Here is a 57270-nt window from a genome sequence, read left to right as displayed (position 1 = left end):
CCGCCGCCGGATCCAGCTCCTGGCTGCCGCTGGGCGTCCTCGGCATCTGGGCCGCCTTCCCCTTCGGCATGTGGTTCTTCCTCGGCGTCGAGGGCGTACCGCTGGCCGCCGAGGAGGCCAAGGACCCGGTGCGCTCCATGCCCCGGGCCCTGTCGATCTCCATGGGCATCCTCGTCCTGCTCGCCCTGCTCACCTTCCTGGCCTCGACCGGCGCCCGCGGCGCCGACGCCATCAAGGACGCGGGGAACCCGCTGGTCGTCGCCCTCGAAGGGGACCCCGGCCTCTCCTGGCTGAAGACCTTCGTCAACTACGCCGGGCTCGCGGGCCTCGTGGCCTCCTTCTTCTCCCTCATCTACGCCGGCTCCCGCCAGCTCTTCGCCCTCTCCCGGGCCGGCTACCTGCCGCGCTTCCTCTCCCTCACCTCGAAGCGCAAGGCCCCGTACCTCGGCCTGCTCATCCCCGGCGCGATCGGCTTCGCGCTCGCCGCTGCCACCGGCAACGGCCCGCGCATGCTCAACATCGCGGTGTTCGGCGCGACGATCTCGTACGCGCTGATGGCCCTCTCGCACATCGTGCTCCGCAGGCGGGAGCCGGGCCTGGAGCGCCCGTACCGCACGCCCGGCGGCATCGCCACCTCCTCGGTGGCCTTCGTCCTCGCCCTCTCGGCGCTGGTCGCCACCTTCCTGGTGGACAAGGACGCGGCGTTCATCGCCCTCGGTGTGTACGCCGTCGCCCTCGCCTATTTCGCGTTCTACAGTCGGCACCACCTCGTGGCCTCCGCTCCGGAGGAGGAGTTCGCGGCGCTGGCGCAGGCCGAGGCCGAACTCACCCGAGACTGACCGCCGTTCCCCGAACCCTGGAGGTAACAACCGTGCCCAGGCCGCTCATCGGCATCACGACCTACGTGGAGGAATCCACCCGCTACGGGGTGTGGGACGTCCCCACGTCCCTCGTCCCCACCGGGTACCACGAACTCGTCCAGGCGGCGGGCGGCGCGGCCGTGCTGCTCCCGCCGGACGAATCCGGTTCGGCGGCGGAGGTGCTGAGCCGGCTGGACGGCCTGGTCGTCGCGGGCGGCCCCGACGTGGACCCGGTCCGCTACGGGGCCGAGCGGGACCCTCGTACGGGCGCTCCCGCCACGCGGCGGGACGAGTGGGAACTCTCCCTGATCGAGGCGGCCTTGGCGGCGGGCCTGCCGGTGCTGGGCATCTGCCGGGGCATGCAGGCGCTGAACGTGGCCCTGGGCGGCACGCTGGTCCAGCACATCGACGGCCATGCGGTCGCCCCTGGTGTCATGTCCTGGCACCCGGTCCGCCCGGTCGAGGGGACCCGGTACGCGGCGCTGGTCCCGGAGGAGGCGGAGGTGCCGACCTACCACCACCAGGCGGTCGACCGCCTGGGCGCGGGCCTGATCGCCTCGGCCCACGCGGTCGACGGCACGGTGGAGGCCATCGAACTCCCCGACCCGGCGCACTGGGTCCTCGGCGTCCAATGGCACCCGGAACGCGACAAGGACACCCGCGTGATGTCCGCGCTGGTCGAAGCGGCCTCGCTCAGCGCGGTGGTCCCGGCCTGACGGAGGCCGGTCGGGCGATCAGGCCGATCAGCCCGAGGAGTCCGAGGAGCCTGAGGAGTCCGAGGAACAGGAACGCGGGCCGGGCCACCGGACCGCAGGTCAGGGGCGGGCCCGGGTCAGCGACAGCAGGTCGCGGGCCGGGCCCGCCGGCCTGGCCCCCACCGGCCACACCGCCCGCAGGGCCCGCCCCAGCGCCGCCCCCGTCACCGGGACCTCGACGAGGCGCCGGGCCGCCAGCTCCTCCCCCACCGCCAGCTCCGAGAGCACGCACGGCCCGGCCCCGCTCAGCGCCGCGGCCTTCACCGCCGTCGTCGACGCCAGCTCCAGCAGCGGCGCCGCCAGGCCGCCGCTCTCCGCCAGCGCGGCGTCCAGCACCTGCCGGGTCCCCGAGCCCCACTCCCGCAGGATCAGCGGCGTCGCCGCCAGCTCCTGCGCCGCCACCCCCCGCGAGCGCCGCGCCCACGCGTGCCCCGGAGCCACCGCCACCACCAGCCGGTCCTGCGCGATCACCGCCGAGTCCAGCCCCTCCGGCACCGACAAGCCCTCCACGAACCCCAGGTCCGCCTCGTGGGCCAGCACCCGTTCCGCGACCACCGCCGAGTTCCCCGCGTGCAGCGACACCGCCGTTCCCGGCCGCTGCCCGCGCAGCGCGATCAGCCACCCCGGCAGCAGGTACTCCGCGATGGTCATGCTGGCCGCCACCCGCAGCCGCGAGTCCCGCCGCCCGCGCAGCGCCTGCGCCCCGGCGTCGAACGCCTCCGCCGCCTCCACCACGCGCCGCGCCCAGTCCGTGACCAGCGCCCCCTCCGCCGTCAGGGTCGACCCCCGCGGCGAGCGGTCCACCAGCGCCACGCCCAGCCGCGTCTCCATCGCGCGGATCCGGCTGCTCGCGGCGGGCTGGGTGATGCCCATGCGCTTGGCCGCGCCGCTCAGGCTGCCGATCCGGGCGACCGCGAGCAGCAGCTCCAGCGCCCCCAGGTCCGGTACCCGGTGTGCCAGCGGAACCCACTCCTCGTTACCCATAAAGTCAGTTTATGGCCTTATAGAGAGATGGCCTCTGCCGTCCGCCGGGCCCCGCCACGAGGCTGGGTCCATGGCCACCACCCTCGCGCGACCCCGCGCCCACACCTCCCGGAACCCCGAAGCCCACAAGGCCTTCCCGGCGCTCCGTCACCTCGGCCCCAACTGGTACGCGTCCGTCATGGGCACGGCGATCGTCGCCAACGCCGGCGCGACCCTCCCGTACCAGGTGCCCGGCCAGCGCGTGGCCTGCCAGATCGTCTGGGCGCTGTCCGCGGCGGCCCTCGCCCTCCTGCTCACCGCCCGCGCCGGCCACTGGCTCCACCACCGCGACCAGGCCCGCGCCCACCTCCTCGACCCCGCCGTGGCCCCCTTCTACGGATGTCTCGCGATGGCCCTGCTGGCCGTCGGCGGCGGCACCCTGATCGTCGGCAAGGACCTCATCGGCGTGCCCGCCGCCGTCGCCGTCGACGCCGTGCTCTTCACCGCCGGCACCGCGATCGGCCTGCTCATGGCCGTGGTGGTGCCGTACCTGATGATGGTCCGGCACAAGGTGGAGGCCGCGCAGGCCACCCCCGTGTGGCTGCTGCCCCTGGTCGCCCCGATGGTCTCCGCGGCCCTGGGGCCCCTGCTGATACCCCACCTGCCCGCCGGACAGCCCCGCGAGGCGCTGCTGCTGGCCTGCTACGCCATGTTCGGCATCAGCCTGCTGGCCACCCTGCTGATGCTGCCCCTGGTCTTCGGCCGGCTGATCGTGGGCGGTCCCCTGCCCCTGCTGCTGACCCCGACCCTGTTCCTGGTCCTGGGCCCCCTCGGCCAGTCCACCACCGCGGTCAACCAGCTCGCCGACGTGGCCCCCGAGGCGATCGGCGCCCCCTACGCCGGCGCGCTCGGTGCCTTCGCGGTGGTCTACGGAGTGCCCGTGATGGGCTTCGCCCTGCTGTGGCTGGCCCTCGCGGCCGCGATGCTGGTCCGGGCCGCCCGTAACGGCATGGGGTTCGCGATGACCTGGTGGGCGCTGACCTTCCCCGTCGGCACCTGCGTCACGGGCGCCGCCGGTCTGGCCCGCCACACCGGCCTGACCGCGTTCGCCTGGCTCGCGACCGCCCTGTTCCTGGCCCTGCTGACCGCCTGGCTGCTGGCCGCGGCCCACACCCTGCGCGGCCTGTCCACCGGCGCGCTGCTCCCCCGCTAACGCGCCGCCCGCAGGGCCGCCGCCAGTACCGCCGGGGCCTCGGCCAGCGAGGGTCCGTACCAGGTGAGGTGGCGGCCGCTGACCAGGGCGGAGGGACGGTCCGGGAAGGCCTCCGGGCCGTCCTCGCGCGTGAAGCGGTACGGCTCGTCGGGGAGCACCACCAGATCGCAGTCGGCGGCGGCCAGCTCCTCCACCGGCACCCGCGGATACCGCTCGGCGTGCCCGGCGTAGACGTTGTGCACGCCGAGGCGGGCCAGCAGATCGCCCGCGAAGGTGTCCCGGCCGAGCACCATCCACGGCCGCCGCCACACCGGTACGAACGCCCGCAGCGGGCCGGCCGGCGCCACCCGTGCCCAGGCCTCCTCGGCCTCGTCCAGCCACCGCGGCCTCGCCAGCCCCAGGGCCCCCACCAGCACCCGGGACAGCTCGGCCAGCGCCTGCGGCAGCTCCCGCACCTCGGTGACCAGCACCTCCACCCCGGCCGCGCGCAGCGCCGCCAGGTCCGGGACCCGGTTCTCCTCCTCGTTGGCGATGACCAGGTCCGGGCGCAGCGCCGTGATCCGCTCCACGTCGGGGTTCTTCGTCCCCCCGATGCGCACCGCGCCCCGCTCGGCGAGGTCCGCGGGATGCGTGCACCAGTCGGTCACCCCGACGAGCAGCCCGGGAGCGCTGACCGCCACCGCCTCGGTCAGCGAGGGCACGAGCGAGACGACCCGCGTCCGGCTGCGGCTCACTGCCCGGGCGAGGGCGGCTCGGAGGTCGCGTGGATGTGCTCGCCCACCGCCACGACCAGCAGCCGGGTGTCCTCGGAGACGGCCCGCCAGCGGTGGCGTACGCCGCCGGACAGGAACAGCGCGTCCCCGCTCTCCAGCCGGTACGCCCGCCCCTCCGCCTCCACCTGGCACGCGCCCGAGACCACGTACATCAGCTCGTCGTTGCGGTGCTGGTACTCGCGGCCGGCGTCCTGGTCGCCGGTGAACTCCAGCGCGTGCAGCTGGTGGTGTCCGCGTACGAGGGGGCGCACGCCCGGCACCGGGGTGAGCCCGGAGTCGTCCCCGGCCCGTACGAGATCGACCGTGCGCGCGGTGTCGGAGGCGGCCAGCAGCTCGACGGCCGTGGTCTCCAGGGCGTCGGCGACCCGCTCCAGGGAGCGCATGCTGGGCCGCGCCCGCTCGTTCTCTATCTGGCTCAGGAAGGGCACCGACAGGCCGCTGCGCGCCGATACGGCGGCGAGGGTGAGGTGCAGTGCCCGGCGGCGCTTGCGCACGGCCACGCCCACCCGGAGCGGTTCCTTGGCGTCCTTGTCCCGTTCCTTGTCGTCCGAGCCGTCCCTGTCGTCCATGGCGGGGCTGCCCTCCCCTTGTCTGGTCCGTCGGCGTACGTCGGCGTCCGTCTCACATCGGTGTGCTGTAAGCACCTTACGCAGCATCCGCCCCCGGTTTCGCGTGCAAGAGCCGACCAGGGTACGCCCCGGGTGAAACTCCCGTGCCGTTTCCGAGCGCTCTTGCGGCCATCTCCCGTGCCCCCGGGCGTAACCGTCGGCCGCGGGCGGGGTGCGGCATCATCGTCACCGTGACGACGACTCGACGCCTGATGCTGCTGGACACCGCCTCCCTCTACTTCCGCGCGTACTTCGGCGTGCCGGACTCCGTGAAGGCCCCGGACGGCACCCCCGTCAACGCGGTGCGCGGGCTGCTCGACTTCATCGGGCGCCTCGTCCAGGACCACCGCCCCGACGATCTGGTGGCGTGCATGGACGCCGACTGGCGGCCGCAGTGGCGGGTGGAGCTGATCCCCTCGTACAAGGCGCACCGGGTCGCCGAGGAGACCGAGAGCGGTCCGGACGTGGAGGAGACCCCCGACACGCTGTCGCCGCAGGTGCCGATCATCGAGGCGGCGCTGGACGCGTTCGGGATCGCCCGGGTGGGCGTCGCCGGGTACGAGGCCGACGACGTGATCGGCACGCTCACGGCGCGCGCCACGGGCCCGGTGGACATCGTCACCGGCGACCGGGACCTGTACCAGCTGGTCGACGACGCCCGGCAGCGGCGCGTGCTGTACCCGCTGAAGGGGGTCGGCACGCTCCAGGTGACGGACGAGGCGTGGCTGCGCGGGAAGTACGGGGTGGACGGCGCGGGGTACGCGGACCTGGCGCTGCTGCGCGGGGACCCGAGCGACGGGCTGCCGGGGGTCCCGGGGGTCGGCGAGAAGACGGCGGCGAAGCTGCTGGACGCGTACGGATCACTGGCCGGGATCATCGCGGCGATCGACGACCCAAAGTCGAAGCTGACACCTACGCAGCGCAAGCGGCTGGACGAATCCCGGCCGTATCTGGCGGTGGCTCCGAAGGTGGTCCGGGTGGCCTCGGACGTCCCGCTTCCGGAGTTCGACCCGGCGCTGCCCGCGGTGCCCGCGCAGCCGGAACTCGTCGATGCGCTGGCGCGCAGGTGGGGTTTGGGCGGAGCGGTATCGCGCCTCAGCAGCGCGCTGCGCCCTTGAGGTGCTAACTTAGGTAATCCTAAGTTTCAGGGGAGCAAGGGGAGACGCCGTGGCAGAAGGACGCGCCCGCAAGATCGGCACCGCAGTCGTCGTGCGCACAGAGCGGCTGACGCCGCACATGGTGCGCGTGGTGCTGGGCGGCGCCGGACTGGTCCGGTTCAGTGCGGGCGAGTTCGCGGACCAATACATCAAGCTCCTGTTCGCCCCCGAAGGCGTCACCTACCCCTCGCCGTGGGACCTGGACCGGATCCGCGCCGAGTACGCGCGGGAGGCCTGGCCGCGTCAGCGGGCGTACACGGTCCGCGCCTGGGACCCGGTGCACCTGGAGCTGACGCTCGACTTCGTCGTCCACGGCGACGAGGGGCTGGCGGGCCCCTGGGCGGCCCGCGTCCAGCCGGGTGAACTCGTCCGCTTCCTCGGCCCCGGTGGCGCGTACGCGCCGGATCCGGCGGCCGACTGGCACCTGCTGGTGGGCGACGAGAGCGCGCTGCCGGCGATCGCCGCCGCGATGGAGCGCATGCCGGTGGGCGCGCGGGTACGCGCGTTCGTGGAGGTCGAGGGCCCGGACGACGAGCAGAAGGTCGCCACCCCGGACGGCATCGTCCCGGTCTGGCTGCACCGCGGCTCCGGCCCGGTCGGCGAGATGCTCGTCGAGGCGGTCAGGGCCCTGGAGTTCCCCTCCCGCGACGTGCACGCCTTCGTCCACGGCGAGGCCGGCTTCGTGAAGGACCTCCGCCGCCACCTGCGCCTGGAGCGGGGCGTCCCCAAGGAACGCCTGTCGATCTCCGGCTACTGGCGGCTCGGCGAGACGGACGAGGGCTGGCGGGCGATCAAGCGCGACTGGAACGAGAGGGTCCTGGCCGAACAGGAATCGGCGGCCTGACGTACGCGGCGGGCCGCCCTGGGGACGCCTGGGGCGCTTGGGGCGCTTGGGGCACTTGGGGACCGCCCCGCACGAGCCCCGGCCCCGCCGGCACAGCGGGCGGAGTCGCCCGTTCGGCGGGACAATGTCGCCATGCGTACGCTCCACTCGCTCGGTGTGGCAGGAGCCGCCGTCGTACTGGCCGCGACCGGCGCCGCCGCCGCGCCCAGCCCACCGCCCGCGCCGAAACCCCAGATCACGGACGCGGAAGTGGACGCCGCGCTCGGGCGCCTGCCCGGGTTCGTCACCGACGCCATGCGCAGCACCGGGGTCCCCGGGGCCGCCGTCGCCGTCGTCCACGACGACAAGGTCGTCTACCTCAAGGGCTTCGGCGTCCGCCGCACCGACGCGCCCGGGGCCATCGGCCCGGACACCGTCTTCCAGGTCGCGTCCGTCTCCAAACCGATTTCCTCCACGGTGGTGGCCGGCGCCCTGAAGGACCCCGCCGACTGGAACGGCCGCACCGAACTCCCCGGCTTCGCCCTGAAGGACCCCTGGGTGACCGGTCACGTCACCACCGCCGACCTCTTCTCCCACCGCAGCGGCCTCCCCGACCACGCGGGCGACCTCCTCGAAGACCTCGGCTATGACCAGGCGTACATCCTCGACCACCTCCGCCTGGAGCCCCTCACCCCCTTCCGCGCGAGCTACAACTACACCAACTTCGGCCTCACCGCCGCCGCCGAGGCCGTCGCCCGGCAGCAGGGCACGACCTGGGAGAAGCTCAGCCAGGACACCCTGTTCAAGCCCGCCGGGATGACGCACACCAGCACCGAGTTCTCCTCCTTCGTCAACGCCCCCGACCACGCGGCCACCCACGTCAAGAACCCGGACGGGACCTGGTCGCCCCGATTCGTGCGCGACCCCGACGCCCAGGCCCCGGCCGGCGGCGTGAGCTCCACCGTCACCGACATGGCCCGCTGGCTGCGCCTCCAGCTCGCCGGCGGCACCCTCGACGGGAAGCGGATCATTCCCTCCGGCACCCTGGCGGCCACGCGCCTGCCGCACATCGTGTCGCAGGCGCCGACCCCGCCCCTGGACCACACCGGCTTCTACGGGCTCGGCTGGAACGTCTCGTACGACGACGCGGGCCGGCTGCGCCTGAGCCACTCCGGCGGGTTCGAACTCGGCGCCAACACCAACGTCACGCTGCTCCCGCTGGAGAAGCTCGGCATCGTCGTCCTCACCAACGGCGCCCCGGTCGGCATGGCCGACGCCATCGCGATGGACTTCTTCGACACCGCCGAGCACGGCGCGCCGACCACCGACTGGCTGCCGCTCTTCGCCGAGCTGTACGCCCAGCAACTCGGCCCCGGCCCCTCCGCCACCGACTACGCGCACCCGCCCGCGGGCGCGAAGCCGGCCCGCGCCGACAGCGCGTACACCGGCACCTACGTCAGCCCGTACTACGGAAAGCTGACCGTGACCGCTGAGGAGGGCGGCGGGCTCACCCTGTCGCTGGGCCCCAAGCCGATGCGCTTCCCGCTCACCCACTACGACGGGGACACCTTCAGCTACGTGACCTCCGGCGAGAACGCCGTCGGCCGCACCGGGGTGTTCTTCAAGGACGGCACGGTCCGCATCGAGTACCTGGACGCCAACCACCTGGGCACCTTCACCAAGCAGTAGCCGCATAGCCTGGACCCGATGAGACGCAGAGCCCAGGCACCCCCCTCGCCCCTGCCCCAGGTCGCCGGCATCGACCCGGTCCGGCTGCGGCTGCCCGCCGACCCCGACGGGCGCTGGCCCGACCTCGGCGGCTACCTCGCCGAGCGGTACGCCGGCGGCCGCGGCGCCGAGTCCATCGCGCACCTGCTGCGCGCCGGGCGGGTGTTCGGCCCCGGCGGACGGGTCCTGAGCCCGCAGGACCCGTACGAGCCGGGCGCCTACCTGTGGTTCCACCGGGACATGGCGCCGGAGCCCGTGGTGCCGTTCCCGATCCGCGTCGTCCACCGCGACGCGCACCTGCTGGTCGTGGACAAGCCGCACTTCCTGGCGACCACCCCGCGCGGCAGCCACGTCACGCAGACCGCCCTGGCCCGGCTGCGCACCGAGCTCGACCTGCCCGAGCTCAGCCCGGCGCACCGGCTGGACCGGCTGACCGCCGGACTGGTGATGTTCAGCGTCCGCCCCGAGGACCGCGGCGCGTACCAGCTGCTGTTCCAGGAGCGGCGGGTCGTCAAACAGTACGAGGCCCTCGCCGGCCACGACCCGGCGCTCACCCTCCCCCGCACGGTCCGCAGCCACATCGAGAAGACCCGCGGGATCATCGCGGCGGCCGAGGTCCCGGGCGCGGAACCGAACGCCGAGACCCTGGTCGAACTCCTCGCCACGAAGGGGGAGCTGGGCCGCTACCGGCTGACCCCGCACACCGGGCGCACCCACCAGCTGCGGGTGCACATGAACGGCCTCGGCCTGCCGATCCTCGGCGACCCGGTGTACCCGGAGGTCACCGACCCGGCCCCGGACGACTACCGCAGGCCGCTCCAGCTCCTGGCCCGTACGGTGTCGTTCACCGACCCGGTCACCGGCACCCCGCGCCGCTTCGAGAGCGGCCTGAGCCTTCGGGCCTGGCAGGACCTCGCCGGCTGGCGAGGTCCCGACAGGCCCGAGACGGGCTAGCCGCCGGAACCGGCGGGCCCACGAAGCCGCCTAGCCGACCGAGCTGTAGGCCACCACGCCGCGGAGCAGCGCGTCCACGGCCTTGCGGGCGTTGCGGGCCACCGTGCTCCCGCTGTCACCGGACGCCGAGGGAGCCGCCGCCGCGATCTGCCCCAGCACGTCGATGACCTGCTTGCACCAGCGCACGAAGTCGCCGGCCGGCATCTCCGCCTCCCGCAGCACCTCGTCCAGGCTCTTGTCGGAAGCCCACTGGTACGCCGCCCACGCGAAGCCCAGGTCCGGCTCGCGCTGGCCCACGCCCTCCGCCTGGTTGATGCGGTGCTCCTCCTCCAGCGCGTCGAGCCGGCCCCAGATCCGGACCATCTCGCCCAGCGCCGCCTTCGCCGCGCCGCCCGGCACCTTCGGCGCCACCGCGTCGTCGGACTGCCGTGCCTCGAACACCAACGCCGAGACGCAGGCGGCCAGTTCCGCCGGGGACAGTCCCTCCCAGACGCCCTCGCGCAGGCACTCCGACGCCAGCAGGTCGAGCTCCCCGTACAGCCGGGCGAGCCGCTTGCCGTGCACGGTGACCTCGTCCTCGCGCAGGTAGTCCAGCTCGGTCAGCAGCGCGTGGATCCGGTCGAAGGTGCGGGCGATCGTGTTCGTCCGGCCCTCGATGCGCCGCTCCAGCTGCTGGGTGTCCCGCTTGAGGCGGTGGTAGCGCTCCGCCCAGCGGGCGTGGTCCTCGCGCTCGTCGCAGCCGTGGCAGGGGTGCGCCCGCAGCTCGGCGCGCAGCCGCGTGATCTCGCGGTCGTCGGCCGCCGCGGACCGGCCGCGCCCGCGCCGCTCCGGCGCGATGTGCCCGGCCTTGGCCCGCAGTTGGGACGCCAGGTCCCGACGGGACTGCGGCGAGCGCGCGTTGAACGTCTTGGGGATGCGCATCCGCTCGATGGCCTCGACCGGGACCGGGAAGTCGATCGCGGCGAGCCGCTTGACCTGCCGCTCCGCCGTCAGCACCAGCGGCCGCGGGCCCTCGGCGTACTCGTACCCCCGGTGCCCGTTGACCCGCCCGGCCGGCACGCCCGGGTCCAGGACCAGCGCGAGCCCGGCGAACTTGCCGGTCGGCACGTGGATGATGTCGCCCGGCTTGAGCTTCTCCAGCGAACCGGCCGCCTGCACCCGCCGCTGGGCCGCGCCCTGCTTGGCCAGGTCCGTCTCGCGGTCCTTGAGGTCGCGGCGCAGCTGCGCGTACTCCTCGAAGTTCCCGAGGTGGCAGGTCATGCCCTCCCGGTAGCCCTCCAGGCCCTCCTCGTTGCGCTGCACCTGCCGGGAGATCCCGACGACCGAGCGGTCGGCCTGGAACTGCGCGAACGAGGTCTCCAGCAGCTCGCGCGAACGGTGCCGCCCGAACTGCTGGACCAGATTCACGGCCATGTTGTACGACGGCTTGAAGCTGGAGCGCAGCGGATACGTACGGGTACCGGCGAGCCCGGCGAGCCCCGCCGGGTCCATGCCCCGCTGCCACAGCACCACGGCGTGGCCCTCGACGTCGATGCCGCGCCGTCCGGCCCGGCCGGTGAGCTGCGTGTACTCGCCGGGGGTGATGTCGGCGTGCTGCTCGCCGTTCCACTTGACCAGCTTCTCCAGGATCACCGTGCGGGCGGGCATGTTGATGCCCAGCGCGAGGGTCTCGGTGGCGAAGACGGCCTTGACGAGGCCTCGGACGAACAGCTCCTCCACGACCTCCTTGAAGGTCGGCAGCATGCCGGCGTGGTGCGCGGCGATGCCCCGCTCCAGGCCCTCGAGCCACTCGTAGTACCCCAGGACGTGCAGGTCCTCGGCGGGGATGGACGCGGTCCGCTCCTCGACGATCTCACGGACCTTGAGACGGGCCGCGTCGTCGTTGAGCCGCAGGCCCGCGAACAGGCACTGCTGGACGGCGGCCTCGCATCCGGCCCGGCTGAAGATGAAGTTGATGGCGGGCAGCAGCCCGTCGCCGTCGAGGCGGGCGATGACCTCGGGGCGGCTCGGGGTCCAGATCCGGCCGCGGGAGCGCCGCTCGCGCTCGCGGTCGGCCTCGCGGACCATCTTGCCGCGCCGCCGGTCCTTCGGGCTGTACGTGCGGGTGTTCTCCTCGCGCGCCATGCGCAGCAGGTCGGGGTTGACCTCGCGGCGCGCGGAGCCGCGGCCCCCGTGGTCGGACTCCTCCTCGAAGAGGTCGTAGATCTTGCGGCCGGCCATGACGTGCTGCCACAGCGGGACGGGCCGCTCCTCGGAGACGATCACCTCGGTGTCGCCGCGCACGGTGTCGAGCCAGTCGCCGAACTCCTCGGCGTTGGACACGGTGGCCGACAGGGACACCAGCGTGACCGACTCGGGGAGGTGGATGATCACTTCCTCCCAGACCGCTCCGCGGAACCGGTCGGAGAGGTAGTGCACCTCGTCCATCACGACGTAGCCGAGGCCGCGCAGCGACTGCGAGCCCGCGTACAGCATGTTGCGGAGCACCTCGGTGGTCATCACGACCACGGGCGCCTCGGAGTTGACGCTGTTGTCACCGGTCAGCAGGCCCACCTTGTCGGCGCCGTAGCGCTTGACGAGGTCGGCGTACTTCTGGTTCGACAGGGCCTTGATGGGCGTCGTGTAGAAGCACTTGCGGCCCTGGCCGAGGGCGAGGTGCACGGCGAACTCGCCGACGATCGTCTTGCCCGAGCCGGTCGGGGCGGCGACGAGGACGCCCTTGCCGGCCTCGAGTGCCTTGCAGGCGTCGACCTGGTACGCGTCCAGGTCGAATTCGTACATCTCGCGGAAGGGGGCCAGGGCGGAGGCCTCTTCGGCGGCGCGGATCCGGGCAGCGGCGTACCGCTCGGCGGGTGAGAGTTCTTCGGTCATCTTGTTGTCGAGCCTACCCGCCGCCCCTGACAACAGTCGCGATCATTTATACGGACTGCCGGGCCGCCCCCGGGACGGCGCTAGGCCAGCAGCCGCAGGGCCCCCGGAACGCAGTCGGCGGTCACCGGCAGCGGTCCCAGCGGCTCGCCGTCCGCGTACGCGGTGATCCCGGCGGCCTCCAGCGTGATCTTCGCGGCCCGGTGGACGGTCACCTTCGGGTGGCCGAGGTGCGTCCCCTTGTATACCTGCGGAAAGACCCTGAGCAGGGTGGCCCGGCTGCAGTCGCCCACGACCACGACGTCGAAGAGCCCGTCGTCCGGGACGGCGTCCGCGCAGATGCGCATGCCGCCGCCGTACGAGCTCCCGTTGCCGACGGCCACCAGCGTGGCCTCGGTCTCGATCACCGGGCCGTCGTCGAGGGTGATCCGGTACGGGAACGGCCGGAAGGCGGCCAGCTCGGCGAGGATCGCCAGGTCGTACTTGAACCGGCCCGCCGGGAGCCGCATCCGGTTGCCGCGGTCGTTGACCCGCGAATCGAAGCCCGAGCACAGCACGGTCCCGTACCAGGTCTCCCGCTGCTCCGGGGTCCCCGTCACCCGCCCGAGGTCGATCTCGCGGATCCGGCCCTCCTTGAGCGCCTCGGCGGCCAGCCGCCCCGCCTGCGCGGGCTCCCCTACGGGCAGCCCCATGGCCCGCGCGAAATCGTTCCCGGTCCCCACGGCGACCACCCCGAGCGGTACCAGCGTCCCGGCCAGGGCTTGCAGGGCCAGGGAGACCACGCCGTCGCCGCCGACGGCGATCACCGCCCCGGTGCCCTCCCGGACGGCGGTGCGCAGCCGGGCCAGCGCGTCCCCGGCATCGGCGCCGAGGACCGTCCGTACGGAGAATCCGGCGGCCCGGAGCGCGGAAGCGGCCGGCTGCGCGGCGTGCGCGCCCCGGCCGCGTCCCGCGGTGGGATTGACGAGGAGGGTGATCTCAGCGCTCACCCACCGGAATGTACCTGTCAGGTCGCGTCGTCGTAACCGTTGATCTGCCTGCGGCCGCCGTCGGCCTGCTCGGGCAGGGCGGTCGGGGCCTGGACGGGCTCCATCGCACCGATCGGCGCGGGCGTCAGGTCCAGCTCGGACGCCTCGTCGTCGTCGAGCAGCGCGTCGGGGTTGCCGCGGCGCCGCCTGCGGTCGTTGACCAGGCAGATCCCGAGGGCGATGAAGTAGAGGGCGATGATCGGCGCGGCCAGCGACAGCATGGTCAGCGGGTCGCCGGTGGGCGTGGCGAACGCGGCGAAGATCGTGATGCCCAGCACCATGGCCCGCCACCAGCTCGCCAGCCGCTTCGCGGTGAGGACCCCGGTGAAGTTGAGGAGGATCAGCAGCAGCGGCAGCTCGAACGCGAGGCCGAAGACGACGACCATGCGCGTGACCAGGTCGAGGTAGTCGTCGACCGGGAGCAGGTTGCGCGCGTTCTCGGGGGTGAATTCGAGGAGGATCTGCGCGGTCTTCGGCAGGAGCTTGTACGCGAGCACCGCGCCGGCGCCGAACAGCGGAGCGCCGACGGCGACGAAGCCCATCGCGTAGCGCTTCTCGTGGTTGTGCAGGCCGGGGGCGACGAAGGCCCAGAGCTGGTAGAGCCACACCGGGGCCGAGAGCACCACACCGGCGGTGAGCGAGACCTTGAGGGCGATCGAGAACGGGGCGATGAGGCCGTTCACGGTCATGTCGGCGCAGGGCCGGCCGTTGCGCTGCGAGACCACCCCGTTGGTGCAGCCGACGGAGTCCAGCATCGGCTTCAGCATGAAGTCGATCAGGTTCTTGTAGTAGAAGGCCGCCACGACAGTGATCACGAGGATCGCCAGGACCGACTTCAGCAGGCGGTTTCTCAGCTCACGCAGGTGCTCGACAAGAGGCATCCGCCCTTCGGCGTCCTTCTCCTGCTTGCCTTGCTTCTCCTGCTTGCGGGCAGACTTGAGCAACCCACGTCCCTTGTCTCGTTGCAGATGACCGGCGTGATCGCGGCCGCGGACCGGCGGTCCGGCGGCCGGGGGATCAGCCCTGGGTGGTGTGGTTCGGCTCGCTGACCGGACGCGAGCTGGTCACGTCGCCGGGAGCGGCCTTGATCGTGCGCGGGGCGGCGGCCTGCTGCGGGGCCTGGTCCGCGACGGTCGCGGCGGTGGTGTTGTCCTCCGCCGCGCTCTCCGCCTTCATGGCCTTGGCCTCGCTCTTGAGGATGCGGGCCGACTTGCCCAGGGAGCGCGCCATGTCGGGGAGCTTCTTGGCACCGAACAGCAGGAAGATCACGGCGATGATCAGGAGGATCTCAAGAGGCTTCAGATTGCCGATCATGTCTGACTTCCTTCTCACCGAAACGGCTGATTGTGGTGTCCGCGGCCGCGGATCTTGATCCGTGACCGCTCAGGCAAGGATCGTAACCCCCGGGGGTTAACGCCCGGCAATCCCCCGGGGTATCCCGCCTTGCGTGCGGCTGGGACCGACGGTACGGGCCCCGACCCGCACTTTCCAGAGACCTGCGGGTCACGATCCTGCGCTTTGTACCGGTTTACGGCCGGGCGGAGCCGCCCGCCCGCGCCAGATCGCCCGCCGCGCGCTCCAGGTCCCCCGAGGCGTCCGCGATCCGCCGGCTGGCCAGCTCGACCTGGCCGGACAACCGCCGCACCTCCACGAAGACGCGCACCGCGAGGACGGCGAGGACGGCGAGCCCGAGGAAACCCAGGGCGATTGCGAGCATCGGCCACAGCATGGGTCGAGCCTAGGCCACCGGCCGCCTCAGACGCTGCGCAGGGTGCTCACGCCACCGCCGGTCAGCAGTTCCACGATGCGCTCACCGGCCGGTTTGCGCACGGAGGCACCGCACTCGGGACAGGTGAACGAGTAGAACGTGGTGCGCCGGCTCCCGCCGATCACCAGCCGCAGGGCCCCCGCGTCCAGCTCGAAACGGGCCCGGCAGTCGGAACAGGCCGCTTTGAACGAAACCGGCGGCCCCGCGGCGGCCTGCACACCCCGTGGCCCGGACATTGGCGACATCGCTCGGCGCTCCCCTCAGACCGTCCGCGCGCGGACGGCGCAGCTCCCGTACGGCACGGCCCGTACCGCACGGCCCCGCCGCTTCCCCTTGCCCTGCCCTCTTCGGCGTACGGGTCCCGCCCCGCTCAGCCCTGGTCCCCGTACCCGGCGAGCGCCTCCCGGGCCGCCTGCCGCGCGCTGTCGGCCAGCTCCGCGGGCGCCACGATCCGGCCCTCCCGGCCCAGCCGCAGCGCGAGCCGGCGCAGCGAGGCCGGGTCCGGGCTGCGCAGCGTGATCCGCAGGCCGCCGTCGGACAGTTCCTCGGCGCTGTCGTGCGGGTAGTACTCGGCGACCCAGCGGCCGCCCGGCCCGACCTCGACCACGACCTCCGGGTCCTCGGCGGCCGGCTGGACGAGTCCCTCGGACAGGTCGCGCGGCTCGATGGCGGGCGGCTCGGCCCGCTCGTCCAGCAGCCGGATCTCGGCGACCCGGTCGAGGCGGAAGGTGCGCCGGGCCTCGGAGAGGTGGCACCAGCCCTCCATGTACGTGTGCCCCACCGCGAAGAGCCGGATCGGGTCGACCTTGCGCTCGGTCAGCTCGTCCCGGGCCGGCGAGTAGTAGCGCAGCCACAGCCGACGGCGCTCGGCGATGGCCCGGTCGACGTCCGCGAAGACCCCGCCCTCCGCCTCGAAGGTCACCGACAGCCGGGAGCTGGCACCGGCCGCCTCGCCGGCGGCGGCCTCCAGCTTCGCGGTGGCGCGCAGCAGCGCGTCCCGGTCGCTCTCGCGCAGCCCGGGCAGGGTCGCCACGGCGCGGGCGGCGACCAGCAGCGCGGTCGCCTCGTCGGCGGCCAGGCGCAGCGGCTCCGCGGTGGACTCCCCCGAGGCGTCGGGGTTGCGCCACCAGATGCGCTCCCCGTCGGTGTCGATGTCGAGCAGGTCCCCGCCGCGGAAGCTGGTCCCGCACATGGGCAGCACGTCGAGGTCCGAGATCAGCTCGTCCTCGGTGATCCCGAAGGCGCGGGCGACGTCGGCGACGTGCGCCCCGGGGCGCTCGCGCAGGTACGTCACCAGGGACAGCATCCGGCGGGTCTGGTCGATGGCGTTGGCAGCCATGCTGGTACGTCTCCCCCTCAGGGCACGTCTTGCGAACGGTGCGGTGGTGCGATCGGTGCGGTGGATCGGGCGGCGGCCGTGACGGCTCGGGCCGGTCGTCCGGTCCGCCGGGGCGGCCTCAGCCCGCGGCCACGGCGCGCAGCCGGTCCACGACGTCGGCCCGCAGGTCGGCGGGGGCCACGACCACCACGTCCGGCCCGAACTCGACCAGCCAGGCGTCGAGCCCGTGCCCGTACGGGATCTCCAGCTCGTCCCAGCCGTCCCCGCCCTCGCGCACGGCGGTGGCCTTGGCCCGCAGCGGGTACCCGGCCCCGGACCGCAGCCGGATCAGCGCGGAGCGGTCCGCGCTCTCCCCGGCCCAGCTCGCCACGGTCTCCCGTACGGTGACCACGTCCGGGACCTCGGCGGTGTACTTGGCCGCCCGGGAGCGGACCTTCCCGGTGATCCGGGAGAGCCGGAACACGCGCTCCGCCCCGCGGTCGCGGTCGTAGCCGGCCAGGTACCAGTGGCCGCGCCAGCACTCCAGCGCCCACGGCTCCACCTGCCGGGTCTCGGGGCGCGCGGCGGTGGACTTGCGGTAGTCGAAGACCACAGGCCGGCGGTCGCGGCAGGCCAGCATCAGCGGTTCGAAGGCCGCCTCGTGGACCGGGATGCGCGGCTCGATGGCGCTGTGCTGGCCCTCGTACGGATCCCCCGCCTCCGGCATCCCGCCCGCGCGCAGCTTCTGCAGGGCGCCGCTGGCGGCTCCGGCGAGGCGGGCCTGCTGCCAGACCTTGGCCGCGAGCCCCAGGGCGGCGGCCTCCTCGGCGTCGAGGGAGACGGGCGGCAGCCGGTTGCTGTCGCGGCGGGCGAGGTAGCCGGTCTCGCCGTCCAGGTTCTCCACCGTCTCGATGACGAGGCCGAGTTCACGCAGATCGTCCTTGTCCCGCTCGAACATGCGGTTGAACGACTCGTCGTTGCCGGCTTCCATGTACGCCTCGATGGAACCGCGCAGCTCCCGCTTGCTCAGCGGCCGGCGGGTCCCCAGCAGACACAGCGCCAGATTCATCAGCCGCTCGGCCTTGGCAATCGCCATCGACGCCCTTCCGCCCTTCTCCGCCCACACGTTGCACCCACGGCACGTACGACACGTCCGTGACCGTTGACCGTACCGCCCCGGCGGGCCCCGGCAAAAGCGAGGGCCCCCGCCTGACGGCGGGGGCCCCTTCACCGATCACGCGTCGTCGAATCAGACGCCCATCAGGTCGCAGACGAAGATCAGCGTCTCGCCCGGCTTGATGGCGGGGGTCGGGCTGTTGTCGCCGTACGCGAGGTGGGCCGGGATGACGAGCTTGCGCCTGCCGCCGACCTTCATGCCCTGGACGCCCCGGTCCCAGCCGTCGATGACCTGGCCGATGCCCAGGATGAACTGCAGCGGGGTGCCGCGGTTCCAGGAGGCGTCGAACTCCTCGCCGGTGGAATAGGCCACGCCCACGTAGTGGACGGAGACCTTGTTGCCGGCCGTGGCCTCGGCGCCGTCGCCCTCCCAGATGTCCTCGATGACGAGGTCGGCCGGGACCGGGAAGTCGGGGAAGTCGATCTCGGGCTTCTCGAGCTGGTTGCTCACGGAACTGCTCCTCAAAAATGAATCAGGTCAACTCGGACAGTCTTACATCACGGCGAGGATGTCGAGGCTGAAGACCAGCGTCGAGTTGGCCGGGATGGTGCCCGTCTCCTTGTCGCCGAAGCCCTGGTCCGGCGGGATGACCAGCAGGATGCGGCTGCCGACCTTCTTGCCGGTCAGGCCTTCCTTGAGACCCTTGACCGAGAGCTGGTCCATCGGCCAGGTCACCGTCTGGTCCGTGGCGTACGTGCTTTCGAAGGTCTTGTCGTCCTTCCACGTCTTGCCGTTGAACTTGACCACGACGCTGTCGGTGTCCTTGACGGCCGGGCCGTCACCCTCCAGCACGTAGTTCGAGACCAGCTTCGCCGGCGGCGTGGTGTCCTTCGGGACGGTCACGGAGACTTCCTTGCCGTCCGTGTTCGTACCGATCTTCGGCAGGTCCTTGTTGTCCTGCGCGACCTCCTTGCCCGTGGCCGAGGCCGGGACCGAGGTGCCCTTGACGATGTCCACGACGAAGACCAGCGTGGCGTTCGGCTTGATCTTGTCGCCGGAGCCCTTGTCGCCGTAACCGAGGTCCGGCGGGATCACGAGCTCCAGGCGGCTGCCGACCTTCTTGCCCTCGAGACCCTGGTCCCAGCCCTTGATGACCATGCCGGCACCGATGGTCACCTCGAACGGCTTGCCCTTGCCGAAGCTCTGGTCGAACGGCTCCTTGCCGTCCCAGACCTGGCCGAGGTAGTTGACCTGGGCGACATCGCCCTTCTTCAGCGCCGGGCCGTTGCCCTCGCTGACGGTCACCACCTTCAGCTCCTTCGGCGGGTCGCCCTTGCCCTTCGACAGGGTGGGGGTCTCACCGAACTTGGCGCCCTTGGTGATCGCGGGCGCCCCGTTCTTCATCTCGGCGGAGTCGGAGCCGCTGTCGCCACACGCTGCTGTCGACAGCAGCAGAAGGGGTACGACAAGCAGGCCGGCAAGTCGGCGCACGTGTTCCTCAGATCTCAGACGGCGGTGCGGTCGTCGCCACTCTAAGGCGTGCGCAGGGCCCCGTACGAGATCCGTACGGGGCCCTGCGCAAGATCAGCGCGATCTCACATCCCGGCGATCAGCTTCTCCACCCGGTCGTCCACCGACCGGAACGGGTCCTTGCACAGCACGGTCCGCTGCGCCTGATCGTTGAGCTTGAGGTGCACCCAGTCGACCGTGAAGTCCCGCCGCTGCTCCTGCGCCCGGCGGATGAAATCGCCGCGCAGCCGCGCCCGCGTGGTCTGCGGGGGCACCGACTTGCCCTCGAAGATCTTGAGGTCGTTGCAGATCCGAGCCGCCTGCCCCTTGCGTTCCAGCAGGTAGTACAGCCCGCGCCGGCGGTGGATGTCGTGGTACGCGAGGTCTATCTGGGCCACTCGCGGGTTCGACATGGTCATGCCGTGCTTGGCCCGGTACCGCTCGATCAGCTGGTACTTCATGACCCAGTCGATCTCGGTCCCGATCCGGTCCAGGTCCTCCGCGTCGATCGCGTCGAGCGTGCGGCCCCACAGCTCCAGCACCTGGTCCACCGTGCCGGTACGGATCCCCCGGCGCTCGGCGAAGTCCACGGCCTTGTCGTAGTACTCGCGCTGGATCTCCAGCGCCGAGGCCTCGCGGCCGCTCGCCAGGCGCACCTTGCGCTGGCCCGTGATGTCGTGGCTGACCTCGCGGATCGCCCGGATCGGGTTCTCCAGGGTCAGGTCCCGCATCACCGTGCCCGCCTCGATCATGCGCAGCACCAGGTCGGTGGCCCCGACCTTGAGCAGCATGGTCGTCTCGGACATGTTCGAGTCCCCGACGATCACGTGCAGGCGGCGGTAGCGCTCGGCGTCGGCGTGCGGCTCGTCCCGGGTGTTGATGATCGGCCGGGACCGGGTCGTCGCGGAACTGACGCCCTCCCAGATGTGCTCGGCCCGCTGGCTCACGCAGTAGACCGCGCCCCGGGGGGTCTGCAGCACCTTGCCCGCACCGCAGATCAGCTGGCGCGTGACGAGGAACGGAATGAGGATGTCCGCCAGGCGGGAGAATTCCCCGTGCCGGGCCACCAGATAGTTCTCGTGGCAGCCGTACGAGTTGCCCGCCGAGTCGGTGTTGTTCTTGAAGAGATAGACGTCGCCCGCGATTCCCTCCTCGTGCAGGCGGCGTTCGGCATCGACGAGCAGACCTTCGAGAATGCGCTCGCCTGCCTTGTCGTGCGTGACGAGTTCCGTCACGTTGTCGCATTCGGGAGTTGCGTATTCCGGATGCGAACCCACGTCGAGGTACAGGCGGGCGCCGTTCCGCAGGAAGACATTGCTGCTGCGGCCCCATGACACAACACGGCGGAAGAGGTAGCGCGCCACTTCGTCAGGAGACAGTCGGCGCTGTCCCCTGAACGTGCACGTGACGCCGTACTCGTTCTCCAGCCCGAAAATGCGGCGGTCCATGACTGAACATTACGCCTTCCGCACTGTTCTGAAACCGGGTTCGTGAACGCCGTTTCGATCAGTTCCCGACGAGCCGCTCCGCCGGACCGCCTGCCGGACCGCCCGCCGGACCATCCACCGCGCCCCCGCCTGCGGCTCCGTCCGCGCCTGCCTCCGCACCTCCACCGGTGCCCTCGACGGATCCCGGCGGCGAACCCGCCACCGTCCGGGTCCGGCCCGGAGCGGCCAGGATCCGCTGAGTGGCCGTCAGCACCAGCAGCGCCGCCGCACCGGCGACGCTCGCCACGCCGAACCCGCTCGCCGTACCGCCCAGTTCCACCGCCGGGCCGGCCGCGGCCGTACCGATCGCCGCGCCCACCCCGAAGAACGTCACCAGCCACGAGAACGCCTCCGTCACCGTCCCGGCCGGAGCGTGCCGGTCCACGACGATGAACGCACAGGCCAGCGCGGGCGCCAGGAACACACCGGCCAGCGCCGCCAGCGCCGCCATCGGCAGCGGGCCCGGGACCAGCATCAGCGGCAGGTAGCAGACCGCCAGCAGCGCCACCAGCAGCCGCAGCCGCCGCTCCGGCGCGCCCGCCCACTGCCGGGCGCCGTACGCCACCCCGCCGACCAGCGCGCCCAGACCCAGCGCCGCCATCAGCCAGCCGTACACCGCCTGGTTCCCGTGGTCGTCGGCGTACGCCACGCCCGCCACCGTGATCGAACCCAGCGCCATGCCCACGAAGAAGAACGAGCCCAGCAGCGCCAGCAGCCCCGGCGAGCGCAGCGCGCCCAGCCAGTGCGCCTCGCGCGGCGCCGAACGCCACGTACGCGAAGGCTCCGACACCACGACGGACAGCGCGCCGAGCACACCGATGGCATTGATCACCAGCAGCGCGGCCGCCGGGTCCCACAGCGCCACGAACAGCGTCACCAGCAGCGGACCGACCGTGAACATGACCTCCTGGGCCACCGCGTCCATCGCGTACGCGGCGTGCACCCGCTCCTCCTTGCCGCCGAGCACACCCGGCCACAGCGCCCGCAGCCCGCCCTCCAGCGGCGGCGTGAAGAGCCCCGCGACCACCACCGCGCCGTACGCGGCCGCCGGCGAGCCGGTACCCGCCAGCGCCAGCCACACCATGCCCAGCGCGGACACCACCGCGGCCGGCAGCTGCACCCGCGGCTGCCCGAACAGGTCGACGGCCCGCCCCAGCAGCGGCTGCCCCACCGCGTTGGCCAGCCCGTACACGGCCGCCAGCGCGCCCGCCAGGCTGTAGCTGCCGCCCTCGGCCCGGGTGAACAGCACGATCGCGATCGGGCCGGTGCCGTTCGGCAGCCGGCCTATGAGCGTGCCCACCAGCAGCCTCGCGGCGTGCCGGGTCCTGAGCAGCTCCGCGTATCCCGCGGCCATGACGGCCCCCTTCTGCCCGGAATCCAGCCCGGAGTAATCAAGGTAATACGTATAACGTGACCCGTCATACGTACCATGTCCACACCACGGGGTCCACCCGGAAGACCGCCGCAACCCCCGCCGAACGCGTACGACCTCGCACTTCAGGAGCACCGTGTGACGAGACCCACCAGCCGGGACGTGGCCACCGCCGCCGGGGTCTCCCAGGCCACCGTCTCCCTCGTCCTCGGCGACAAATGGCGCGGCCGCGTCTCCGAGCGCACCGCCGGCCTCGTCCGCGAAGCCGCCGCCGCCCTCGGCTACCGTCCCAACCTCGCCGCCCGCAACCTCCGCCTGGGCTCCACCCGCACCGCCCTCCTCGTCGTCCCCGCCCTCACCAACGAGTTCTTCGCCCGCGTCTACACCGGCGCCGCCCGCATCGCCGCCGAACACGGCTTCGGCGTCGTCCTCTACCCCTCCCCCGACGGCACCGGCCCCGCCCGCGACCCCTTCGCCTCCGCCCGCGCCGCCCTCGACGGGGTCATCGCCTCCTCCATGGCCGCCCACGCCCTCGACGCCATCGGCGACGCCGAACTTCCCCTCGTCATGCTCGACAGCGACCCCACCGCCACACGCGCCGCCGCCCACGTCAACCTCGCCATGGCCGACGGCATGCGCCAGATCACCGAACACCTCCTCGCGCTCGGCCACCGCCGCATCCTCCACCTCGCCTCCGCCGTCGACTCCTGGACCTTCGACGTCCGCGCCGAAGCCCTGGCCGCCCGGCTGGCGCCCCACGCCGAGCTGCGCACCGTACGGGCCCAGCTCACCGTCGCCGACGCCCGTACGGCCATGGAGGCGGCCCTCGCGGCCCCCGAGGGCCGGCCCACCGCCATCGTCTGCGACGACGACATCCTCGCCGCGGGCGCCTGCAAGGCCGCCCGCCGCCTCGGCCTGCGCGTCCCCGAGGACCTCTCCGTCACCGGCTTCGACGACCTCGCCCTCGCCACCGCCGTCGAACCCGAACTCACCACCGTCCACCTCCCCGCCGAACGCGTCGGCGAACAGGGCATGACCGCCCTCCTCGCCGTCCTGGACGGCACCCCCTGGACCGCCCCCGACCTCCCGGTCGATCTGGTCGTCCGCGCCTCCACCGGCCCGGCCCCGGCCTGAAACGCGAAGACGCCCCCGGCCGGAAGGCCGGGGGCGCCGTACGCGCGCGGATCCCTACTCGGAATCGTCCTCGGGAGCCTCGTCGTTCGACACGGCATCGGCCTGCACGGCCGCCGTGACATCGGCCTCCAGCAGCCGCGACAGCTGCCGGCCCCGGATCCGCTTGAACTTGCGCTGCTGGGCCCGCGTCCGGTCCAGCACCGCGACCTCCAGCCGCTCGGCCGGAATCGTCTTGTCCGCACCGTTCGCCTGGCTGGACAGCGCCTGCACCGCCAGCTTCAGCGCCTCGGACAGGGTCATCCCGTCCTGGTGGCGCTGGTCCAGGTACGTGCTGATCTGCTCGGCGTTGCCGCCGACCGCGACCGAGCCGTGCTCGTCCACGATCGAACCGTCGTGCGGCAGCCGGTAGATCTGGTCGCCCGCGGCCGTCGCACCGACCTCGGCCACGACCAGCTCCACCTCGTACGGCTTCTCACCGGCACTGGAGAAGATCGTGCCGAGCGTCTGCGCGTAGACGTTGGCCAGCCCACGGGCCGTCACATCGTCACGGTCGTAGGTGTATCCGCGCAGATCGGCGTAGCGCACGCCGCCGATCCGAAGGTTCTCGTACTCGTTGTACTTGCCGGCGGCCGCGAAGCCGATCCGGTCGTAGATCTCGCTGAACTTGTGCAGCGCGCGGGACGGGTTCTCGCCGACGAACACGATGCCGTCGGCGTACTGCAGCACGACAAGGCTGCGACCGCGGGCGATGCCCTTCCGGGCGTATTCCGCCCGGTCGGCCATGGCCTGCTGGGGTGACACATAGAACGGAGTCGACACCGGTTATCCGTCCCTTTCTTCTGGGCGACGAGGAGGACTGGTCAGAGCAGGGCCGCGCGCGGCCCGTCGGGCTGCTCGAGCCGCCGGTTGGTGACGCTGCGGGCGAGTTCCTGCGACTCCTCGTCCGTCAGCCTGCGGAAGCCCTCGTCCGTGATGACGGTGACGATGGGGTAGATGTGGCGGTACAGGTCCGGCCCACCGGTCGCCGAGTCGTCGTCGGCGGCGTCGTACAGCGCCTGCACGACCAGGGTGGTGGCCTGTTCCTCCGTCAGATCGGGGCGGTACAGCTTCTTCATGGAGCCCCGGGCGAAGATGGAACCGGAGCCGGTGGCGGCGAAGCCGTGCTCCTCGGAGCGGCCGCCGGTCACGTCGTAGGAGAAGATCCGGCCCTTCTCCTTGCCCTCGTCCCAGCCGGCGAAGAGCGGCACGACGGCCAGCCCCTGCATGGCCATCCCCAGATTGCTCCGGATCATGGTGGAGAGCCGGTTGGCCTTGCCCTCCAGGGAGAGGGTCGCCCCCTCCACCTTCTCGAAGTGCTCCAGCTCCAGCTGGAACAGCTTCACCATCTCCACGGCCAGGCCGGCCGTACCGGCGATGCCCACCGCGGAGTACTCGTCGGCGGGGAACACCTTCTCGATGTCCCGCTGCGCGATCATGTTCCCCATGGTCGCCCGCCGGTCACCGGCGAGCACGACACCACCGGGGAAGGTGGTGGCGACGATGGTCGTCCCGTGCGGCGCCTCGACAACGCCCTCGGGCAGCTTCCGGTTCCCCGGCAGCATCTCGGGCGAATGCGCCCCGAGGAAGTCCATGAACGAAGACGAACCCGGCGTCAGGAAGGCTGCCGGCAGCCGCCCCGTGCTACGAGTGTTGGCTTCCACGCGTTCCCTCCAAATATGCGGCGGCCCGACGTGCGGTCGGGGTTGTCTTTCAACACGCCAAGACCTGAATCGCAGTTGATGCAAAGTACGCCACGGACCCTACCCGTCCGACGGCGATGATCAACCTGCGGGAGCGAACGCCCGACGCGGCTTCTGCTCACCGCATCGGGCGCGCGACTTCGCTCCGCTCCAGCCTGGCCATCTCCTACCATCACCTTCGAATCGAAGGCAAAGGGGCCTTACTGGCCACCCTTTTGCACGAAGGACCGCACGAAGTCCTCGGCGTTCTCCTCGAGTACATCGTCAATCTCGTCAAGTACCGAGTCGACGTCGTCAGAGAGCTTTTCCTGGCGCTCCTTGAGGTCGGTCGATTCCTCGACCGCCGCCTCCTCGACCTCCTCGGTCGAGCGAGTCGCCTTCTGCTGTCCGCCGCCGGTGTCCTTGGTCGCCATGTCTACCTCACCCCGCTCGGTTCGCGCGCTCATGTCGAGAGACCCCGGGATCGGGATCTCTCAAGATCAGACCCTACGCCGGACCCTACAAGGAGGGCCCGGCATTCGTCCCCGCACTTTCATAACGTGCGGCTGCCTTCATGATTCCCGGACGGGGGACTTTTCAGCCCTCAGTTCCCGCTCAGGACCCGCACCAGGTCCTCCGCCGTGCGGCAGCGGTCCAGGAGCTCCTTCACGTGCTTGCGGGTACCCCGCAGGGGTTCCAGCGTCGGGACCCGCTGGAGCGAGTCGCGGCCCGGGAGGTCGAAGATCACCGAATCCCACGAGGCCGCGGCCACGTCGTCCGCGTACTGCTCCAGGCACCGGCCCCGGAAGTACGCCCGGGTGTCCTCCGGAGGCTTGCCCTGCGCGCGCTCCACCGCCGGCTCCTCCACCAGCCGCTTCATCTTGCCGCGGGCCACCAGGCGGTTGTACAGGCCCTTCTCGGGCCGTACGTCCGCGTACTGGAGGTCCACCAGGTGGAGCCGGGCGGCGTCCCAGCCGAGCCCGTCCCGCCTCCGGTAGCCCTCCAGGATCTCGCGCTTCGCGATCCAGTCCAGCTCCCCCGACAGGCTCATCGGGTCGCTCTCCAGCCGGCCCAGCACGTCCTCCCAGCGGGCCAGCACGTCCTTGGTCTGCTCGTCCGCGTCGGAGCCGAAACGCTCGTCCACGTACTTCCTGGCCAGCTCGAAGTACTCCATCTGGAGCTGCACGGCGGTCAGCGTGCGGCCGCTGCGCAGCGTGATCAGGTGTTGCAGATCGGGGTCGTGGGAGACCTGGTGCAGGGTCCGCACGGGCTGGTCCACGGCCAGGTCGACGTTGATGAACGAGTCCTCGATCATCGAGAGGACCAGGGCGGTGGTGCCGAGCTTGAGGTAGGTCGAGATCTCGGAGAGGTTGGCGTCGCCGATGATCACATGGAGCCGGCGGTACTTCTCGGCGTCCGAGTGCGGCTCGTCGCGCGTGTTGATGATGGGCCGCTTGAGCGTCGTCTCCAGGCCGACCTCGACCTCGAAGTAGTCCGCGCGCTGGCTGATCTGGAAGCCGTGCTCGCGGCCGTCCTGGCCGATCCCCACCCGCCCCGCGCCGGTCACGACCTGGCGGGAGACGAAGAAGGGGGTCAGGTGGCGCACGATCTCCGAGAAGGGGGTTTCCCGCTTCATCAGGTAGTTCTCGTGCGTGCCGTAGGAGGCGCCCTTGTTGTCGGTGTTGTTCTTGTAGAGGTGGATGGGCTGGGCGCCGGGGAGCTGGGCGGCCCGCACGGCGGCCTCGGCCATGATCCGCTCGCCGGCCTTGTCCCAGAGGACGGCGTCGAGCGGGTTGGTGATCTCCGGAGAGCTGTACTCGGGGTGCGCGTGGTCGACGTAGAGCCGTGCGCCGTTGGTGAGGATGACGTTGGCGAGGCCGATGTCCTCGTCGGTGAGCTGGCTGTTGTCGGCGGCCTCGCGGGCGAGGTCGAAGCCGCGGGCGTCCCGCAGCGGGTTCTCCTCCTCGAAGTCCCAGCGGGCGCGGCGCGCCCGGTGCATCGCCGCCGCGTAGGCGTTGACGATCTGGGACGAGGTGAGCATGGCATTGGCGTTCGGGTGCCCCGGGACGGAGATCCCGTACTCCGTCTCGATTCCCATTACTCGCCGTACGGTCATGCGGCCCTCCTTGCCCGGCGGCGCTCCCGTTCGGGAGCGGCGCTCAAGTACCGCTGGTGCTCCGGTGCGTGTGCGGTGCCCGTCCCCGCACTGCGCGACCGGCGGTACGGAAGAGCCTAGAACCACTCCGCGCTGGTGGGGAGATCATTTCAGTCATTGACTTCACCCCGTCACCGGCTGAAAAGAACAGTCGGTAAAGCAGTCGGCTGCGGGTGCCCGGGTAGGGCATCCGCAGCCGCCCTGTTCGATCAGAGGTACTGACCGGTGTTCGCCACCGTGTCGATGGAGCGTCCGGTGTCCGCGCCCTGCTTTCCGGTGACGAGCGTGCGGATGAATACGATCCGCTCGCCCTTCTTGCCGGAGATCCGGGCCCAGTCGTCCGGGTTGGTGGTGTTGGGCAGGTCCTCGTTCTCCTTGAACTCGTCCACGCAAGCCTGGAGGAGGTGGGAGACGCGAAGGCCCTTCTGGTTGTGTTCGAGGAAGGCCTTGATGGCCATCTTCTTGGCCCGGTCCACGATGTTCTGGATCATGGCGCCGGAGTTGAAGTCCTTGAAGTACAGGACTTCCTTGTCGCCGTTGGCGTACGTGACCTCGAGGAAGCGGTTCTCCTCGGTTTCGGCGTACATCTGCTCGACGACGGTCTGGATCATGCTGTGGACGGCGACCTCGGGCGAGCCGGAGTGCTCGGTGAGGTCGTCGCTGTGGAGCGGCAGCGACGCCTTGAGGTACTTGGCGAAGATGTCCTTCGCGGCTTCGGCGTCGGGGCGCTCGATCTTGATCTTCACGTCGAGCCGGCCGGGGCGCAGGATGGCCGGGTCGATCATGTCCTCGCGGTTGGAGGCGCCGATCACGATGACGTTCTCCAGGCCCTCCACACCGTCGATCTCGGCGAGCAGCTGGGGGACGATGGTGTTCTCCACGTCCGAGCTGACTCCGGATCCGCGGGTGCGGAAGAGGGACTCCATCTCGTCGAAGAAGACGATGACGGGGGTGCCCTCGCTGGCCTTCTCACGGGCACGCTGGAAGACGAGGCGGATGTGCCGCTCGGTCTCGCCGACGTACTTGTTGAGCAGTTCGGGGCCCTTGATGTTCAGGAAGTAGGACTTGCCCTGGGCCTGTCCGGTCACCTCTGCGACCTTCTTGGCAAGGGAGTTGGCCACTGCCTTGGCGATGAGCGTCTTGCCGCAGCCGGGAGGGCCGTAGAGCAGGATGCCCTTCGGGGGCCGCAGTTCGTGTTCCTTGAAGAGGTCGGGGTAGAGGTACGGGAGCTCGACCGCGTCGCGGATCAGCTCGATCTGGTCGCCCAGGCCGCCGATCTTGTCGTAGTCGATGTCCGGGACCTCTTCGAGGACCAGGTCCTCGACCTCGCTCTTGGGGACCACCTCGTAGACGTAGCCGGAGCGGGGTTCGAGCAGGAGGGCGTCGCCGGGGCGGATGGTGATGTCCAGGAGCGGCTCGGCGAGCCTCACCACCCTCTCCTCGTCGGTGTGCCCGACCACCAGGGCGCGCTCGCCGTCCTCGAGGATCTCCTTGAGGGTGACGATGTCCCCGGCCCGTTCGAACTCCATGGCCTCGACCACGTTGAGGGCCTCGTTGAGCATGACCTCCTGGCCGCGCCGGAGGTCTTCCGGTTCGACGCTGGGGCTGACGTTCACGCGGAGCTTTCGGCCGCCGGTGAAGATGTCGACGGTGCCGTCTTCGTTCGCCTGAAGGAAGACACCGAAGCCGGCCGGCGGCTGTGCGAGCCGGTCGACTTCCTCCTTGAGGGCGACGATCTGGTCGCGGGCCTCACGGAGCGTATTTGCCAGTCGCTCGTTTTGCGCGGAGACGCCGGCCAGGTTTGTCTGGAGCTCGACGATCCGCTCTTCGAGAATCCTCGTGTGTCGCGGAGAGTCGGCGAGCTTACGTCGCAGGACGGCGATTTCCTGCTCGAGATAGGCAACCTGGCCGGCGGGGTCCTCAGACCCTCGCCCCGGCCGGATGCCGCGGTTGATGTCGTCGTCGTGGGCTGCCACGGTCCTCACCTCCTCCAAGGGGAGCTGGACGCTTCCTGACCCTACCTGGGCTGGTGGTGATTGAAACCCCTAGATCACAAAGACGGTAGAGGTGTGTCCGATCTTCACCCTTGCGTACTCCCTCACGCCAAGGAAATACCCACCCATCAACATCGGAAAGCGGCCGGTTGTAAGGTCGAAGTGTTCAACACCCGTCAGGGCTCGCGCGACTTGCCGCGGCTTGTGGCGGAAACGGATCACTGAGCACAGGGAACGGCAGGAGATATGACCGTGCAGCAGGAGGCTCCCACGGGTGGTGCCGGGCAGGCCGGCGAGCCGCTCGAGGTCTGGATCGACCAGGACCTGTGCACCGGTGACGGCATCTGTGTGCAGTACGCGCCGGAGGTGTTCGAGCTGGACATCGACGGTCTGGCGTACGTGAAGAGCCCTGAGGACGAGCTTCTCGTGGAGGCGGGGGCGACGACTCCGGTTCCCCTGACGCTGCTCCAGGACGTGGTGGACTCGGCGAAGGAATGCCCCGGCGACTGCATCCACGTAAGGCGCGTTTCGGACAGGGTCGAGGTCTTCGGTCCCGACGCGGAGTGACGGTTCAAACACTCCTGGCGTCTGAGTTCGTCAGCTCCTGGCGGAATTTTCCGCCGCTCCAGCGCCACTTGGCGAGCTGTTTCACGTCCGGGCTGTAGCGGGGCACCTGGGGCGAGGAGTAACCGAGGAGACTGGCGGTGACGACCCCGTCGCGGACGGTGAGCTCGGTGGCGGTCTGCCGCTTCCCGGCCTCCAGCAGGGTGGCCACGACCCTCGGCGTCGCGCCGGGGGTCTTGTCCTGGGCGAGTACGTAGATCGCGTGCGGCGGAGTGCCTGATCCTGCGTCGCAGCGGACGGCGGCCACGGTCTCGGGGCGGCCGTCGCCGTCGAGATCGCCCTGGGCGGTGGCCGTGACGGCCGTCGGGAGGCCCTTGCAGTCCAGCGGGTACGTGACCGCCGCCGGGTCGGGGGCGGCGGCCTGCGGGCCGCTCGCGGGGGCCGCGGAGGAGTCGGCCGAGGAGTCGGCGGGCGCGGCGTGGCCGGTGGCGGCCGCGTCCGGCTGGATGAGTCCCGCGACGGCTACGACGGCGGCCATGGCGGTGGCCGTGGCGAGCCAGTGGAGGGGCCTGGCGCTGCTGTGGGCCAGGAAGTCCGGTGTCGGCGTCAGCTCGGCGGGGCGGTGCGGCACGCGGGGTGTCTCCTGTGCGAAGGGTGACGGGGAGCCAGCATCGTGCCACACCTCACACCGGGGCGGAACGGCCGGGTCCGTGTCGGCTGGGGCCGGTATGGGTGGCACCTGGTGGGACAACGAAAAGGCGCTGTGGCGCAGTTCCCGGTTCGTCCGGGGAACTGCGCCACAGCGCCTTGGTGTTGGGTCGGCCGGGCGGCCTCGCCGCCGTCTAGGCGGAGCGGTCGCTGCCGGGTCCGTCGTAGTCCTCGCCGTAGGCGCCCTTGGCGGGGCGGCGGCGGCGCATGGGGGGCTCGACCCCGTCGGCGAGGCGGCGGGCGGTGACGAGGAAGCCGGTGTGGCCGATCATCCGGTGGTCCGGGCGGACGGCGAGGCCCTCGACGTGCCAGTTGCGGATCATCGATTCCCAGGGCTGCGGCTCGGCGAAGCAGCCGATCTCGCGGATGGACTCGACCGTCTTGGAGAGCTGGGTGGTGGTGGCCACGTAGCAGCACAGGATGCCGCCGGGGACCAGCGCCTTGGAGACGGCCTCCAGGCACTCCCAGGGGGCGAGCATGTCGAGGATCACGCGGTCGACGTCGGTGTCGGACAGGTTGTCCTGGAGGTCGCCGACGGTCAGCTGCCACGCGGGGTGCGGGCCGCCGAAGTAGCGCTCGACGTTCGCGGTGGCGATCTCGGCGAAGTCCGCGCGGCGCTCGTAGCTGTGGAGCATGCCCTGGTCGCCGATGGCGCGCAGCAGGAAGCTGCTCAGGGAGCCGGAGCCCACCCCCGCTTCCACGACGCGGGCGCCGGGGAAGATGTCGGCGAAGGCCAGGATCTGGCCGGCGTCCTTGGGGTAGACCACGGCGGCGCCGCGGGGCATGGACAGGACATAGTCGGGGAGCAGGGGACGCAGCGCGAGGTAGGCGACGTTGCCCGTGGTACGGACGACGCTTCCTTCGGGGGAGCCGATCAGCTCGTCGTGCGGGAAGGAACCCTTGTGGGTGTGGAAATTCTTCCCGGCTTCGAGCGTGAACGTGTAGTGGCGGCCCTTGGGGTCGGTGAGCTGAACCTGGTCCCCGACCTCGAAGGGCCCGCGTCGGCGGGCGGCACCGGTCGGTTCGGACATGTGACCAGTGTATTGGCTTCAGGACTGGGGCCGCGCCATGGCCTTCACGAAGGCCTTCTCGACGTCGAGGGTGGACAGAACGCCGTAGATCTCGCCGGAGGGTTCGAGGACGAGGTACTCGGTGGCGGGGGTGGCGCGGAGGTGGTCGAGGAGTTCTTCGCCGGAGAGTTCGGCGGAGAGCCTCATTCCGTCGGTGAGCTCCTGGGCGAGGGTGCTGACGGCGACCCAGGGGCGGCGGTGTTCGGGGACGGAGGCGATGGCGCTCTCGCGGACGATGGAGAGGGGGTCGCCGTGGCCGTCGACGACGACGATGGCGCGGGCTCCGTGGGCGTTGGCGCGGCGCAGGGCCTCGGAGAGGGGGGTGGCGTTCTCGACGGGGACGGCGCGCCGGGTGAGGGTGCGGGCGCGCAGTTCGGGGAGGTGTTCGCGCAGGCGGGCCATGCGCAGGCTGTTGCCGGCGCCGGTCCAGATGATCGCGGCGAGGATCGCGGCGAGCAGGGCGTCCATGACGGTGTTCATGCCACCGATGTCGTCCGTGCCGGCGCCGAGGACTCCGGTGTGGGTGATCATCGGGAGTCCGATGAGGACGGCGACGGCCAGGCCGCGGCCGACCCAGGCGGCGGCGACCGTGCCGGTCATGGGCTTGCCGGTGATGCCCCAGATGACGGCGCGGAGCATGCGGCCCCCGTCGAGCGGGAGGCCGGGGAGCAGGTTGAACGCGGCGACGAGCAGGTTGGAGATCATCAGGCCCGCGAGCAGGACGCCGGGGACGCTGGCCGGGTCGACGAGCTCCATGCCGAGGTAGAAGGCGCCGGCGAGGAGGAGCGAGAGGAGGGGGCCGACGAAGGCGAGGACGAATTCGCGGCCGGGGGTCTCGGACTCCTTCTCGATCTCGGAGACGCCGCCGAAGAACTGGAGCTGGATCCGGCGCACGGGCAGTTTGAAGCGCAGTGCGGCGACGGTGTGGGCGAGTTCGTGGACGAGGACCGAGGCGTAGAAGGCGACGGCGAAGAAGAGGGAGACGAGGTAGCGGGCGGGGCCGAGGTCGGGCAGGACGCGGTCGAGCTGGTCGCCGAAGACCCAGGTGATGAGGGCGGCGACGAGGAACCAGCTGGGCGAGACGTAGACGGGCACGCCGAAGGGGCGGCCCATGAGGATGCCGCCGCCCGGTCCGGAGCGCTTGTCTGCGCGCTCGCCGGTTTCGTCGGTGTCTGCCACGGCTTTCCTTCGTTCGGTGCTGTCCGGCGGATTGCGGCCGGTGGTGCTCCCAGTGTGGTGCAGGTGCACGTCCGGTGCGGGGTGGGGTCTCCGGTAGCGCGGTGTGATGCTCCGATCATGCAGTGCGAGGGGGCCCGGCGTCGATGGTATGCGCGCGCTGTCGGCGGCGGGTCGTAGGGTTTTGTCCATGACGACGAGCCCCGGTCCGGTTCCTGGCGCAGCCGATGCCGATGCGGACGCAGCGCCGCGCGCTGTGGCGCCCTCCTCGCTCTCCCCTTCGCGGGCGAGCGATTTCATGCAGTGCCCGCTGCTGTACCGGTTCCGGGTGATCGACAAGCTGCCGGAGAAACCGAGTGCGGCGGCGACGCGGGGCACGCTGGTGCACGCGGTGCTGGAGCGGCTCTTCGACCACCCGGCGGCGGAGCGGACGGCGCCGCGGGCCAAGGCGCTGGTCCCGGGGCAGTGGGACCGGCTGCTGGAGTCGAAGCCGGAGCTGGTGGAGCTGTTCCCGGAGGGCGATGAGGGGGCGGGGCTGGCGCGCTGGCTGACGGAGGCCGAGGCGCTGGTGGAGCGGTGGTTCACGCTGGAGGACCCGACGCGGCTGGAGCCGGTGGAGCGGGAGTTCTTCGTGGAGACGGAGCTGGAGTCGGGGCTGCGGCTGCGCGGGATCATCGACCGGGTGGACGTGGCGCCGTCGGGCGAGGTGCGCATCGTCGACTACAAGACGGGCAAGGCGCCGCGGCCGGAGTACGCCGAGGGCGCGCTGTTCCAGATGAAGTTCTACGCGCTGGTGGTGTGGCGGCTGAAGCAGGTCGTGCCGCGGCGGCTTCAGCTGGTGTATCTGGGCAGTGGGGACGTGCTGACGTACGACCCGGTGGTCGCGGATCTGGAGCGGGTGGAGCGCAAGCTGCTGGCGCTGTGGGACGCGATCAAGGAGGCTACGGAGACGGGTGAGTGGCGGCCGCGGCCGACGAAGCTGTGCGGCTGGTGCGATCACCGGGCGGTGTGTCCGGAGTTCGGCGGGACTCCCCCGGTCTATCCGCTGGTGGTCGTCCCGAGGCCCGGGCCCGGGGCCGAGGCCGAGGCCGGGGCGGGGGCCGAGCCCGGGGCGGGCCGCCCGGAGGAATCCTGAGCGGCCGATCAGGGCAGAATGGGCGGCGTCCGTCGATGCCGCCGTACGAATACGAGGTACCCCCCGTGGCGATCCGCGTCCTACTGGTCGACGACCAGCCGCTGCTGCGCACCGGCTTCCGAATGATCCTGGAGGCCGAACAGGACCTGGCGGTCGTCGGCGAGGCCGGGGACGGTCTGCAGGCGCTGGAGCAGGTACGGGCGCTGCAGCCCGACGTGGTGCTGATGGACATCCGGATGCCCCGGATGGACGGGGTGGAGGCGACCCGGCAGATCACGGGTCCGGGCCGGGACGGGCCGGCGAAGGTGCTCGTGCTGACCACGTTCGATCTGGACGAGTACGTGGTGGAGGCGTTGCGGGCGGGGGCGAGCGGGTTCCTGCTGAAGGACGCGCCGGCCGTCGAGCTGGTGCAGGCGATCCGCGTGGTGGCGGGCGGCGAGGCGATGCTGGCGCCGAGCATCACGCGCCGGCTGCTGGACAAGTACGCGGGGCACCTGCCGTCGGGTGAGGAGAGCATGCCGGACACGCTGGGCACGCTGACCGAGCGGGAGGTCGAGGTGCTGAAGCTGGTGGCGCGCGGCCTGTCGAACGCGGAGATCGCGGCGGACCTGTTCGTCAGCGAGACGACGGTGAAGACGCACGTGGGGCACGTACTGACGAAGCTGGGCCTGCGCGACCGGGTCCAGGCGGCGGTGTACGCGTACGAGAGCGGTCTGGTGCGGCCGGGCGCGGGGGCCTGACCCCGCTCGGAACGGCCGAAGGGGCCGGCGGCCGCATCGCGCGGCTGCCGGCCCCTTCGCCGTACCGGGTCGGGTCAGCCCTTGCTGATCTCCCAGAAGCGGAAGACCGTGGAGGCGTCCAGGGACCACTGCAGGCCGGTCACGTTCTGGCGGGTGACGGCGTACTGCTTGCTCTGCCAGAGCGGGAGCAGCGGGATCTCGTCGGCGACGATGTCCTGAAGGCGGTTGTAGTCGGTGTTGGCCGCGGTGCGGTCGGACTTGGCGGAGGTCGACGGGATGATCGTCCCGCTGATCTCCTTGTTGTCGTAGTTGTTGTGCACGACGTTGTCCGGGCCGAAGAACGGCTGGGTGAAGCTGTCGGCGTCCGGGTAGTCGGGGACCCAGCCCTTGACGTACACGCCGTACTTGCCGTCCTGGATGTCCTTCTCGTACTGCGCGAACTCGATGGACTTGACGTCGGCCTCGAAGAGTCCGCTGTCGTTGAGCTGCTTGGCGATGAGCTGGAACTGCTGGTCGGTGGAGGGGCCGTTGCGCGTCGTCGTCGAGTACAGGGTGATCTTCACCTTGTCCTTGATGCCGGCGGCGCGCAGGACGGCCTCGGCCTTCTTCGGCTGCGGGCTGCCGCCGTAGCGGTCGAAGAAGGCGGTGTTGTGGGAGGCGATGCCTGCCGGGACGATCGAGTACAGGGAGGTCGTGGTGCCGTCGTAGACCTCCTTGACGATCGCTTCGCGGTCCACGAGGTAGGCGATGGCCTTGCGGATCGGGAGCTTGCCGGCGACCGGGTCGTTCATGTTGAAGACGAGGTGCTCGACTTCGGCGCCGGTGCCCTGGACGACCTCGACCTTGTGGTCCCCGGTCTTGGTGGAGGACAGGGCGGCGATGTCCTTGGCGGCGAGGCCGCGGAAGGCGAAGTCGACGTCGCCGCCCTCCAGGACCTTCTTCAGGCCGGCCTGGTCGCCGTTGAAGAACTTGAGCGTCACGCCGGTGTTCTTCGCCTTGGCCTTGCCACTGTAGTTCTCGTTGACGGAGAAGCCGGCGCTCTTGTCGTTGAACGAGTCCAGCTTGTAGACGCCGGAGCCGACGGCCTTGTTGTCGGTCCGCAGCTTGTCCGCCGGGTACTCGCTGTGGTCGACGATGGAGCCCGCGCCCGAGGCGATCTTGCTGGGGAAGGTCGCGTCGGAGGTCTTGAGGCGGAAGACGACGGTCTTGTCGTCGGGGGTGTCGATGCCGGCGATCGACGAGAGCATCACGGCCGGGCCGTTGTCGTCGTTGATCTTCAGCGTGCGCTCGAAGGAGTACTTGACGTCCTTGGAGGTGAGCGCGTGGCCGTTGCTGAACTTCAGGCCGGCGCGCAGGGTGCACTTGTAGAGCTTGCTGTCGCCGCCCTCGAAGTTGCAGCTCTGCGCGGCGTCGGGCTCCGGCGTGGTGCCGCCGCCCTTGGGGAAGGCCAGCAGGGACTGGAACACGTTGTTGAAGAGCAGCCAGGACCCGGCGTCGTAGCCGGAGGCGGGGTCGGTGGACCGCACCCGGTCGGATATGCCCATGACCACGCCCTTGCCGCCGCCGTCGGCGGTGGGGCTGCCGGTCGAACCGCAACCGCTGAGCAGTGCGGCGGCGGTGGCCGCGCCGAGGGGGGCCGCAAGCCACTGGTTACGTCTCATCACGCGAACGTCCTTCACAGTCTCACTGTTTCGTTGCGCCGGCCTGCGACACCCGCCGCCGGTTGCTGCCGGTTACTGCCGGTCTCAGCCGCTGACGCCCCGGCCGAGTTCCCACAGCTGGAGGTCGGAGATGGCGTTGACCGACCACTCCACTCCGGTGATCCCGTCGCGTGCGGCGACGTACTGCTTGCCCTGCCACAGGGGCAGGACGGGCACGTCCTCGGCGACGATGTCCTGCATCTCCGTGATCGCGGGGACGGCGACGTTGCGGTCGACGGCGCGCCGGGATTCGGGGATGAGCTTGGTGCGCACCGCGGCGTTGGCGTACGGCGTGCCCAGGAAGTTGTCCTGCTCCAGGAACGGGGCGAGGAAGTTGTCGGCGTCCGGGTAGTCGGGGAACCAGCCGAGCCCGTAGGCGGCGTAGTCGCCCTTCTTCTGCGCGGGCCGGAAGTCGGACCAGTCGGAGCCCTGGACGGTGACGTCGAACAGCTGGGTGGAGTTCAGCTGGTTCTTGAGGGTCTCGAACTCGGTGGCCGTGCCGTCGCCGTAGTGGTCCTTGGTGTAGTTCAGCGTCAGCTTGACCGGGGTCTTGATCCCGGCGGCCTTCAGCAGGTCGGCGGCCTTCGCGGTGTTGGCCTCGCCGTACTTGTTGAAGAAGGAGTTGACGTGGCCGGGCACGGAGCTGGGGACCAGCGAGTACAGCGGCTGCGCGGACTTGCCGTAGACCTTGTCGATGACCGCGTTGCGGTCGACGGCGGCGGCGAGGGCCTGGCGTACGGCCTTGTCCTTGACGGCCGGGGCGTCGGTGTTGAAGCCGATGTAGCGGATCTCCAGGCCGGGCAGCGGGACCAGCTTGACGCCCTTGGGCGGCTTGGCGGCGAACTCGGTGATCTGGGCGGGCGACAGGGTGCGGGAGACCATGTGGACGGATCCGGCGGTGAGGGCCTTGCCCATGGCCGCGGAGTCCTCGAAGGTGCGCAGTTCGACCTTGTCGTTCTGCAGCTTCAAGTCGCCCTTGTAGTTCGGGTTCTTGCTGAAGACGGCCCGGACGAGGTGGTTGTCCTTGACCTCGGCCTTCATCGTGTACGGGCCGGAGCCGTCGACGGCGAAGCCCTCGCGGAGCTTCTTGGCGTCGTAGTTCTTCTCGCTGACGATGCCGGCGGCGGGGGTGGAGAGCTTGTACGGGAAGGTCGCGTCCGGGGTCTTCAGGTGGAAGACGAGGGTGTCGGCGGACTTCACCTCGACGGTGTCGAGGGTGGAGAGCAGCGAGGAGGGGCCGTTCTCGTCCTTGATGGCGAGGACGCGGTCGATGGAGAACTTGACGTCCTTGGCCGTGAGGGGCTCGCCGCTCGCGAACTTGAGGCCGGAGCGCAGGGTGCAGCGGTAGCTCTCGTTGCCCGTGTCGGTGAAGCGGCAGTCGGAGGCCGCTTCGGGGACGGGCTGGCCGCCGCCGCGGGGGGTGTGCATCAGCGTCTGGACGGTCTGCCGCAGGACGTTCCATGCGCCGGCGTCGTAGGCGTAGGCCGGGTCGAACGGTGCGGGGGCGTAATCGGCCGCCTCGAACCGGTCGGTGGTTCCGACGACGATCGCTCCGGATCCCGCTCCGCCTCCGCTCGTGCTGCCGCAGGCGGCGAGCGTGGGGGTGAGCAGTCCGGCCGCGGCCGTCAGCACCAGGGTCTTGCGGTTCATGCTGGAAGTACTCCCTAGACCGGCACTTGCTCAAAGCGGCGTAAAGGGCACTTCGCGGCGGTCGCCCGTTCAGGGCGGAACGATCGGGCCGGTGTTGTGACGATCGGTCCACGCGGATCCGGCACATGGGTGTGCGTCCGGGTCAGCAGAGGTGCGGCGTAGTGCCCGCGTCGACATTAGTGGTCTGGGAGGGGATGGCTTGAACTGGCAGGACTTGGGGCGTAATCGCACGGTGATGGGTGCGGACTGCCTGTCTATGTGGTGGTCATCCCAGATTCGGTCAGGAGCTGATCAATCCGGACACAAGGGCAGGTATCCAAGCCCCCGGACAGGTCCGTCGGGGGCTTGGCGGGTGACAAAGGTCACCCGTGAGAACTGCCAGGGAAAGGATGGAATTTCAGCCTCCGCGCCATGGAACGGAAGATCCTTCCGTGGGACCTCGGTCACACCGCCGTTCCGTTCGGCACTGAGCGTATGCGATCAGTTCATCGGAGTGATGAGGGAGCGCAGGAACGGAAGGTCCACGTCCTCCAGCGAGCGGACGATCGTACGGCCGGGCGCGGGCGCGATGACGCCGACGGAGGGCACGGCCACGACCCGGCAGCCGGCGGCCTCGGCGGAGGCGACGCCCGTCGCGGTGTCCTCGATGACCGCGCAGCGCGAGGGGTGGGCGCCGAGGGTGCGGGCGGCGAGCAGGTACGGGTCGGGGTGCGGCTTCGTACGGGTCACCTCGTCGCCGGCCACGCTCAGCGCGAACCGGTCGGGGCCCAGGGCGCGCAGCACGCGGTCGATGACGCGGCGGTGCGAGGCGGAGACGAGGGCGGTGGGCACGTTGTGCCGGGCCAGCTCGGCCAGCAGCCGCTCGGCGCCGGGCATCAGCGGGACCTGATCGGCGATCCGCGCCTCGAAGCGCTCGTTGAGCAGGACGCTCAGCTCCGAAAGGGTGATGGCGGCGCCGGTGGACTCGATGAGGAAGGCGGCGCTGCGGGTCATCGGCCCGCCGACGACGACGTCGCGCCAGGACTCGTCGAGCCGGTGGCCGAGCTCGCCGAAGACGTCCACCTCGATCTCCCACCAGAAACCCTCGGTGTCGACGAGGGTGCCGTCCATGTCCAGCAGCACCGCCTGCAGGGCATGCCCGTCGGCCGTACGGGCGACGGGCGCGGGAACGGTGCTGGTCATCCGGCACACACCTCTCTCAGGGGACGAGAAGGCCGGCCGCCTCTTCCCCACGGGCATTCCCCCGGGGAACAGGCGACCGGCCTGTATGGGACCGACAAGTGTACGTCGGTCCGCCTCAGCGTGCGTTGAAATACTTCGCTTCGGGGTGGTGGATGACGATCGCGTCGGTGGACTGCTCCGGGTGGAGCTGGAACTCCTCGGAGAGGTGGACGCCGATCCGCTCCGGCTGGAGGAGGTCGGCGATCTTGGCGCGGTCCTCCAGGTCGGGGCAGGCGCCGTAGCCCAGCGAGAAGCGGGCGCCGCGGTACTTCAGGTCGAACATGTCTTCGACCGCGGCCGGGTCCTCGCCGCCGAACCCGAGCTCGGCGCGGACGCGGGCGTGCCAGTACTCGGCCATGGCCTCGGCCAGCTGGACCGACAGGCCGTGCAGCTCCAGGTACTCGCGGTACGAGTCGGATTCGAACAGCTTGGCCGTGGCCTCGCCGATCCTCGACCCGACCGTGACCACCTGGAGGCCGACCACATCCGTCTCGCCGGACTCCTCCGGGCGGAAGAAGTCGGCGAGGCACAGGCGCCGGCCGCGGCGCTGGCGCGGGAAGGTGAAGCGGGTCCGCTCGTTGCCGTCGTCGTCGAGGATGATCAGGTCCTCGCCCTTGGAGACGCACGGGAAGTACCCGTAGACCACCGCGGCCTCGAGCAGGTTCTCGGTGTGCAGCTTGTCGAGGAGGCCGCGCAGCCGCGGCCGCCCCTCGGTCTCGACGAGCTCCTCGTACGTGGCCCCGCCGGCGCGGGCCTGCTTGAGGCCCCACTGGCCCTTGAACAGCGCGCCCTCGTCCAGCCAGGAGGCGTAGTCCTTCAGCGGGATGCCCTTGACCACGCGGGTGCCCCAGAACGGCGGGGTGGGGACGGGGTTGTCGACGGCCACGTCGGAGCGGCCGCCCTTCTCCTCCGGCTCGTCGAGGACGGGCCCCGCTGTTGCAGGGCGCTTGGCGACGCGGCGCTGCTTGAGCTCCGGCAGGGAGGCGCCGGGGACGCCGCGCTTGACGGCGATCAGGGCGTCCATCAGGCGCAGGCCCTCGAACGCGTCGCGGGCGTAGCGGACCTCGCCCTCGTAGATCTCGTGGAGGTCCTGTTCGACGTAGGCGCGGGTGAGGGCGGCGCCGCCGAGGATCACCGGGTAGTCGGCCGCCAGCTTGCGCTGGTTGAGCTCCTCCAGGTTCTCCTTCATGATCACGGTCGACTTCACGAGCAGGCCCGACATGCCGATGACGTCGGCCTTGTGCTCCTGCGCGGCTTCGAGGATCGCGGAGACCGGCTGCTTGATGCCGATGTTCACGACGTTGTAGCCGTTGTTGGTGAGGATGATGTCGACGAGGTTCTTGCCGATGTCGTGGACGTCGCCGCGGACGGTGGCGAGCACGATGGTGCCCTTGCCCTCGTCGTCGGTCTTCTCCATGTGCGGTTCCAGGTGGGCGACCGCCGTCTTCATGACCTCGGCGGACTGGAGGACGAACGGCAGCTGCATCTGGCCGGAGCCGAAGAGCTCGCCGACGACCTTCATGCCCTCCAGGAGGGTGTCGTTGACGATGTCGAGGGCGGCGCGCTCCCGCAGGGCCTCGTCGAGGTCGGCCTCCAGGCCGTTCTTCTCGCCGTCGATGATGCGGCGCTGGAGCCGCTCGTCGAGCGGGAGCGCCATGAGCTCCTCGGCGCGGCCGGCCTTGAGGGACTTGGTGTTGACGCCTTCGAAGAGGGCCATCAGCTTCTGGAGCGGGTCGTAGTCCTCGGCGCGGCGGTCGTAGATCAGGTCGAGGGCGGTGCTGACCTGCTCCTCGTCGAAGCGCGCGATGGGCAGGATCTTGCTGGCGTGGACGATCGCCGAGTCCAGGCCGGCCTTGACGCACTCGTCGAGGAAGACCGAGTTCAGCAGCACGCGGGCGGCCGGGTTCAGGCCGAAGGAGATGTTGGACAGGCCGAGCGTGGTCTGGACGTCCGGGTGGCGGCGCTTGAGCTCGCGGATCGACTCGATCGTCGCGATGCCGTCCTTGCGGGACTCCTCCTGGCCGGTGCAGATGGTGAAGGTCAGCGTGTCGATGAGGATGTCCGACTCGTTGATGCCCCAGTTGCCGGTCAGGTCGTCGATCAGGCGTTCGGCGATGGCGACCTTGTGCTCGACGGTGCGGGCCTGGCCCTCCTCGTCGATGGTCAGCGCGATCAGCGCGGCGCCGTGCTCGCGGGCCAGCCGGGTGACCTTGGCGAAGCGGGAGTCGGGGCCGTCGCCGTCCTCGTAGTTCACCGAGTTGATGACGGCGCGGCCGCCCAGCTTCTCCAGGCCCGCCTGGATCACGGGAACCTCGGTGGAGTCCAGGACGATCGGCAGCGTCGAGGCCGTGGCGAAGCGGCCGGCGAGCTCCTTCATGTCGGCGACGCCGTCGCGGCCCACGTAGTCCACGCAGAGGTCGAGCATGTGCGCGCCCTCGCGGATCTGGTCGCGGGCCATCTCGACGCAGTCGTCCCAGCGGGCTTCGAGCATGGCCTCGCGGAACTTCTTCGAGCCGTTCGCGTTCGTCCGCTCGCCGATCGCCATGTACGCGGTGTCCTGGCGGAACGGGACGGTCTGGTAGAGCGAGGACGCGCCGGGCTCCGGGCGGGGCTCGCGGACGGCCGGGCTGAGCCCGCGGACCCGCTCGACGACCTGACGCAGGTGCTCGGGGGTCGTACCGCAGCAGCCGCCGACGAGGGAGAGCCCGTACTCGCGGACGAAGGTCTCCTGGGCGTCGGCGAGCTCGGGGGCGGACAGCGGGTAGTGCGCGCCGTTCTTGCCGAGGACGGGCAGGCCGGCGTTGGGCATGCAGGAGAGCGGGATGCGCGCGTTGCGGGCCAGGTAGCGCAGGTGCTCGCTCATCTCGGCGGGGCCTGTGGCGCAGTTCAGGCCGATCATGTCGATGCCGAGCGGCTCCAGCGCGGTGAGCGCGGCGCCGATCTCGGAGCCGAGGAGCATGGTGCCGGTGGTCTCGACGGTGACGGAGCAGATCAGCGGGACGGAGACGCCGAGGGCCTCCATGGCGCGGCGGGCGCCGATGATGGAGGACTTGGTCTGCAGGAGGTCCTGGGTGGTCTCGACGAGCAGGGCGTCGGCCCCGCCGGAGATCAGGCCCTCGGCGTTGACCTGGTAGGCGTCGCGGATCGTCGCGTAGTCGATGTGGCCCAGGGTGGGCAGCTTGGTGCCGGGGCCCATGGAGCCGAGGACCCAGCGCTGCTGCCCGGACTTGGCGGTGTACTCGTCGGCGACCTCGCGGGCGATGCGGGCGCCGGACTCCGACAGCTCGAAATTGCGTTCGGGGATGTCGTACTCGGCGAGCGCCGCGAAGTTCGCACCGAAGGTGTTGGTCTCGACGCAGTCCACGCCCACCGCGAAGTACGCGTCGTGGACGGAGCGCACGATGTCGGGGCGGGTGACGTTGAGCACCTCGTTGCAGCCTTCGAGCTGCTGGAAGTCCTCCATCGAGGGGTCCTGCGCCTGGAGCATCGTCCCCATGGCTCCGTCGGCGACGACCACGCGGGTCGCGAGCGCCTCCCGGAGGGCATCGGCCCGGGTCTGGGTGTCAGCGGGCGGGTTCGGCAACGAGGCCATGGGTGTGCTCCCTGGGATGCGACGGCTGTCGGCTTTGCACCCTCGCTGTGTCAAGGGTGCACGCGGTCAGGGTAACCGCGCGGCACCGGACCCGGTGAGGCTGTCCCACGTGGCGGACTGCATTCTGTGCGCGGGGGTCTGCCGGGTGTGTCCTGGCCGACGGAGGCCTGAACAGTTGCCCAACCATGCACAAGGTCGACATGGACCGATACTGTTCAGCATTGTCGAACTACGTCAGCAGGAGGCTGCGCGATGGCACGGAACATCCAGTCGCTCGAACGAGCCGCTGCGATGCTGCGACTCCTGGCGGGCGGCGAGCGCCGGCTGGGCCTCTCGGACGTGGCCAGTTCCCTGGGCCTGGCCAAGGGCACGGCCCACGGGATCCTGCGCACGCTGCAGGCCGAGGGCTTCGTGGAGCAGGACCCCGCCTCGGGCCGCTACCAGCTGGGCGCGGAGCTGCTGCGCCTGGGCAACAGCTACCTGGACGTGCACGAGCTGCGCGCCCGCGCACTGGTCTGGACGGATGATCTGGCCCGGGCGAGCGGCGAGAGCGTCTACGTGGGCGTGCTCCACAAGAGCGGGGTGCTGATCATGCACCACGTGTTCCGCCCGGACGACAGCCGCCAGGTGCTGGAGGTCGGCGCCATGCAGCCGCTGCACTCCACCGCCCTGGGCAAGGTGCTCTCCGCGTACGACCCGGTCGCCCACACGGAGGCATTGGAGGCGGAGCGCGAGGCGTTCACGCCCCGGACGGTCATCGACGGCGCGGGCTTCGAGGAGATCCTCGACCTGACCCGGGCGCGCGGCTGGGCCGCGGACGTCGAGGAGACCTGGGACGGCATCGCCTCGGTGGCGGCGCCGATCCACGACCGGCGCCGGATGCCGGTGGGCGCCGTGGCGGTCGCGGGGGCCGTGGAGCGGGTGTGCGGGGAGTCCGGGGAGCCCCGTGCGAGCCTCGTGGCGTCCGTACGGGACTGCGCGCGCGCTGTTTCACGCGATCTCGGCGCGGGCCGGTTCTAGGCCCCTTCCAGCGCTTCTCGGCCACCCCCTGGCCGCTTTCTGCCCTCTTTTCGCCATATCTCGGCCATCTGGTGGCCGGGTTTGGCTGATCGTACCTAGTGGTAACGATCCGACACTTTGGCCTGGCCAACCCTTGACGCGTTCTTCACCAGGGATGAAAACTGCCGTTCATCGGTCGGCATTGTCGAACACCTACCGGCAATACGCGTTAGGGTGTGGCAAGGCCATGGACCGGTGAACCACTCACCGAGTGCGCGGACCACCGGACGGGACCCGGTTCCGCACACCCCTGGACGTAAGACAAAGGAGTCGCGGGTGTCCAGCTCCGACATCTTCATCGGCGAGACCATCGGTACCGCCCTGCTCACACTGCTCGGTGGTGGCGTCTGCGCCGCCGTGACGCTCAAGAGCTCCAAGGCCCGGAACGCAGGCTGGCTCGCGATCACGTTCGGCTGGGGTTTCGCCGTTCTCATCGCCGCCTACGTTTCCGCGCCGCTCTCCGGCGCGCACCTCAACCCGGCGGTCACCGTCGGCCTTGCGATCAAGAACGGCGACTGGAGCGACACTCCGGTCTACTTCGCCGGCCAGCTCCTCGGCGCCATGCTCGGCGCGGTCCTCATGTGGATCACGTACTACGGACAGTTCCGGGTGCACCTCTCGGACCCGGAGCACATCCGTGACGCCACGCTCGGCCCCGAGGACCCGCACCCGCACGACCAGGCCGGCCCGGTGCTCGGTGTCTTCTCCACCGGCCCCGAGATCCGCAACGTCGTCCAGAACATGACGACCGAGATCATCGGTACGTTCGTCCTGGTCATCGCGATCCTGACCCAGGGCCTGCAGGACAACGGCAAGGGCCTCGGCGTCATCGGCGTCCTGATCACCTCCTTCGTGGTCGTCGGCATCGGCCTCTCGCTGGGCGGTCCGACCGGCTACGCCATCAACCCGGTCCGCGACCTCGGCCCGCGCATCGTCCACTCCCTGCTGCCGCTTCCCAACAAGGGCGGCTCCGACTGGGGATACTCCTGGATCCCGGTGGTCGGCCCGCTCGTCGGTGCCGCCCTCGCCGGTGGTCTGTACAACCTCGCGTTCGCCTGATCAGCACCGGCACGTATCGCAAGATCCGCACCGCCACCTGATTCCGCCTACCTAGACCTGCCAGGAGCAGCCACATGACCAGCAGCACCGGCCCCTTCATCGCCGCGATCGACCAGGGCACCACCTCCTCCCGCTGCATCGTCTTCGACCGCGACGGCCGCATCGTCGCCGTCGACCAGAAGGAGCACGAGCAGATCTTCCCGAAGCCGGGCTGGGTCGAGCACGACGCCATCGAGATCTGGACCAACGTCCAGGAGGTCGTCGCCGGCGCCATCGCCAAGGCCGAGATCACCGCCGCCGACGTCAAGGCCGTCGGCATCACCAACCAGCGCGAGACCACCGTCCTGTGGGACAAGAACACCGGCCAGCCGGTGCACAACGCGCTGGTCTGGCAGGACACCCGCACCGACGCCCTGTGCAAGGAGCTCGGCCGCAACGTCGGCCAGGACCGCTTCCGCCGCGAGACCGGCCTGCCGCTGGCGAGCTACTTCGCCGGCCCGAAGGCCCGCTGGCTGCTCGACAACGTCGAGGGCCTGCGCGAGCGCGCCGAGGCCGGCGACATCCTCTTCGGCACCATGGACTCCTGGGTCATCTGGAACCTCACCGGTGGCGCCGAGGGCGGTGTGCACGTCACGGACGTCACCAACGCCTCGCGCACCATGCTGATGAACCTGCACACCCTGGAGTGGGACGCCAAGATCGCGGAGTCCATGGAGGTGCCGCTCGACATCCTCCCCGAGATCAAGTCCTCCGCCGAGGTCTACGGCCACGTCAAGGACGGCGTCCTCGCCGGTGTCCCGGTCGCCTCGGCGCTCGGCGACCAGCAGGCCGCCCTCTTCGGCCAGACCTGTTTCGCCGAGGGCGAGGCCAAGTCCACGTACGGCACCGGCACGTTCATGCTGATGAACACCGGCGACAAGGTCATCAACTCCTACAGCGGCCTGCTGACCACGGTCGGCTACAAGATCGGCGACCAGAAGCCGGTCTACGCCCTGGAGGGCTCCATCGCCGTCACCGGCTCGCTCGTCCAGTGGATGCGCGACCAGATGGGCATGATCAAGACCGCGGCCGAGATCGAGACCCTCGCGCTCTCGGTCGAGGACAACGGCGGCGCCTACTTCGTGCCGGCCTTCTCCGGCCTGTTCGCCCCGTACTGGCGCTCCGACGCCCGCGGTGTGATCGCCGGCCTCACCCGGTACGTCACCAAGGCGCACATCGCCCGTGCCGTCCTGGAGGCCACCGCCTGGCAGACCCGCGAGATCACCGACGCCATGACCAAGGACTCGGGCGTCGAGCTCGCGGCCCTCAAGGTCGACGGCGGCATGACCTCCAACAACCTGCTGATGCAGACCCTCTCCGACTTCGTGGACGCCCCCGTGGTCCGTCCGATGGTCGCGGAGACCACCTGCCTCGGCGCCGCCTACGCCGCCGGCCTGGCCGTCGGCTTCTGGCCCGACACCGACGCCCTGCGCGCCAACTGGCGCCGCGCGGCGGAGTGGACCCCGCGGATGCCCGCCGAACAGCGGGACCGCGAGTACAAGAACTGGCTCAAGGCCGTCGAGCGGTCCATGGGCTGGATCGACGACGAAGTCGCCAGCTGACGCACCAGCTGAGTCAATCGACGAGGAGCTAAGAGATATGAGCACCCTGCAGAGCGTCCCCACCCTGGGTACGCACCCGACCGCCGGCTCGAACGCGAGCCGCGCCGAGACCCGTGAGCAGCTGGCCAAGGCCACGTACGACCTGCTGGTCATCGGCGGTGGAATCCTGGGCACCTCGGTGGCCTGGCACGCCGCGCAGTCGGGTCTGCGGGTCGCCATGGTGGACGCCGGCGACTTCGCCGGCGCCACCTCCTCCGCCTCCTCCAAGCTCGTCCACGGGGGCTTGCGCTACCTGCAGACCGGCGCGGTCAAGCTGGTCGCCGAGAACCACCACGAGCGCCGGGTGCTGGCCAAGGACGTGGCCCCGCACCTGGTCAACCCGCTCACCTTCTACCTGCCGGTCTACAAGGGCGGACCGGTCGGTGCGGCCAAGCTGGGCGCGGGCGTCTTCGCCTACTCCGCCCTCTCGGCCTTCGGCGACGGCATGGGCAAGGTCATATCCCCGGCCCGTGCCGCCGCCGACAACCCGGGTCTGAAGACGGACAACCTCAAGGCCGTCGCGGTCTACTACGACCACCAGATGAACGACTCGCGGGTCGCCGTCATGACGGTCCGCGCGGCCGTCGAGTCGGGCGCCGTCGTCCTCAACCACGCCGAGGTCACCGGCCTGCGCATGACGCGCGGCCGGGTCAGCGGTGCCGAGCTCAAGGACCGCCTCGACGGCACCGAGTTCGGCGTCGACGCGCGCGTCGTGCTCAACGCCACCGGCCCGTGGGTGGACCACCTGCGGCGCATGGAAGACAAGCACTCGATGCCGTCGATCCGCCTCTCCAAGGGCGCGCACATCGTCATGAAGCGCAAGTCGCCGTGGAAGGCCGCCATGGCCACCCCGATCGACAAGTACCGCATCACCTTCGCCCTCCCGTGGGAGGACCAGCTGCTGCTCGGCACCACCGACGAGGTGTACGAGGGCGACCCGGCGGACGTGCGCGCCACCGAGTCCGACATCGCGCAGATCCTGGACGAGGCGGCCTTCTCGGTGAAGGACGCCGACCTGGACCGCTCGCTGATGACGTACGCCTTCGCCGGCCTGCGGGTGCTGCCCGGTGGCCCCGGCGGCGTCGAGAAGGCCAAGCGCGAGACGGTCGTCTCCGAGGGCGCCGGCGGCATGCTGTCGGTGGCCGGCGGCAAGTGGACCACGTACCGGCACATCGGCCGCGTGGTCATGGACAAGCTGGCCAAGCTGCCCGGCAGCCCGCTCACCGACGACATGGAGCCGGTGAAGTCGCTCGTACGCCGGGTGCCGCTGCCCGGTGTCGCCAACCCGAACGCCGTCGCGCACCGCCTGCTCGTGGACCGCGAGCCCGGCACGCGGATGGACCCGCTCACCGCCCGCCACCTGGCCTCGCACTACGGCTCGCTGGCCTTCGACATCGCGCGCCTCGCGAACGAGGACCCGGCGCTGGCCGAGCGGATCCACCCGGACGGCCCGGAGATCTGGGCGCAGGTCGCCTACGCCCGCGACAACGAGTGGGCCGAGACGGTCGACGACGTGCTGCGCCGCCGCACCACGGTGACGGTCCGCGGCCTGGACGACGACTCCGTGCGCGCGCGGGTCGAGGAGATGCTGAGCCGCAAGGCATAGCTCGTACGCAGGTGGGGAAGAGGGGCGGTTCCGAGGGGAACCGCCCCTCTGTCGTGGGCTGTGGCCGGTGTCCCCTCAAGGCTTAGGCTGGCCCACGTACACAAGGGAACTTCGGAAGGAGACCTGGGTGATCGAGCTTGAGGGCGTGCCCGAGCTGATCGACCCGGTCATGGTGGCCGCGTTCGAGGGCTGGAACGACGCGGGTGACGCGGCCTCCGGTGCGGTCGCGCACCTGGACCGGGAGTGGAAGGGCGAGGTCTTCGCGGCGCTGGACGCCGAGGACTACTACGACTTCCAGGTCAACCGGCCGACGGTGTGGCTGGACAACGGGGTACGGAAGATCACGTGGCCGACGACGAGGCTGTCGGTGGTGCGGATCGGCGGGGCGAAGCCGCGCGACCCCCTGCTCGTGCGGGGCATCGAACCGTCCATGCGGTGGCGGTCGTTCTGCAACGAGATCCTGGGCTTCGCGCACGAACTGGGCGTGGAGATGGTCGTGATCCTGGGCGCGCTGCTCGGGGACACCCCGCACACCCGGCCGGTGCCGGTCAGCGGGGTCACCTCGGACGCGGACCTGGCACGGACGATGGACCTGGAGGAGACCAAGTACGAGGGTCCGACGGGGATCGTGGGCATCCTCCAGGAGGCCTGCACCCACGCGGGCGTCCCGGCGGTCTCGCTGTGGGCGGCGGTCCCGCACTACGTGTCACAGCCGCCGAACCCGAAGGCGACGCTGGCCCTGCTGAACCGGCTGGAGGATCTGATCGACATCCGGATCCCGCTGGGTGAACTCCCGGAGGACGCGCGGGCGTGGCAGCTCGGCGTGGACCAACTGGCCGCCGAGGACAGCGAGGTGGCGGAGTACGTGCAGACGCTGGAGGAGGCGCGGGACACCGCGGACCTGCCGGAGGCCTCGGGCGACGCCATCGCCCGGGAGTTCGAGCGGTACCTGCGCCGCCGCGACCCGGCGGCCCCCTCGGCCGAGCCGGGCGACGGCTCGTACCTGCGCGACACGTCGAGCGGTCTGACCCGCCCGCCGAAGCGCAAGCCGGACCCGTCCGGCTCGGGCGAGGAGCCGCCGGCCCCGGACGAGGAGGAGACGCCTCCCGAGGCGTAGCCGGCCGGCCCGTTCCGGGCCCGGAACGCGACGATGCCCCCTGCCCGGAAGGACAGGGGGCATCGGCGGCTTCGGCCGCGGTCCGCTAGAGGGCCACGCCCAGGAGGGCGTCGACCGTGCGCGAGACCAGGCCCGGCGCGGACTCGTCGTCCCCGTCGGAGGCGTTCTGGGCGTCCGCCCAGCGGTCCACCGCCGCGAGCGCGGCGGGGGCGTCCAGGTCGTTGGCCAAGGCCTCGCGGACCTCCTCGACGAGGGCGTCCGCCGGCAGGCCGTCCGGGCGGGACACGGCCGCGCGCCAGCGTTCCAGGCGGGCCACCGCCTGCTCCAGGACCTCGTCCGTCCACTCCCAGTCGGCCCGGTAGTGGTGCGAGAGCAGCGCGAGGCGGATCGCCGCCGGGTCCACCCCGGCGCGCCGCAGCGCGGAGACGAAGACCAGGTTGCCCTTCGACTTCGACATCTTCTCGCCGTGCAGCGCGACCATGCCCGCGTGCACGTACGCCTTGGCCATCGGGAACTCGCCCGTCAGCACCTGCGCGTGGGAGGCGCCCATCTCGTGGTGCGGGAACACCAGGTCGGAGCCGCCGCCCTGGATGTCGAAGCCCATGCCCAGGTGGTCCAGGGCGATGGCGACGCACTCGATGTGCCAGCCGGGCCGGCCGCGGCCCAGCGAGCCGCCGTCCCAGCTCGGCTCGCCCGGGCGGGCCGCCATCCACAGCATCGGGTCCAGCGGGTTCTTCTTCCCCGGGCGCTCCGGGTCGCCGCCGCGCTCCGCGGACAGCAGCCGCATCGCCTCGGCGTCGAGGTGGGAGACGCTGCCGAAGTTGGCGTCGGACTCCACCGAGAAGTAGATGTCGCCGTCCAGCTCGTACGCGGCTCCGGCGTCGCGCAGCCGCTCCACCAGCGGCACGATGCCCGGTATGGCCTCGACGGCGCCGATGTAGTGCTGCGGCGGCAGCATCCGCAGGGCGGTCATGTCCTCGCGGAAGAGGGCCGTCTCGCGCTCCGCGAGCTCGGTCCAGTCCTGGCCGTCGCGCAGCGCCCGCTCGAGGAGCGGATCGTCGACGTCCGTCACGTTCTGGACGTAGTGGACCTGCCGCTTGGTGTCGAGCCACACGCGCTGTACGAGGTCGAACGCGTTGTAGGTCGCCGCGTGACCGATGTGGGTCGCGTCGTACGGAGTGATGCCGCAGACGTAGATACGGGCGACGGGACCGGGGGCGAGGGTGATCGTCCCCTGGGTCGCGGTGTCGTGGATCTGGAGGTCGCGGCCCTTGCCAGGAAGGGCGGGGACCTCAGAAGCGGGCCAGGCATGCATGTGTCGAGCCTAACCGGACGCGTGTTCCGTAAACGAACCGGACCTGCACTGTTGGCTTGATCGGCGGTCTTGCGGTCTGGCCGGTTCTATGCGTACCGGGGCTCTGCCCGGCCCGCCCTGCTCAGACCGGAGGCCAGGGGATGGCCGGCCACTGCCCGGACGGCTGCGGGTGTACCCCGGTGCGCAGCAGATCGGCCACGCGGGCCCGTACGGCGGCCAGCTCGACCGGGGTGATCAGTTCGGCCAGCCGGGTGGCGAGCGGCTCCCCGTCGGCCAGCCGGGCGGCCAGGGCGGTGAGCACCCCGCGCGCCTCGTCGGTCAGCGGTTCGCCGGCCCAGCCCCACAGCAGGGTCCGCAGCTTGTCCTCGCGGTGGAAGCTCACCCCGTGGTCGATGCCGTACAGCCGCCCGTCGGGCGCGGGCAGCAGGTGGCCGCCCTTGCGGTCACCGTTGTTGATCACGGCGTCGAGGACGGCGAGCCGGCGCAGCCGCGGGTCGTCGGCGTGCACGAGCAGCGCGGTGCGTCCCTCCCCGACGTCGGCGAGGGCGACCGGCTTCCAGCCCTCCCCCGCCTCCTCGCCCTCGACGAGGGCCAGCAGCCCGCTGCCGTCGCCGGACTCGTCGCCGCCCGAACCGCCGTCCCTGTCGTCCCCTCCGTCCCCGGACTCGATCCACAGCTGGACCATGCCCTCGCCGTACGGCCCGTCGCGCAGCACGGTCGGCGGCACCAGGCCCCATCCCATGGCCTCGGAGACGAGGTAGGCGGCGACCTCGCGCTGCGCCAGGTTCCCGTCCGGGAAGTCCCACAGCGGGCGCTCGCCCTTGACCGGCTTGTACACGCAGTCGGCGCTGCGGCCCCCGTACGCCACCGTGCACAGCAGCACCGCGTTGGACGCCTCGCGGATCCGGCCGACGACCGTGAGCTCGCCCCGGGCGAGCAGCTCCTCAAGTTCCCCCGTGGCGCTCACGCCTGGCGCCGGTAGCCGTTCTGGCGCGGGCAGACGTGCCCCTCCGGGTCCAGCGGCAGGCTGCACAGCGGGCACGGCGGCCGGCCCGCGTTGACCACGTCCAGGGCCCGCTTGGCGAAGGCCCGGGCCTGGGCGCCGGTGAGGCGGACCCGCAGCATCGGCGGGCCGTTCTCCTCGTCCTGGAGCAGCCGCTCCTCTGCCTCGGCGAGGTCCTCCTCCGAGTCGGCGTCGAGCTCCACCAGAGCCTGCGCCTCGACGATCATCCGCTGTTCCTCGCCGTCCCAGGCCAGGGCCATGGTGCCGACGCGGAACTCCTCGTCGACCGGGACGTCCAGAGGCGCGGTGTCCGCGGCCTCGGCGGGGGCGACGGCCGGGACCGGGGCATTGCCCCCGGTGCGCCGTACGACCTCGTCCAGCAGCTCGTCCATCCGCTCGGCCAACGCCGCGACCTGGGTCTTCTCCAGGGAGACACTGGTGACGCGGGGGCCGGAAGAGGCCTGCAGGAAGAACGTACGGCGTCCCGGGAGGCCGACCGTGCCCGCCACGAAGCGGTCCGGCGGATCGTAGAGGAACACCTGACGGGGCACGTCCAGTCTCCAAGTCTCGGTGGCGGGTTGTTTCGGCCCGTCCACCCTACTGCGCCGTTCGATCAGGCCGCGCCCGCGCCGCCTCCGACGACCGCGTTCCCTCCGGTCTCCGCCGCGCTCTCGAACGTGGCGGTGTCGGCGGCCGCGGAGTCCGCGGAGTCCGCCGCGCGGGCCGGGCGCGGGGCGAGCGAGCCGAAGTCCCCGGTGTCGCCGAGCCGGAGCAGGAACGGCCGCGTCGGCGTGTAGCGGACCGCGGTGACCGAGCAGGGGTCCACGTGGATGCGCTGGAAGAGGTCCAGGTGCATGCCCAGGGCGTCCGCGACAAGGGACTTGATGATGTCCCCGTGCGAGCACATGAGGAAGACGGCGTCGCTCCCGTGCTCCTCCTCGATCCGCGCGTTCCACTCCCGTACGGCGTCCACGGCGCGCGCCTGCATGGCGCGCATCGACTCCCCGCCGGGGAAGGCGGCGGCCGAGGGGTGCTGCTGGACGATCTTCATCAAGGGTTCGTCGGAGAGCTCGGAGAGTTTGCGGTTCGACCAGTCCCCGTAGTGGCATTCGCCGATCCGGTCGTCGGTGTGCAGCGCGAGCTCCGGGCGCGCGGCGAGCAGCGGTGCAAGGGTCTCGCGGCAGCGCTGGAGCGGGCTGCTGACGGCGGCGGCGAGCGGCACCGCGGCGAGCCGCCCGGGCAGCGCCGCCGCCTGTTCGGCTCCGCGCTCGTCGAGGGCCACTCCCGGCGTCCATCCGGCGAGCAGCCCTGCGGTGTTGGCGGTGGACCGCCCGTGTCGTACGAGGATCAGCGTGGCCATGGCGCAAGCCTAAGCGGTGGTGCTCGTGTGCGGGCCGGGCGCGGGCGGGGGAGAATGCCGTCCGTGATAGTCGACTGCGCCATGTACCGGGACGGCCGCCGCTCTCCTGCGCCCGAGGACCTCTCGGACGCCCTGGACGAGGCGCGGGCCAGTGGTGACGCCTTCCTCTGGGTCGGCATGTACGAACCGACGGAGGAGGAGTTCGAGCACGTCAGCCAGGAGTTCCGACTGCACAAGCTGGCGGTGGAGGACGCGCTGACCGCGCACCAGCGCCCCAAGCTGGAGGTGTACGACGACTCGCTGTTCGTCGTCCTCAAGCCGGTCATGTACGACGACGACACCGACACGGTGACCACGGGCGAGCTGATGCTCTTCATCGGCGACTCCTTCGTGGTCACGGTCCGGCACGGCGAGGGGGCCGCGCTGAGCGCCGTGCGCAGCCGGCTGGAGCACGAGCCGGAGGTCCTGCGGCACGGTCCGACGGCGGTCCTGTACGCGGTGTCCGACGCGGTGGTCGACCACTACATCGAGGTCGCGGCCGAGCTCCAGGCCGACCTGGAGGAGGTGGAGGCCGAGGTCTTCGCGCCGCAGGCCTCGGACACCAAGAACACCGCCGCCCGGATCTACGGCTTCAAGCGGCAGGTGCTGGAGTTCCGCCGGGCGACGAGCCCGCTGCTCCAGCCGATGGACCGGCTGGCCTTCGGGAACGTGCCGTTCGTGCACGAGCACGCGCAGCCGTTCTTCCGCGACGTCGCCGACCACCTGACCAAGGCGAGCGAGTACATCGAGGGCCTGGACCGGCTGCTGTCGGACGCGCTGGCCGCGCACCTGGCGCAGATGGGCGTCCGGCAGAACGACGACATGCGCAAGATCTCGGCCTGGGCGGCGATGGCGGCCGTCCCGACGATGGTGGCGGGGATCTACGGCATGAACTTCGACCACATGTGGGAGCTGCGGCAGCCCTGGGGCTATCCGGCGGTGCTCCTGGTGATGGTGGGCGCCTGCCTGGGCCTGCACCGCCTGTTCAAGTCCCGCGGCTGGCTGTAGCCCGAGGGGCCTCCCACGCGTACTCGGGCTTACGCGTACTCGGGCGCTGTCACCGGTACGCCGCCCAGCGCGTCGCGCCGCTCCGGCGGGCGCAGGCTGATCATCCGGTGCCAGCCGGCGAACCGCTCGTACGCGTACATCCCGCGGATCCCGGCGGCCAGCGCGGCCGCCTTGGGCGCGGGCCAGCGCAGCAGCCGGCCCATGTGGCCCATGACGGCGAGGCTCACGTCCCGGTAGATGGCGATCTCGACGAGGGCGCTCTCGCGCAGCACCCGCTGGATGGTCCGGCCGTGTCCCTCGCGGACGAGGCGGAGCAGCTCCTCGTGGCAGTAGGCGAGGTGGTTGTCCTCGTCATTGCTGATCATGCGGATGGCCCTGCCGACCTCGGGGTGGTCGCCGAACTGCCGGACGAGCATGACCATCTGGTCGGCGGCGCGCTGCTCGGTGACCCGGCTGTGGGCGAGGTAGACGACGATGTCCTCCTCGGTCAGCGGCTCCTCGCGGCGCAGCTTCTCGTGCGCGAGGCCGATGCCGCGCCGCTCCAGCAGCATGGTGTAGTCGGTCTCGGGCGGCACCGGGACGGGCGGCAGGCCGCGCTTGCGGAGCAGGGCGTTGAAGATCCGGCCGTGCTTGTCCTCGTCGGCGCCGTGCCGGGTGATCTTCGGCGCGAGCTCGCGCATGCCGTCGGGCACCAGGGCCGCGATCCGGGCGTTCTCCCAGCCGCCCTGGGACTCCCCGCTGGCGGCGATGGAGCAGAACAGCTGGAACGAGTCGTCGTTGTCGACGATCTCCTGGAACAAGCTGCGGGCAGAGAGCATGCATCGAGTCAACGGCCGATCCGGGGGCCCGGCAACCGAGGGGTGGCGCCGCTCGGCCGAATGAACGACGTGCCGGGGTCGGGGCGCGGGCGTAACCCGGAGGGTGCCGCCCGCGTTGTGCCTGTGTCGGCCGTGGCGGGGAAGACCCCCGAGCCCCCACCACGGCCGCAGAGCATGCGGGGACGGTTCACGCCAGGCCGGCGCGCTCCATGGCTTCCGTGCCGGCCCGCAGGGCGGTGATCCGCTCGTCCAGGGTGAAACCGGCCGGGGCGAGCGTGAGGGTGGTGACGCCGGCCTCGGCGTAGGCCCGCATCCCGTCCGCGATCCGCTCGACGGAGCCGAGCAGGGTGGTCGAGTCGATCAGCGAGTGCGGGACGGCCGCGGCCGCTCCCGTCTTGTCGCCCGCCAGGTACTTGTCCTGGATCTCGGCGGCTTCCTTCTCGTAGCCCATGCGCTGGGCGAGCTGGTTGTAGAAGTTCTGCTTCCGGCTGCCCATGCCGCCGACGTACAGGGCCGTGTACGGGCGGAACATGTCGGCGAGGGCGGTCACGTCCTCGCCGACGGCCAGCGGGACCGTCGGGCAGACGTCGAAGCCGTCCATCGTCAGTCCGGCCTTCTCGCGGCCCGCCCGGATGTGGGTGAGCGCGGTGGCCTCCAGGTGCTCGGCGGCCGGGAAGATGAGCAGCGCGCCGTCGGCGATCTCCCCGGTCTGCTCCAGGTTCTTGGGCCCGATGGCGGCGATGTAGAGCGGGATGTGCTCGCGCTCGGGATGCACGGTGAGCTTGATCGGCTTGCCGGGGCCGCCGGGCAGCGGGAGGGTCCAGTGCTCGCCCTCGTAGCTGAGGCGCTCGCGGCTCATCGCCTTGCGGACGATCTCCACGTACTCGCGGGTGCGGGCGAGCGGCTTGTCGAACTTGACGCCGTACCAGCCTTCGGAGACCTGGGGCCCGGAGACGCCGAGGCCGAGCCGGAAGCGGCCCTTGGTGAGGGAGTCGAGGGTGGCGGCCGTCATGGCGGTCATCGCGGGCTGGCGGGCCGGGATCTGGAGGATCGCGGAGCCGACGTCGATGCGCTCGGTCTGGGCGGCGACCCAGGCGAGCACGGTCGGGGCGTCGGAGCCGTACGCCTCCGCGGCCCAGCAGACGTCGTAGCCGAGGCGGTCCGCCTCCTGGGCCACGGCGAGGTTGTCGGCGTCCATGCCAGCGCCCCAGTAGCCGAGATTGATGCCGAGCCGCATGTGTCGTCCCCTTACGGTGTTGCCGGTTTACCGATCAGTAACGTACGTCTGCGGGGGACTGTAGCGCGCCAGGGCTCCCCGCGTCAGTGCCCCAGTAGTCTCAGCGGTCATGGAGCAGAGGCATCTCGGCCGCACCGGACTGCGCGTGTCCCGGATCGGCCTCGGCACCCTGACCTGGGGCCGTTCCGCGGAGGGCCCGGACGAGTCGGGCGCTGCCGAGCAGTTGAAGACGTTCTGGGAGGCGGGCGGGACGCTCGTCGACACCGCCGACGTGTACGGGGGCGGTGAGGCGGAGTACCTGCTGGGGCAGTTGATCGACGGACTGGTCCCGCGGCGGGACCTGGTGATCGCGACGAAGTCGGGCTCGGTCCGGGCCGCCGACCGCCGGGCCGACGGCTCGCGCGGCCACCTCCTCGCCGCGCTGGACGATTCGCTGGCCCGCCTCGGAACGGACCACGTCGACCTGTGGCAGGTCCACGCGTTCGACCCGGCGACCCCGCTGGAGGAGACCCTCCAGGCCCTGGACCTGGCGGTGAGCAGCGGCCGGGCCCGGTACGCGGGGGTGGCGGGCTTCTCCGGCTGGCAGCTGGCGAAGGCGGCGACGTGGCAGCTGGCCGCGCCGGGGGTGCGGACGCGGCTGGCGTCGGCGCAGCTGGAGTACTCGCTGCTCCAGCGGGGCGTGGAGCGCGAGGTCCTGCCGGCGGCGCTGGACCTGGGCGTCGGGCTGCTCCCCTCCTCTCCCCTGGGGCGGGGGGTGCTGACGGGGAAGTACCGGGACGGCACGACTCCGGCGGACTCGCGGGGCGCCTCCCCGACCATGGCCGGCTTCGTGGACCCGTACCTGGACGAGACGGCGGGCGGCATCGTGGACGCGGTGGCGACGGCGGCCCAAGGGCTGGCGGTGACCCCGCTCCAGGTGGCCCTGGCCTGGATCCGGGACCGGCCGGGGGTGGTCGCTCCGATCGTGGGCGCGCGGACGTCCGCGCAGCTCAGCGAGGCGTTGTCGGTGGAGCCCCTTACTCTTCCGGAGGAGATCTGCCGGGCGCTGGACGATGTGTCGGCGCCCGTGCACCGCTACCCCGACCACGACTGGAGCACGCTGTGAGCACGGACCGCCAAGCCGCGCAAGCCGCTTCCGCGGCCCCCCCGCC

Annotated in this window: 52 protein-coding genes (1 of these 52 only partly in view); 18 read left to right on the top strand and 34 right to left on the bottom strand. The window is 71.1% G+C overall.

All coding sequences use genetic code 11. From position 1 onward, the window contains the following. Together eat and IF02_RS0115460 are read left to right on the top strand one after the other, a co-directional pair. A protein-coding gene (gene eat, locus IF02_RS0115465) for an ethanolamine permease (RefSeq protein ID WP_030157229.1) crosses the window boundary here: on the top strand, positions 1-839 show its 3' portion. 640 nt of this gene lie to the left of the window's left edge; the window shows 839 of its 1479 coding nt (coding positions 641-1479); its start codon lies beyond the left edge, outside the window; the stop codon is at positions 837-839. 32 nt (positions 840-871) lie between these two features. Then, on the top strand, positions 872-1576 hold the full coding sequence (locus IF02_RS0115460) for a gamma-glutamyl-gamma-aminobutyrate hydrolase family protein (protein ID WP_030157227.1): 705 nt from the start codon (positions 872-874) through the stop codon (positions 1574-1576). A 99-nt stretch (positions 1577-1675) separates the two neighbouring features. On the opposite strand, the gene IF02_RS0115455 is transcribed toward IF02_RS0115460, so the two are convergent. Continuing rightward, a complete protein-coding gene (locus IF02_RS0115455; RefSeq protein WP_030157225.1) occupies positions 1676-2599 on the bottom strand; it encodes a LysR family transcriptional regulator in 924 nt (307 codons plus the stop codon). 70 nt (positions 2600-2669) lie between these two features. On the opposite strand from IF02_RS0115455, the gene IF02_RS0115450 reads away from it, so the two are divergent. After that, a complete protein-coding gene (locus IF02_RS0115450; RefSeq protein ID WP_078622108.1) occupies positions 2670-3791 on the top strand; it encodes a TDT family transporter in 1122 nt (373 codons plus the stop codon). Here IF02_RS0115450 and IF02_RS0115445 read toward each other — a convergent pair. Both IF02_RS0115445 and IF02_RS0115440 read right to left on the bottom strand, forming a co-directional pair. Beyond that, positions 3788-4525: a helical backbone metal receptor gene (locus IF02_RS0115445; RefSeq protein WP_030157222.1), complete on the bottom strand. Its 738-nt coding sequence runs from the start codon at positions 4523-4525 to the stop codon at positions 3788-3790. The two genes, IF02_RS0115450 and IF02_RS0115445, sit on opposite strands and share 4 nt — an antisense overlap. Beyond that, positions 4522-5133 (bottom strand): helix-turn-helix domain-containing protein, encoded by a 612-nt coding sequence (locus IF02_RS0115440; RefSeq protein WP_048476971.1) that lies wholly within the window; start codon positions 5131-5133, stop codon positions 4522-4524. Before IF02_RS0115440 ends, IF02_RS0115445 begins: the two co-directional genes overlap by 4 nt. Positions 5134-5384: 251 nt before the next feature. Between IF02_RS0115440 and IF02_RS0115435 the strand changes: the two genes are divergently transcribed. From IF02_RS0115435 to IF02_RS0115420, 4 genes are all read left to right on the top strand, one after another. After that, on the top strand, positions 5385-6290 hold the full coding sequence (locus tag IF02_RS0115435) for a 5'-3' exonuclease (protein WP_030157219.1): 906 nt from the start codon (positions 5385-5387) through the stop codon (positions 6288-6290). Positions 6291-6339: 49 nt separating this feature from the next. Beyond that, a complete protein-coding gene (locus IF02_RS0115430) occupies positions 6340-7173 on the top strand; it encodes a siderophore-interacting protein (RefSeq protein WP_030157217.1) in 834 nt (277 codons plus the stop codon). 132 nt (positions 7174-7305) lie between these two features. Beyond that, entirely contained in the window at positions 7306-8841 is a 1536-nt protein-coding gene (locus IF02_RS0115425) for a serine hydrolase (protein WP_030157216.1), read from the top strand. A gap of 18 nt (positions 8842-8859) precedes the next feature. Next, the gene (locus tag IF02_RS0115420; protein ID WP_030157214.1) at positions 8860-9834 is read left to right on the top strand and encodes an RluA family pseudouridine synthase; all 975 of its coding nucleotides are present in this window, start codon (positions 8860-8862) and stop codon (positions 9832-9834) included. Positions 9835-9864: 30 nt separating this feature from the next. On the opposite strand, the gene IF02_RS0115415 is transcribed toward IF02_RS0115420, so the two are convergent. The 12 genes from IF02_RS0115415 to IF02_RS0115360 form a co-directional block, all read right to left on the bottom strand. Further along, complete coding sequence (locus tag IF02_RS0115415) at positions 9865-12705, bottom strand: DEAD/DEAH box helicase (RefSeq protein WP_030157213.1); 2841 nt, start codon at positions 12703-12705, stop codon at positions 9865-9867. 80 nt (positions 12706-12785) lie between these two features. Further along, on the bottom strand, positions 12786-13691 hold the full coding sequence (locus IF02_RS0115410) for a diacylglycerol kinase (protein ID WP_030157211.1): 906 nt from the start codon (positions 13689-13691) through the stop codon (positions 12786-12788). A gap of 17 nt (positions 13692-13708) precedes the next feature. After that, a complete protein-coding gene (gene tatC / locus IF02_RS0115405; RefSeq protein ID WP_030157209.1) occupies positions 13709-14674 on the bottom strand; it encodes a twin-arginine translocase subunit TatC in 966 nt (321 codons plus the stop codon). A 73-nt stretch (positions 14675-14747) separates the two neighbouring features. Next, complete coding sequence (tatA, locus tag IF02_RS0115400; RefSeq protein WP_030157207.1) at positions 14748-15044, bottom strand: Sec-independent protein translocase subunit TatA; 297 nt, start codon at positions 15042-15044, stop codon at positions 14748-14750. Positions 15045-15258: 214 nt separating this feature from the next. Further along, positions 15259-15459 carry a hypothetical protein gene (locus IF02_RS0115395; RefSeq protein ID WP_030157206.1) on the bottom strand — a complete coding sequence of 67 codons (201 nt, stop codon included), beginning with the start codon at positions 15457-15459 and terminating at the stop codon, positions 15259-15261. Positions 15460-15485: 26 nt separating this feature from the next. After that, positions 15486-15734: a hypothetical protein gene (locus IF02_RS0115390; RefSeq protein WP_030157204.1), complete on the bottom strand. Its 249-nt coding sequence runs from the start codon at positions 15732-15734 to the stop codon at positions 15486-15488. A 134-nt stretch (positions 15735-15868) separates the two neighbouring features. After that, complete coding sequence (locus tag IF02_RS0115385; protein WP_030157203.1) at positions 15869-16837, bottom strand: helix-turn-helix transcriptional regulator; 969 nt, start codon at positions 16835-16837, stop codon at positions 15869-15871. Between the two features lie 118 nt (positions 16838-16955). Further along, positions 16956-17912 (bottom strand): helix-turn-helix transcriptional regulator, encoded by a 957-nt coding sequence (locus tag IF02_RS0115380; RefSeq protein ID WP_030157201.1) that lies wholly within the window; start codon positions 17910-17912, stop codon positions 16956-16958. A gap of 153 nt (positions 17913-18065) precedes the next feature. After that, on the bottom strand, positions 18066-18443 hold the full coding sequence (locus IF02_RS0115375; protein ID WP_030157200.1) for an FKBP-type peptidyl-prolyl cis-trans isomerase: 378 nt from the start codon (positions 18441-18443) through the stop codon (positions 18066-18068). A gap of 42 nt (positions 18444-18485) precedes the next feature. Continuing rightward, positions 18486-19424 (bottom strand): FKBP-type peptidyl-prolyl cis-trans isomerase, encoded by a 939-nt coding sequence (locus IF02_RS0115370; protein ID WP_030157198.1) that lies wholly within the window; start codon positions 19422-19424, stop codon positions 18486-18488. Between the two features lie 104 nt (positions 19425-19528). After that, positions 19529-20890 carry a Pup--protein ligase gene (gene pafA / locus IF02_RS0115365; protein WP_030157196.1) on the bottom strand — a complete coding sequence of 454 codons (1362 nt, stop codon included), beginning with the start codon at positions 20888-20890 and terminating at the stop codon, positions 19529-19531. A gap of 58 nt (positions 20891-20948) precedes the next feature. Beyond that, the gene (locus tag IF02_RS0115360; RefSeq protein ID WP_078622107.1) at positions 20949-22283 is read right to left on the bottom strand and encodes an MFS transporter; all 1335 of its coding nucleotides are present in this window, start codon (positions 22281-22283) and stop codon (positions 20949-20951) included. A 156-nt stretch (positions 22284-22439) separates the two neighbouring features. Between IF02_RS0115360 and IF02_RS0115355 the strand changes: the two genes are divergently transcribed. Then, positions 22440-23435: a LacI family DNA-binding transcriptional regulator gene (locus tag IF02_RS0115355; protein ID WP_030157192.1), complete on the top strand. Its 996-nt coding sequence runs from the start codon at positions 22440-22442 to the stop codon at positions 23433-23435. Between the two features lie 54 nt (positions 23436-23489). Here the strand turns inward: IF02_RS0115355 and prcA are convergent, their stop codons facing one another. The 6 genes from prcA to arc form a co-directional block, all read right to left on the bottom strand. Next, the gene (prcA, locus tag IF02_RS0115350) at positions 23490-24254 is read right to left on the bottom strand and encodes a proteasome subunit alpha (RefSeq protein ID WP_030157191.1); all 765 of its coding nucleotides are present in this window, start codon (positions 24252-24254) and stop codon (positions 23490-23492) included. Between the two features lie 41 nt (positions 24255-24295). Then, complete coding sequence (gene prcB / locus IF02_RS0115345) at positions 24296-25135, bottom strand: proteasome subunit beta (protein WP_030157189.1); 840 nt, start codon at positions 25133-25135, stop codon at positions 24296-24298. After that, entirely contained in the window at positions 25087-25347 is a 261-nt protein-coding gene (locus tag IF02_RS33745; RefSeq protein ID WP_078622106.1) for an endonuclease domain-containing protein, read from the bottom strand. Before IF02_RS33745 ends, prcB begins: the two co-directional genes overlap by 49 nt. 27 nt (positions 25348-25374) lie before the next feature. Continuing rightward, positions 25375-25587, bottom strand: a complete 213-nt coding sequence (locus IF02_RS0115340; protein ID WP_030016348.1) for a ubiquitin-like protein Pup — start codon at positions 25585-25587, stop codon at positions 25375-25377. Between the two features lie 170 nt (positions 25588-25757). After that, entirely contained in the window at positions 25758-27269 is a 1512-nt protein-coding gene (dop, locus tag IF02_RS0115335) for a depupylase/deamidase Dop (RefSeq protein ID WP_030157186.1), read from the bottom strand. A gap of 248 nt (positions 27270-27517) precedes the next feature. Further along, positions 27518-29284: a proteasome ATPase gene (gene arc, locus IF02_RS0115330; RefSeq protein ID WP_030157184.1), complete on the bottom strand. Its 1767-nt coding sequence runs from the start codon at positions 29282-29284 to the stop codon at positions 27518-27520. Positions 29285-29548: 264 nt separating this feature from the next. Here arc and IF02_RS0115320 point away from each other — a divergent pair, with 264 nt between their 5' ends. Further along, the gene (locus IF02_RS0115320; RefSeq protein WP_030157182.1) at positions 29549-29869 is read left to right on the top strand and encodes a ferredoxin; all 321 of its coding nucleotides are present in this window, start codon (positions 29549-29551) and stop codon (positions 29867-29869) included. Between the two features lie 4 nt (positions 29870-29873). Here the strand turns inward: IF02_RS0115320 and IF02_RS0115315 are convergent, their stop codons facing one another. From IF02_RS0115315 to IF02_RS0115305, 3 genes are all read right to left on the bottom strand, one after another. After that, positions 29874-30497: a hypothetical protein gene (locus IF02_RS0115315; RefSeq protein ID WP_078622105.1), complete on the bottom strand. Its 624-nt coding sequence runs from the start codon at positions 30495-30497 to the stop codon at positions 29874-29876. Between the two features lie 211 nt (positions 30498-30708). Further along, positions 30709-31605, bottom strand: coding sequence for a tRNA (adenine-N1)-methyltransferase (locus tag IF02_RS0115310; RefSeq protein ID WP_030157179.1), 897 nt, complete (start codon positions 31603-31605; stop codon positions 30709-30711). Between the two features lie 18 nt (positions 31606-31623). Then, entirely contained in the window at positions 31624-32823 is a 1200-nt protein-coding gene (locus IF02_RS0115305; protein WP_030157177.1) for a site-2 protease family protein, read from the bottom strand. A 187-nt stretch (positions 32824-33010) separates the two neighbouring features. On the opposite strand from IF02_RS0115305, the gene IF02_RS0115300 reads away from it, so the two are divergent. Both IF02_RS0115300 and IF02_RS0115295 read left to right on the top strand, forming a co-directional pair. Then, positions 33011-33955: a RecB family exonuclease gene (locus tag IF02_RS0115300; protein WP_199809228.1), complete on the top strand. Its 945-nt coding sequence runs from the start codon at positions 33011-33013 to the stop codon at positions 33953-33955. A 65-nt stretch (positions 33956-34020) separates the two neighbouring features. Continuing rightward, complete coding sequence (locus tag IF02_RS0115295; RefSeq protein ID WP_030157174.1) at positions 34021-34695, top strand: response regulator; 675 nt, start codon at positions 34021-34023, stop codon at positions 34693-34695. A 74-nt stretch (positions 34696-34769) separates the two neighbouring features. Here the strand turns inward: IF02_RS0115295 and IF02_RS0115290 are convergent, their stop codons facing one another. From IF02_RS0115290 to metH, 4 genes are all read right to left on the bottom strand, one after another. Then, on the bottom strand, positions 34770-36359 hold the full coding sequence (locus IF02_RS0115290; RefSeq protein ID WP_420708155.1) for an ABC transporter substrate-binding protein: 1590 nt from the start codon (positions 36357-36359) through the stop codon (positions 34770-34772). Between the two features lie 81 nt (positions 36360-36440). After that, positions 36441-38045 carry an ABC transporter substrate-binding protein gene (locus tag IF02_RS0115285; protein WP_030157171.1) on the bottom strand — a complete coding sequence of 535 codons (1605 nt, stop codon included), beginning with the start codon at positions 38043-38045 and terminating at the stop codon, positions 36441-36443. A 480-nt stretch (positions 38046-38525) separates the two neighbouring features. Continuing rightward, positions 38526-39227: an HAD family hydrolase gene (locus tag IF02_RS0115280; RefSeq protein ID WP_030157169.1), complete on the bottom strand. Its 702-nt coding sequence runs from the start codon at positions 39225-39227 to the stop codon at positions 38526-38528. A 115-nt stretch (positions 39228-39342) separates the two neighbouring features. Further along, positions 39343-42858, bottom strand: coding sequence for a methionine synthase (metH, locus tag IF02_RS0115275; protein WP_030157168.1), 3516 nt, complete (start codon positions 42856-42858; stop codon positions 39343-39345). Between the two features lie 252 nt (positions 42859-43110). Between metH and IF02_RS0115270 the strand changes: the two genes are divergently transcribed. The 5 genes from IF02_RS0115270 to IF02_RS0115250 all read left to right on the top strand — a co-directional run bounded on the left by IF02_RS0115270 (position 43111) and on the right by IF02_RS0115250 (position 49339). Further along, positions 43111-43878 (top strand): IclR family transcriptional regulator, encoded by a 768-nt coding sequence (locus IF02_RS0115270; RefSeq protein WP_030157167.1) that lies wholly within the window; start codon positions 43111-43113, stop codon positions 43876-43878. 315 nt (positions 43879-44193) lie between these two features. Beyond that, positions 44194-44976 (top strand): MIP/aquaporin family protein, encoded by a 783-nt coding sequence (locus IF02_RS0115265; RefSeq protein ID WP_030157166.1) that lies wholly within the window; start codon positions 44194-44196, stop codon positions 44974-44976. A gap of 74 nt (positions 44977-45050) precedes the next feature. Then, the gene (glpK, locus tag IF02_RS0115260; RefSeq protein WP_030157165.1) at positions 45051-46577 is read left to right on the top strand and encodes a glycerol kinase GlpK; all 1527 of its coding nucleotides are present in this window, start codon (positions 45051-45053) and stop codon (positions 46575-46577) included. Between the two features lie 37 nt (positions 46578-46614). Continuing rightward, complete coding sequence (locus tag IF02_RS0115255) at positions 46615-48222, top strand: glycerol-3-phosphate dehydrogenase/oxidase (protein ID WP_030157164.1); 1608 nt, start codon at positions 46615-46617, stop codon at positions 48220-48222. A gap of 127 nt (positions 48223-48349) precedes the next feature. After that, positions 48350-49339: a PAC2 family protein gene (locus IF02_RS0115250; protein WP_030157163.1), complete on the top strand. Its 990-nt coding sequence runs from the start codon at positions 48350-48352 to the stop codon at positions 49337-49339. Positions 49340-49424: 85 nt separating this feature from the next. Here the strand turns inward: IF02_RS0115250 and mshC are convergent, their stop codons facing one another. The 4 genes from mshC to IF02_RS0115230 all read right to left on the bottom strand — a co-directional run bounded on the left by mshC (position 49425) and on the right by IF02_RS0115230 (position 53017). After that, the gene (gene mshC, locus IF02_RS0115245; protein WP_030157162.1) at positions 49425-50654 is read right to left on the bottom strand and encodes a cysteine--1-D-myo-inosityl 2-amino-2-deoxy-alpha-D-glucopyranoside ligase; all 1230 of its coding nucleotides are present in this window, start codon (positions 50652-50654) and stop codon (positions 49425-49427) included. A gap of 121 nt (positions 50655-50775) precedes the next feature. Further along, positions 50776-51654, bottom strand: coding sequence for an SCO1664 family protein (locus IF02_RS0115240; protein WP_078622127.1), 879 nt, complete (start codon positions 51652-51654; stop codon positions 50776-50778). Then, entirely contained in the window at positions 51618-52208 is a 591-nt protein-coding gene (locus IF02_RS0115235) for a DUF3090 domain-containing protein (RefSeq protein ID WP_030157160.1), read from the bottom strand. Before IF02_RS0115235 ends, IF02_RS0115240 begins: the two co-directional genes overlap by 37 nt. 62 nt (positions 52209-52270) lie before the next feature. After that, on the bottom strand, positions 52271-53017 hold the full coding sequence (locus IF02_RS0115230; RefSeq protein WP_030157159.1) for a histidine phosphatase family protein: 747 nt from the start codon (positions 53015-53017) through the stop codon (positions 52271-52273). A gap of 54 nt (positions 53018-53071) precedes the next feature. Here IF02_RS0115230 and corA point away from each other — a divergent pair, with 54 nt between their 5' ends. Further along, positions 53072-54064 (top strand): magnesium/cobalt transporter CorA, encoded by a 993-nt coding sequence (corA, locus tag IF02_RS0115225; protein ID WP_030157157.1) that lies wholly within the window; start codon positions 53072-53074, stop codon positions 54062-54064. Positions 54065-54093: 29 nt separating this feature from the next. Here the strand turns inward: corA and IF02_RS0115220 are convergent, their stop codons facing one another. After that, positions 54094-54882, bottom strand: coding sequence for a ferritin-like domain-containing protein (locus IF02_RS0115220; RefSeq protein WP_030157156.1), 789 nt, complete (start codon positions 54880-54882; stop codon positions 54094-54096). Between the two features lie 187 nt (positions 54883-55069). Beyond that, on the bottom strand, positions 55070-56119 hold the full coding sequence (locus tag IF02_RS0115215; protein WP_030157154.1) for an LLM class F420-dependent oxidoreductase: 1050 nt from the start codon (positions 56117-56119) through the stop codon (positions 55070-55072). A 109-nt stretch (positions 56120-56228) separates the two neighbouring features. Between IF02_RS0115215 and IF02_RS0115210 the strand changes: the two genes are divergently transcribed. Further along, a complete protein-coding gene (locus IF02_RS0115210; RefSeq protein ID WP_030157153.1) occupies positions 56229-57224 on the top strand; it encodes an aldo/keto reductase in 996 nt (331 codons plus the stop codon). Positions 57225-57270: the final 46 nt, after the last annotated feature.

The sequence above is a fragment of the Streptomyces sp. NRRL S-244 genome (assembly GCF_000717915.1).
Taxonomy (GTDB): domain Bacteria; phylum Actinomycetota; class Actinomycetes; order Streptomycetales; family Streptomycetaceae; genus Streptomyces.
This window is presented reverse-complemented; position numbering and strand designations above follow the sequence as displayed.

Coding starts and splice junctions, on each gene's coding strand:
- IF02_RS0115450 (WP_078622108.1), top strand. CDS start 2,670: ATGGCCACCACCCTCGCGCGACCCCGCGCCCACACCTCCCGGAACCCC.
- dop (WP_030157186.1), bottom strand. CDS start 27,269: ATGACCGTACGGCGAGTAATGGGAATCGAGACGGAGTACGGGATCTCC.
- pafA (WP_030157196.1), bottom strand. CDS start 20,890: ATGGACCGCCGCATTTTCGGGCTGGAGAACGAGTACGGCGTCACGTGC.
- IF02_RS0115285 (WP_030157171.1), bottom strand. CDS start 38,045: ATGAACCGCAAGACCCTGGTGCTGACGGCCGCGGCCGGACTGCTCACC.
- corA (WP_030157157.1), top strand. CDS start 53,072: ATGCCGTCCGTGATAGTCGACTGCGCCATGTACCGGGACGGCCGCCGC.
- IF02_RS0115380 (WP_030157201.1), bottom strand. CDS start 17,912: ATGGCGATTGCCAAGGCCGAGCGGCTGATGAATCTGGCGCTGTGTCTG.
- IF02_RS0115255 (WP_030157164.1), top strand. CDS start 46,615: ATGAGCACCCTGCAGAGCGTCCCCACCCTGGGTACGCACCCGACCGCC.
- IF02_RS0115415 (WP_030157213.1), bottom strand. CDS start 12,705: ATGACCGAAGAACTCTCACCCGCCGAGCGGTACGCCGCTGCCCGGATC.
- IF02_RS33745 (WP_078622106.1), bottom strand. CDS start 25,347: ATGGTAGGAGATGGCCAGGCTGGAGCGGAGCGAAGTCGCGCGCCCGAT.
- tatA (WP_030157207.1), bottom strand. CDS start 15,044: ATGATCGGCAATCTGAAGCCTCTTGAGATCCTCCTGATCATCGCCGTG.
- IF02_RS0115220 (WP_030157156.1), bottom strand. CDS start 54,882: ATGCTCTCTGCCCGCAGCTTGTTCCAGGAGATCGTCGACAACGACGAC.
- IF02_RS0115455 (WP_030157225.1), bottom strand. CDS start 2,599: ATGGGTAACGAGGAGTGGGTTCCGCTGGCACACCGGGTACCGGACCTG.
- metH (WP_030157168.1), bottom strand. CDS start 42,858: ATGGCCTCGTTGCCGAACCCGCCCGCTGACACCCAGACCCGGGCCGAT.
- IF02_RS0115280 (WP_030157169.1), bottom strand. CDS start 39,227: ATGACCAGCACCGTTCCCGCGCCCGTCGCCCGTACGGCCGACGGGCAT.
- IF02_RS0115435 (WP_030157219.1), top strand. CDS start 5,385: ATGCTGCTGGACACCGCCTCCCTCTACTTCCGCGCGTACTTCGGCGTG.
- IF02_RS0115300 (WP_199809228.1), top strand. CDS start 33,011: ATGACGACGAGCCCCGGTCCGGTTCCTGGCGCAGCCGATGCCGATGCG.
- IF02_RS0115420 (WP_030157214.1), top strand. CDS start 8,860: ATGAGACGCAGAGCCCAGGCACCCCCCTCGCCCCTGCCCCAGGTCGCC.
- IF02_RS0115310 (WP_030157179.1), bottom strand. CDS start 31,605: ATGTCCGAACCGACCGGTGCCGCCCGCCGACGCGGGCCCTTCGAGGTC.
- IF02_RS0115215 (WP_030157154.1), bottom strand. CDS start 56,119: ATGCGGCTCGGCATCAATCTCGGCTACTGGGGCGCTGGCATGGACGCC.
- IF02_RS0115230 (WP_030157159.1), bottom strand. CDS start 53,017: ATGGCCACGCTGATCCTCGTACGACACGGGCGGTCCACCGCCAACACC.
- IF02_RS0115425 (WP_030157216.1), top strand. CDS start 7,306: ATGCGTACGCTCCACTCGCTCGGTGTGGCAGGAGCCGCCGTCGTACTG.
- IF02_RS0115320 (WP_030157182.1), top strand. CDS start 29,549: ATGACCGTGCAGCAGGAGGCTCCCACGGGTGGTGCCGGGCAGGCCGGC.
- glpK (WP_030157165.1), top strand. CDS start 45,051: ATGACCAGCAGCACCGGCCCCTTCATCGCCGCGATCGACCAGGGCACC.
- IF02_RS0115340 (WP_030016348.1), bottom strand. CDS start 25,587: ATGGCGACCAAGGACACCGGCGGCGGACAGCAGAAGGCGACTCGCTCG.
- IF02_RS0115360 (WP_078622107.1), bottom strand. CDS start 22,283: ATGGCCGCGGGATACGCGGAGCTGCTCAGGACCCGGCACGCCGCGAGG.
- IF02_RS0115270 (WP_030157167.1), top strand. CDS start 43,111: ATGGCACGGAACATCCAGTCGCTCGAACGAGCCGCTGCGATGCTGCGA.
- IF02_RS0115440 (WP_048476971.1), bottom strand. CDS start 5,133: ATGGACGACAGGGACGGCTCGGACGACAAGGAACGGGACAAGGACGCC.
- IF02_RS0115210 (WP_030157153.1), top strand. CDS start 56,229: ATGGAGCAGAGGCATCTCGGCCGCACCGGACTGCGCGTGTCCCGGATC.
- IF02_RS0115390 (WP_030157204.1), bottom strand. CDS start 15,734: ATGTCCGGGCCACGGGGTGTGCAGGCCGCCGCGGGGCCGCCGGTTTCG.
- IF02_RS0115395 (WP_030157206.1), bottom strand. CDS start 15,459: ATGCTGTGGCCGATGCTCGCAATCGCCCTGGGTTTCCTCGGGCTCGCC.
- mshC (WP_030157162.1), bottom strand. CDS start 50,654: ATGCATGCCTGGCCCGCTTCTGAGGTCCCCGCCCTTCCTGGCAAGGGC.
- IF02_RS0115385 (WP_030157203.1), bottom strand. CDS start 16,837: ATGGCTGCCAACGCCATCGACCAGACCCGCCGGATGCTGTCCCTGGTG.